This window comes from Actinophytocola sp. (assembly GCF_050699935.1).
In the GTDB taxonomy this organism is placed as follows: domain Bacteria; phylum Actinomycetota; class Actinomycetes; order Mycobacteriales; family Pseudonocardiaceae; genus Actinophytocola.
The window spans coordinates 57,002-112,688 of sequence record NZ_JBOHGB010000003.1 but is presented as its reverse complement, the minus strand read 5'-3'; the positions used below and the strand labels follow the sequence as shown (position 1 = coordinate 112,688).

Here is a 55,687-nt window from a genome sequence, read left to right as displayed (position 1 = left end):
CCGGGGAGGCCTGGCACGGCACCGACTCCAGGGTCACCTCGAAGCCCTGGTCGGTGAGGTCGCGCTGGGCCTCGTCGGCGATCTGGCCGACCACGTTGGGCACCGTGACCTCGTTGGACACCGGTTCGCTGCTGAACACCGTGGCCATGAGCCATGCGATGAACCCGATCAGGGCGAGCGCGAGCGCGGCCACCAGGGCGATGATCCAGCCCTTCTTGCGCCGGCGCCGCCGCTCCTCCTCCTCGTCCTCGTACGGGTCGTAGTCGTCGTAGTTGTTGGCGAGCGCCGCCGGGCGGTGCCGGCCCCGGGTCGTCTCGGGCGAGCGGCCCTGCGACATGATCGTGGTGCGCTCGTCGTCGGTCATCACCATCGGCGCGTGCGGCCGCTGGTTGGACAGCACGCGGACGAGGTCCGTGCGCATCTCGGCGGCCGACTGGTACCGGTTGGGCGCGCCCTTGGACATCGCCTTCAGCACGATCGCGTCCAGCGCCGGCGAGACCCGGGAGTTGAGCGCCGAGGGCGGCTTCGGGTCCTCCCGGACGTGCTGGTAGGCCACCGCGACCGGGGAGTCCCCGGTGAACGGCGGCTCGCCGGTGAGCAGCTCGAACAGCACGCAGCCGGCCGCGTAGACGTCGCTGCGCGCGTCGACCGCCTCGCCGCGTGCCTGCTCGGGGGAGAGGTACTGGGCGGTGCCGATCACCGCGGCGGTCTGGGTGACCGCGGCCTGCCCGTCCGCGACCGCGCGGGCGATGCCGAAGTCCATCACCTTGACCGCGCCGGTCTTGGTGATCATCACGTTGGCGGGCTTGACGTCCCGGTGCACGATGCCGTGCCGGTGCGAGAAGTCCAGTGCCGCGGAGACGTCGGCCATGATCTCCATCGCACGCTGGCCGGGCAGCGGGCCTTCGGTCTTCACGATGTCGCGCAGCGTCCGGCCGTCCACGTACTCCATGACGATGTAGGGCAGCGGGCCGTGCTCGGTCCTGGTCTCGCCGGTGTCGTACACGGCGACGATCGCTGGATGGTTCAGCGCCGCGGCGTTCTGCGCCTCGCGCCGGAACCGCTCCTGGAACTGCGGATCGCGGGCCAGGTCGGCACGCAGCACCTTGACGGCGACGTCCCGCCCGAGGCGGACGTCCCTACCACGGTGGACCTCGGACATGCCACCGTAGCCGAGCACCTCGCCCAGCTCGTACCGATTGGAGAGCAGTCTCGGAGTGGTCATCGGTATGTCGTCTCGATCCTCGTCTGCAGCTGCGCTGCGCGTGCGCCAATCATGCCCGACATGTGCTCCCGGCTACGGCAAATCATCGCTACGGGCCTTCTTCCTCGTCGCAAAAGATCGGGACCTCGGTCCCGACCCGCAACGGCCCGTCCGCGTCGATCTCGATGACCGTGCAGTTGTCCGGGTCGTCCGGCTCGCGTCCGCCTTGGGCCACGACCACCGGGACGAGCCCCTCGCGCTCCAGACTCTCCGCGGCGTAGGACGCCGGCCTGCCGATGAACTTGCGGTCATCCACCTCGACGAACTCGCCCGGTTCCGGTTCGTCGTGGCTCGGTATCGGCGTGTTGCCCGGCTGAGCTCCAGCGCCTGCGCCGCCGTCATTGTCCTCGTCTCCGACCGGGCTCGACGACTCCGGTCTGGATTCGCCGCCCGTACCCCGATCCCCGTCCGCCAGCATGGCGATCCCGAAGCCCGCCAGCGCCAGGAGTAGCACCGCCAGGACAACGATCAGAACCCACATCGCGGTGCGGTTTCGCCGTGGCGTTGGTGGCGGGCCGAGTGGGAACGAGCCCGTGCCCGGCGCCTGGTGCGGCGCACTCGGCGGGCCGATCGGCAGCATGGCCGGGTTGCTCGCGTTCGCCGGTCCGCGGTTGGGAGTCAGCGCCCGGCCGGACGGCGTCGGCAGCGGGTGCCCGGAGCGCACCGCGGCCACCGCGGCGGCGAACTCCCCGCCGCTGCCGTAGCGCCGCGCCGGGTCCTTCACCAGCGTCGCCTCGACCACCGCGCGCGCGTGCGGCGGGACGTCCGGCGGCAGCGGCGGCGGCATGTCCCGGATGTGCATCATCGCGACGGTCACCGCGTTCTCCGACAGGAACGGCCGGTGCCCCGCGAGGCACTCGTAGCCGACCACCGCGAGCGAGTAGACGTCGCTCGCCGGCTCGGCCTCGTGCCCGAGGGCCTGCTCCGGGGCGATGTAGTGAGCGGTGCCCATGACCATGCCGGAACGGGTCACCGGAGCCGCGTCGGCCGCCTTGGCGATGCCGAAGTCGGTGAGCTTCACCGTGATCCGGCCGTCGGCGTTCGGCGTCACCATGATGTTGCCGGGCTTGACGTCCCGGTGGACGTAGCCGCGCTCGTGCGCGGCCTGCAGCGCGTTGCCGGCCTGCTCGAGGATCTCCAGCGTCCGCTCCGCGCCGATCCGCCGCTCCTTGGCCAGGATCGCCGCGAGCGGGTCGCCCTCGACGAGCTCCATCACCAGGTACGCGGTGTCCTTCGGGCCGTCCACGACCGCCGCCGTCTCGCCGTAGTCGTGCACCGCGGCGATGCCCGGATGGTTCAGCGAGGCCGTGGTACGCGCCTCCGTGCGGAAGCGGTGCAGGAACTCCGCGTCCCCGCACAGCTCCGGCTTGAGCACCTTGATGGCCACGCGCCGGTCCAGCCGGGTGTCCGCGGCCTCCCAGACCTCGCCCATGCCGCCGACGGCGATCCGGCGCGACAGCCGGTACCGCTCGGCGAGGAGCTGGCCTGACGTCAGCATGTGCTCAGTTCCCCCCGGAAAGCGCGGCGTTGATGGTCGCCCGACCGATCGCGGCGGACAGCTTGCCGCCCGTCGCCGCCACGTCAGTGCTTTCTACCACCACGGCGACCGCGACCTGAGGGTCGTCCGCCGGCGCGAACGCCACGTACCACGCGTATGGCGGGGTGTTCTTCGGGTCTGCCCCGGTCTCGGCGGTACCGGTCTTCGAGGCGATCGTGAGGTCGCCGCGCTTCCCGTCGCCGCCGGTGTTCTCCTCGGAGAGGATCATCATGTCGCGAAGCTGTTCGGCGGTATCGGACGAGATCGCCTCGCCCTCGTCCTCTTCCTCGAAGTCGGAGATGGTCGACAGGTCCGGCGCGAGCACCTGCTGCACCAGCTGCGGGCGCATCCGCACGCCGTCGTTGGCGATCGTGCCGGCGATGACCGCGTTCTGCAGGGCGCTCAGCCGGACGTCGCGCTGGCCGATGCCGCTCTGATACAGCGAGGGCTCGTCGACGATGTCGAGGCAGTTCCCGTCCGACTGCGGCCCGATGCAGGAGGTCACCACCGACATCGGGATCGTCAGGTCGGTCTGGCCGATGCCGAAGGCCGTCGCCTGGTCCCGCAGCTTGTCCTCGCCCTCCTGGACGGCCAGCTGGGCGAACGCGGTGTTGCAGGACAGCTGGAGCGCGGTCTCCATGGTCGCGGTCTGCCCGCCGCCGCACGAGTTGCCGGCGTAGTTCGACAGGCACCGACTGCTGCCGCCGGACGGGTCGCACGGGTCGCCCGTGATCACGTCGATGCCGGCGGACGCGGTCAGCTGGTAGTTCGTGTCCTTGCCGTCCTCAAGCGCGGTCGCCGCGGTGACGAGCTTGAACGTCGAGCCGGGCGCGTAGTTCTCCGAGATCGCCCGGTTCCGCATCGGCTTGTTCGGGTTCTTGTCGTCCCGGTACCGGTTGTACGCCTGCTCCTGCTCGCGCCCGTCGTGCACGGCCAGCTGGTTCGGGTTGAACGACGGCGTGGAGACCATGCCGAGGATCTCGCCGGTCCGCGGCCGCAGCGCCACCACCGCGCCCTTGAAGCCGTTCGAGGTCATCGCCTGGTAGGCGGCCTTCTGGACCTTCGAGTCGATCGTGGTGACGATGTTGCCGCCGCGCGGGTCCCGGCCGGTGATCAGGTCGGACAGCCGGCGGACGAAGAGCCGGTCGTCGGACCCGTTGAGGATCTCGTCCTCCTCGCGCTCGAGGCCGGTCGCGCCGTAGCGAACCGAGTAGTAGCCGGTCACCGGCGCGTACATCGGCCCGTTCGCGTACACCCGCTGATAGCGCAACGGGTCGTCGGTGGACTTGACATTGGCGATGATCACCTCGTCGGAGGTGACGATCCGGCCGCGCTGGCGGGAGTACTCCTCCAGCAGCACCCGCTGGTTGCGCGGGTCGTTGCGGTATTCGTCGGCCTTGACGACCTGGATGTAGGTCGCGTTGGCGAGCAACAGGACGATCATCGCCAGCATGGCGAGGCCCACGCGGCGCAGTGGGGTGTTCATGACGGACGCTCCACCATCACGGTGCCCGCATCGGCGATCGGAACCTGCTGGGCGGGCTTGGGCTTCGCACCGGTCTGCGGGCGCCGCGCCGCGTCGGAGATCCGCAGCAGCAGCGCCACCAGCACGTAGTTGGCGAGCAGCGACGAGCCACCCGCGGACAGGAACGGCGCGGTGATGCCGGTCATCGGGATCAGCTTCGTGACCCCGCCGACCACCACGAAGACCTGCATGATCAGCGCGAACGACAGACCGCCGCCGAGCAGCTTGCCGAACGTGTCGCGGACCGCGACGGCACTGCGCATCCCGCGCATCGCCAGCATCATGTAGACGAGCAGCAGCGCGGACAGCCCGATGAAGCCGAGCTCCTCGCCGATCGCCGCGGTGATGAAGTCGCTGTTGGCGAGCGGCACCATGTCCGGCCGGCCGGCGCCGAGGCCGGTGCCGCCGACCCCGCCGGTGCCCAGCCCGAACAGTGCCTGCGCGATCTGGTAGCCGCCGCTGCTGTAGTCGGCGAACGGGTCGAGCCAGTTGGCGACGCGGAGCTGCACGTGGGCGAAGATCTGGTAGGCGACCAGGCAGCCGGCGGCGAACAGCGTCAGGCCCACGCCCACCCAGATGCCCCGCTCGGTGGCCACGTAGAGCATCACCAGCACGGTGCCGAAGAACAGCAGCGAGGTGCCGAGGTCCTTCTCGGCGACCAGCACCATCACCGAGACCGCCCAGCAGAACAGGATCGGCCCGAGGTCGCGTGCCCGTGGCAGGTCGATGCCGAGCACCCGCCGGCCGGCCGCCATGAACAGGTCGCGCTTGGACACCAGGAACGCCGCGAAGAAGATCAGCAGCAGGATCTTGGCGAACTCACCCGGTTGGATCGACACCGGCCCGAACCGCAGCCAGATCTTCGCGCCGTTGATCGTCGGCGCGATCACGCCGGGCAGCACCGCCGGCAGCGCCAGCAGGAACAGCCCCACCAGACCGAACGTGTAGCCGTAGCGGGTGAGCGTGCGGTGGTCCTTGACCAGGTGGAGCACGACCAGGAACAGCACCAGCGCGACCGTCGTCCACAGGATCTGCTTCGAGACGGTGTTCTCGAACTCCGAGTCCGACTGCAACGCGGCCGCGGCTTCGGCGAGGTCGATCCGGTAGAGCATCACCAGGCCGATGCCGTTCAGTAACGCGACGCACGGCAGGATCAGCGGGTCGGCGAAGGGTGCCCACTTCCGCACGGCCGCGTGCGCGATGCCGAACAGCGCGAGGTAGGCCAGGCCGTACCAGACGAGGCGGATCGTGAGGGTCTGCTGCTGATTCGCCTCCACGAGCATCAGCGCGCCGGTGACCAGCCCGGCCGCGAACGCCAGCATCGCCAGTTCGGTACCACGCCGGGTCGGAGCCGATCTGCCTGGCGCCTCACTGCCCTGCGCTGCCAACACTGGCCCCGGCTGCGCCATCAGCCGCCGCCCTCGTCCCCGCGCGGCTTGCGACAGTTGACCCCGGGTTCCGGTTCGGCCGTCGTCGAGGTCGCCGACGGAGTTTGGGTGGTCGTGCCACCGGCCGGTGGCCTGCCCTGGGTCGGTCTGTTCGTCGTCGTCGGCGGAGCCGGGTCGCCCGCCTCGCGCTCCTGCTGCTTGATCAGCGACTCACAGGTCGGCAGCGGGTACTTCGTGCGCAGGTCCTGGATGAACTGGCGGGCGTCCGGGACGTTGTCGAAGCTCTCGGTCCCCGACCGCACGGCATCGCGGCCGAGTTGGCGCAGGTCGTCGACGTAGAACTTGTCGCACGTCGGCACGTCGGGGTCGCACGAGCCCTGCACCTGGGTGTTCAGCGAGATGCCGAAGATGCTGCCGCGCACCCCCTGGAAGATCGCGATCTCGCCGTCGTCGGCCTCGCCTACGTAGTACTGCTTGTTCACCACGATCCAGGTCGCGACCGCGCCGCCGGCCAGCACCAGCAGCACCAGCATGAGCAGTACCAGCAACCGGATCCGCTTGCGCCGCTTGGCCTTCGGGTCCGGCGGCGGCTCGGTCTGCTCGGCCCGTACCGGCTCGATGCGCGGCGAGGTGATCGCGCCCGCGCGCGAGGCCGGCGAGTCCGGCGGCGGCTGGTCGTCCTGCCCGTTGCCCGCGGCGCCACCCACGATGGGGGCGTCCTCGCCGAAGTCGATGTCCACGACGTCGGCCACGATCACGGTGACGTTGTCCGGCCCGCCGCCCTTGAGCGCGAGCTCGATCATCCGATCGGCGCAGGCCTGCGCGTCCGGGATCTTGATCGTCTCCGTGAGCGTCTCATGGGTGACCACGCCGGACAGGCCGTCCGAGCACAGCAGGTACCGGTCGCCCGCGCGCGCCTCGCGGATGGTCAGGTTCGGCTCCACCTCGTGCCCGGTCAGCGCCTTGAGCAGCAGCGAGCGTTGCGGGTGGGTGGCCGCCTCGTCCTCGGTGATCCGGCCCTCGTCGATGAGCGACTGGACGAACGTGTCGTCATGGGTGATCTGCGCGAACTGGCCGTTGCGCTGTAGGTAGGCCCGCGAGTCGCCGATGTGCACGAGCCCGATCCGGCTGCCGGCGAACAGGACCGCGGTGAGCGTGGTGCCCATGCCGTCGAGCTCGGGATCGCCCGCCACCAGCTCGGCGATCGCGCCGTTTCCCGCCTGTGTGGCCTCCCGGAGCTGCCCCAGCAGATCCTCGCCCGGCTCGTCGTCGTCGAGCGGCGCCAGCGCGGCGATGACCACCTTGCTGGCGACCTCGCCCGCGGCGTGCCCACCCATGCCGTCGGCGAGCGAGAGCAGTCGGGGGCCCGCGTACACGGAGTCCTGGTTGTTGGAACGGACCAGGCCCCGGTCGCTGCGGGCCGCATAGCGAAGGACGAGGGTCATGACCGTAGCTCGATCACCGTCTTGCCGATTCGGATCGGGGCCCCAAGAGGCACCCGGAGGGGTGCCGTGACCTTAGCCCGGTCAAGGTAAGTCCCGTTCGTCGAGCCCAGATCTTCCACGTACCAGTCCGTTCCCCGCAACGAGATCCGCGCGTGTCTGGTGGACGCGTAGTCGTCGTCGAGGACCAACGTGGAATCGTCCGCTCGGCCGATCATGATCGGCCGGCCGTCCAGCGAGATCCTGGTCCCGGCAAGCGCGCCGTGCGTCACCACGAGTTGTCTGGGGGCCTTGCCGCCGCCCCTGGCCTTCTTTCCGGTGCCGCGGCGGAAACCCGGGACCGCGACCTTCAGTCCGGCCGCCGCGTAGAGGTCGGACCGTACGATCCGCAAGGCGGCCAGCACGAACAACCAGAGCAGGGCGAGGAACCCTGCTCTGGTTAGCTGCACAACAAGCTCTGGCACCTGCTGCGAACGCTCCCGCCGGTAGGGGTCGGTTGATATGGGGTACTGGCACCGGCACCCGTCGGGTGCCTGTGCTCAGTATTGATGGTCGCTCTACGCGGCCTGAAGTCAGCCCTGGGTACGGAACACCAGCGACGAGTGCCCGATGCGGATGACGTCGCCGTCCGCCAGCTGCCAGGTCTGTACCGGCGTGCCGTTGACCGTGGTGCCGTTGGTCGAACCGAGGTCCGCGAGGGTGGCGCTCTGGCCGTCCCAGGTGATCTCCAGGTGCCGGCGCGAGACGCCGGTGTCGGGCAGCCGGAAGTCGGCGTCCTGGCCGCGGCCCACGACGTTGCCGCCCTGCTTGAGCGAGTACGTCCGGTTCGAGCCGTCGTCCAGCTGCAGGCTCGCGTTCAGCTGCCGCGGGCCGGTCTGCACCGCCGGCGGCGCGTAGCTCTGCTGGGCGTACGGGTCACCGCCGCCCTGGCCGTAGCCCTGCTGGTAGCCCTGCTGGCCGTAGCCCTGGTCGTAGCCCTGCTGCTGGCCGTAGCCCTGCTGCTGGCCGTAACCCTGGTCATAGCCCTGCTGCTGGCCGTAACCCTGGTCGTACCCCTGCTGGCCATAGCCCTGCTGTTGCCCGTAACCCTGGTCGTAGCCCTGCTGCTGGCCGTAGCCCTGCTGCTGGCCGTAACCCTGGTCGTAGCCCTGCTGGCCGTAACCCTGGTCGTAGCCGCCTTGCTGGCCGTAGCCCTGGTCATAACCTTGCTGCTGGCCGTAGCCGTACTGCTGTCCGTAGGGATCGCCCTCGGGCGGCTGGCCGTAGCCGGGAGGCTGGCTCATGGATCGGTCTCCTGCGTTGCGGGGTGGTGCTGACCGCTTTCCCGAAGCCTTCTTGACGTCCGGGTCGACGGCCGAGCGTATTCGAAACTGTCCGGTGTGCAGCGCGCCGGAGCGCTCCAGGGAGACTACGACGTCACCATAGGTGTCCCATTGGTGCTCGGAGAGATACTCCTTCACACAGTCCGCGAGCAGCGCTGTTGTGCGGTCTTCATCGCCAGCGAAGTTGTCGAAGTCGGCCGCACCCAGTTGCACTATGTAATGGTTGGGTGCCAGCTGTCGACCCCCAGCCAGCTCGCGAACGTTGACCTCACCTTCACGCAGCAGCGCCTGTGCCACCTCTTGGGGCACGACGTTGCCACCGAACACGCGAGCGAAAGAGTTGCCCACGAGGTTCTCCAACTTGCGGTTCAGCCGCTGTCCGATGCCCATGGGTACCTCCTTCCGCGTACGTGTTCCTTGGTCGATCGTATCCGTGTCCGGCCTGGAGGACAGTGCGATGTGTAAACCCGATTCTGGAGCGTGTAGGCTTCGCGACGTTCCCGCTCGGGCGAGTGGCGGAATGGCAGACGCGCACGGTTCAGGTCCGTGTGTCCGTAAGGACGTGGGGGTTCAACTCCCCCCTCGCCCACCTTGTTCGATGCTTTAGGCATCTTCCCCCCTTTCCATCTCGTTCTGGGGGGCGACCCCCAGACCCCCACGGTGCGTGCTCCCTCCTGACCCGGCGTGGGTGCGTTTGTGCGTTTACCAGCACAGTTGATCACCACAGGGCGGTGCTCGCGCACCGCCCTGTGGTCGCTGCTGCGGTTGCCTCTGGCGAACGCGCTCGCTTGGGTCGTGGGGCTCTGTTGGTTGACGTTGGTGGGGGCTTGGGGTTGCTCAGTCGGCTCTCGGCCCTTCACGAAGTTGCCGTCACGCTTGCCATTTGTCGGGCGCGCTGTCCCGGGATCCTTGGTGTGCCTACGGTTTCGACCGCTGTTGGCGGATCGTGGGGTCGGTCACCGTCCGCTGGACGGATCACGCACCGCTTCGACGTCGGTTCGGACGGTGGCCGGAATTCGACCGGTCGCCGTGGGAATACCTCCGTTCGTCGTGGGCCGGACGGGTGAGTGGTTCGCCGGGCGGTCGCGTGCCTTCGTTCCGTGTTCAACCGTGAGGACGAGACGAGCCCTTGGGGGACAACGACTTCCCGGGCTCTCCGTCCCGTGTGGGTAAGGCGCGGCACCGAAAGGGCTGTGCGGCAACGGAAGAGTGGATCTTTCCTGGTGTGACGCGGATAGCTCAGTGCAACCCTCGGTGCCACCGAGCGTTCAACCATCCAGCCCACGACTCACCCAGACGGCGGCACAGCCGGGCAGAAGTCCCAATACCGGTCGTCGACCGGTCACCGACAGCTCGGCGCCGTCGGTCGCAGGAGGGACGTTCTCGTCTGCGTCTGACGCGCTGCCAACTGGTACGCCAGACATGTACCAAAAAACGCCGCGTCTGGCAGGGGATGGCTTGAACGGCGCGACGGTAGCGGAGAGGGCTGAGTTCGTGACGGGCATTCCAGGGCGAACGGCGGCAGTGGACAACCTGACGGCCGTGCCGTCGCCCCTTGTTCCTTCCGTTGAACTGCCGGCACAGGTCCACGAGCTGGCCGCCACGGCAGCGCGGGAGCTCGGTTGGCAGGGGGTCGTGCTGCCGGAGATGAAGCTGTTGGGCCGGCGGGTCAACCTGGTCGCCCAGCTGATGCCGGACGCGCATGCCGAGCGCATCTGCCTCGGGCAGGGACCGGAGGTCGACCGGGCGACCGTGTCCACCTGGGTCTGGCCGGAGTTCTCCGGCAAGGTTCCCGAACCCGCCGTGCGCATCGTGGGTGCGCTCGCGGTCACCCGCCACTGGCGCACCGGCCTCGTCAACGCCGTGCCGTTCCTGCGGTACTGCGACGCGGCCGTGGTGCTGCCGATGTCGGTGGTGATCACCAACGACTACCTCGTCAACTGCCTGCCGCGGGCCCGCGCGTACGGCGTCGGCGTGCTGAGCGCCGAGCCGGGCCCCGAGGTCACGCTCGACCTCGCGGTGCGCGGTGACCGGGCACCGGCCGGCGTCGACGGCACGCACCGGTGGATCAACGAGCTGGCCTACGAGCAGATCCTCGCCACGACCTGATGCGTGTCGTCATCGCGGGCGGGCACGGGAAGATCGCGCTGCGACTGACCAGACTGCTCGCGGACCGCGGCGACACCGTCGTCGGCATCGTGCGCAACCCCGACCACGTCGCGGACGTCCGGGCGGCCGGCGGTGACGCCGCCGTCCTCGACCTCGAGCAGACGACCGTCGACCAGGTGGCCGAGGTCCTCGCCGGCGCCGAAGCGGTCGTGTTCGCCGCGGGCGCCGGGCCGGGCAGCGGCGCCGCCCGCAAGGACACCGTCGACCGCGCCGCCTCCGTGCTCTTCGCCGACGCCGCGGAGGCGGCCGGTGCTCGCCGCTTCGTCCAGATCAGCGCCATGGGTCTGGACCGCGCGGGCGACTCGGGCATGGACGAGGTGTTCGCCGCCTACCTCCGGGCCAAGGCCGCCGCGGACGCGGACCTGATGCCCCGCAGTCTGGAGTGGACGGTCCTGCGACCGGGCCGGCTCACCGACGATCCCGGGGTCGGCGCGGTCACTCTCGCCGAGTCCGTGCCGCGTGGTGCGGTCACCCGCGACGACGTCGCCACCGTGCTCGTCGGCCTGCTCGACCACCCGGCAACGGCCGGCACGGTGCTGGAGCTCGTCGGCGGCGAGACACCGATCGACCGGGCTCTCGCCGAGTACGCCTGACTCCTCGCGCCGCCGTCCGCTCGACAGCCCGCCACCGTCCACTGAGCACGGTGTGACCACGGTCCCGCGGCCGACCGGTAGGTCCACTCCCGCCCGTCGACGGAAACCGACCGCTCACCGCTTGGCGCGTCACGCGGCGGCGCTTACCCCGACCCGACACAGCCCGAACGTCAGCGGAGTTTGCCGAGAACCCGATCCAGGTAGGGATTCGCGAACACCCCGGAAGGGTCCACAGTGGTCCGCAGGTCGACGAAGTCGTCGAACCGCGGGTAGCGCTCGCGCAGCGCGGCCGCGTCGAGCGTGTGCAGCTTCCCCCAGTGCGGCCGGCCGCCCACGCCGGCGACGATCGACTCGAACAGGTCGAAGTACGCCCGGTACGGCATGCCGATGAACTGGTGAACCGCCACGTATGCCGAGTCGCGTTGGTACGCCGTGGAAAGCCAGATGTCGTCGGCCGCCGCGACGCGGATCTCCACCGGGAACATCACCGGGTCGGCGAGCTCGGGCACCCGCCGGCGCAGCTCCGCCAGCACCTCGCCCAGCGCCGCCCGCGGCACCGCGTACTCCGACTCGACGAACCGCACGTTCCGGTTGGTCACGAAGACCCGATGCGAGATGTCCCGATAGGACCGTTCGGACAGAACCGTCGACGACAGCTTGTTCAGCGGCCGCACCAGCTTCGGCACGCGGCGGCCGAGCCGGCACACCGCGCCGAAGACCCGGTTCTCCATCAGCTCGTACTCGACGAACCGTCGCGGCCCGGACAGCGGTGCCGGCGGCGTGCCGGCCGGCAGCCGGTTGTCGCGCTTCGTCAGTGCCTTGGGGCCGTAGGGAAACCAGTAGAACTCGAAGTGGTCGTTGTCCGCACAGTTCTCGTCGAGCGCCTCGAGCACCTCGTCGAGCGGCTCGGGCCGTTCCTCGGCGGCGAGCACGAACGACGGCTCGGTCCGCAGCGTCACGGCGGAGATCACGCCGAGCGCGCCGAGCCCGACCCGGCCGGCGGCGAACAGCTCGGGCCGCTCGGTCGCCGAGCACGTGACGACCGATCCGTCGGCGAGCACCAGCTCCAGCCCGGCGACCTGGGTGGCGATGCCGCCGAACCGCGCGCCGGTGCCGTGCGTGCCGGTGGAGATCGCGCCGGAGATCGTCTGCGCGTCGATGTCGCCGAGGTTGGTCATGGCGAGTCCCAGCCGGTCCAGCTCCGCGTTCAGGGTGCGCAGCGTGGTGCCGGCCCGCACCGTGACGAGCCCGGTGTCCGTCTCGGTGTCCAGGTCGGCGGCGGTGACCCCGGTCCAGGCGCCGAGGTCCAGCGCGACGTCGTGGGCGGCGCCGACCGCGGTGAAGGAGTGCCCGCTGCCGCGCGCCCGGACCGTCTTCCCGGCCCGTGCGGCCCGGGTGACCGCGCCGGCGAGCTCCTCGAGGTCGCGCGGCCGGACGACGTCGGTGGCGACGGCGGACTCGGTGCCGGCCCAGTTACGCCAGGCGGTCGTTGGTGCCACGGGATCCTCCCAGGTCGTACGGTGGGTGCGTGCCCCCAGTGAGACACCGGGATACACACCGGGAAACGCACCGGTCGCGGCTGGACGCGGCGACCAAGCACCTGGACCCGCCGCTCGCCGTCGCCGATCTGGACGCATTCGACCACAACGCGGCGGACCTGGTGCGGCGTGCCGCCGGCCGGCCGATCCGGGTGGCCAGCAAGTCGGTGCGCTGCCGGTTCCTCCTCGAGCGCGTGCTGCGCCGGGACGGCTTCACCGGCGTGATGGCGTACTCGCTGCCCGAGGCGCGCTGGCTCGTGCGCCAGTGGCGGGACACCGACCTGGCGGACGTCGACGTCCTCGTCGCATATCCGACCACGGACCACGCGGCGCTGCGCATGCTGGCCGACGACGAGCATGCCCGCGCGCGGGTGGCGATCATGGTCGACTCGATCCCGCATCTGGACCTGGTCGACGCGGCGCTCGGCGTCGGGCATGCCGACATCCGGGTGTGCCTGGAGCTGGACGTGTCCTGGCGGCCGGTGTTCGGCCTCGACGTCGCGCACGTCGGCACGCGCCGTTCCCCGGTGTTCACGGTGCCGCAGGCGGTCTCGCTCGCGAAGGCGGTGGCCGGGAGGCCGGGGTTCCGGCTGGTCGGTCTCATGGGCTACGAGGGCCAGATCGCGGGCCTGGGCGACCGTCCGGCCGGCAAGCCCGTGACGGGGGCGGTGCTGCGTTGGATACAGGGCCGTTCGGCGCGGGAGTTGACCGCTCGGCGGAGAGAGGTGGTGGCCGCGATACGGGAGGTCGCCGAGCTGGAGTTCGTCAACGGCGGCGGGACGGGGAGTATCGAGACGACGGGCCTCGACGAGTCGGTCACCGAGGTGGCGGCCGGCTCCGGGCTGATCGGTCCGACGCTGTTCGACAACTACCGGCGGTTCACGCCGGTGCCGGCCGTGCTGTTCGCGCTGCCGGTGGTGCGCAAGCCCCGGCGCGCGATCGCGACCCTGTTCGGCGGCGGCTACGTCGCGTCGGGCGCGGCGGGCAAGGACCGCCTGCCGAGGCCGTACCTGCCGGCGGGCCTCGAGCTGCTGGGCGTGGAGGGCGCGGGCGAGGTGCAGACGCCGGTGACCGGGCGGGCGGCGCGGGACCTGCACGTGGGCGACCGGGTATGGCTGCGCCACACGAAGGCGGGCGAGCTGGCGGAGCGGTTCACCGAGTACCACGTGCTCGAGGGCGACGAGGTGACGCGGACGGTGCCGACCTACCGCGGCGAGGGGCGGTGTTTCGGTTAGCGGGTCAGAGCGCGTCCTCGAGGTAGTTGCGCACCACGCGCTTGGCCTCGTCGATCATGTCCTGCTCGCCGAACAGCCTGCGCCGGAACGCGAGCGCGAGGATCGCGTCGCCGAGGTCGCTGGCGATCGTGATCTGCCGGTAGATGCTGTCGACGGGCACCCCGACCTTCCGCGCGATGAGCCCGGCGATCTCGTCCGCGATGACCGTGTTGTTGTCCCGCTCGGGCTCGATGAACCGCAGGTCGATGACGTCGCCGAAGCGGACTCGGGCGAATCCGGGGAGCTTGCGGTACATCTCGACGTAGATCTCGATGATCTCGTCGACGCCGTCCCACCAGTGCTTGAGGTTGTCCCAGTCGAGCCGGCGCTCGATCTCATTGGTGAAGTGGGCGAGGTTGCGCTTGGTGAGCTCCTGGACGACCGCCCGCTTGTCGGGGAAGAACTGGTACAGCGACCCGACCGCGACGCCGGCCCGCTCGGCGATCAGCGTCGTGGTGACGCCGTCGTAGCCGAGTTCGTCGATCAACGACGCGCAGGCCTTGAGCATCTGTTCGACGCGCTTCGCGCTGCGCTCCTGGACGGGCTGCTTTCGCAACGGCACAGAGGTCGCCACATGATCTCCTAGCTGAGGTCTGCCTCCATCCTGCCCGTCACCGCCCGAGTCGACCACCAACTTCGCGAAGGACCCTCCAAACTGGTCAGCACGCCACCCAAATGAAGCGCGGGGAAGGAAAGAAGCGACGGACGACCCCTGTCGAGGCGCGAAGCGCCCGAAGGGGTCGTCCGGTGATGGAGCCACGGACCGATGCTGGTCGGGGGAGGGGGAGTACAGCAGCACCGGTCCGTGGAGTCTTGTTCTGTTATCCGGCGATCAACCGGTTTTGGGAACCGGCGGCCCGCGCTTTCGCCAAGCTCGGGGGTGCTGACGAACAGTCGAACCGCCGGTCCATCAGGCGACCTCCGGCCACACTGCGTGCGGGGTCACGGGGGCCGAGGTCGCCGGCTTCACCTGGCGCTCGCCAACCGGCCCGGCGAGGCGGGCCGCGGACTGGGCTCGGCGACCGCGTGCCGCGCCTGATTCTGATCCGGCGCGAGGCCACCTGCCACCAGGTGTTCGTAGGCCGCCTGCCACACGGAGCAGGGCGCCTTCTGCTGACGCCAGCGGGACGAGCATGCGGGGCAGTTGCCCTTCTCGTCCGGCTCGTGGGCGGCGAGCATCGCCCGCCAGCCCTCGGTCAGCCTGGGGAGTTCGGAACGGGCCACGGACAGCAGGGACGGCGCGTCTGCGCGGTTGGCCAGCTCGGAGAGCATGTCGAGCCGCTCCCACACCGCGTTGCGCAGCACCTGCCCGAGTATCTCGTCCACCGAAACGTCACCGTCACCTTTCCGCCTGCTCGGCGGCTTCACGAAGCGCGATCTGCAGCTGGTTGAGTTGACCTGCTGTGAGCACCGCGGTTTCGCCCGGCGGTCCGACGAGGACCACCCGATTGCGTTCGACGAGCACGGTGAGACAGCGTTCCCGGTTCACCACGTCACCGCAGTTGATCCGCCAGACCTTGCGGCCGAGTGCGGAGCCGTGCAGGTCCTCGCGAGGCTCCACCGAGCTCTCGCTGACGATTCCGGGAACCCTCCTCGGGGTAGCCGATGCTGCGGTCGCGGCGCTTCTGACCAGTTCCACAGTCGCGGCTTCCCTCCGTGCTCGTATGCTTACAACCAACTACATTGGTGCCTGAGAACGCAGATTGGTGCGTCATAGCGCCGATCGGCGGTCGTTTCACGGTGAGCGGTCGCTGAACTTCGGTCGGACCGATCAGGTTCACCGATCCGGACTTCTCGTGGCTTGTGAAGTGCGCATACATTGCTGCTGACGCCCAGCGGACTGTGAGGGGGCGGAATGAACTCCATCGGATCTCAGAGCTCTTCCGTTACACCGGAGGTGTGGGAAGACCAGGAGATGCGAAACGCGCTCGCCGCGCGGGAGGTCAGCACGATCTACAAGCTGCTGCGACGTAAGGGTGTGTCACAGCGCCAGATCGCCGCATACACCGGCCAGTCACAGTCCGAGGTGTCGGAGATCCTCAAGGGTCGGCAGGTCATGGCCTACGACGTCCTTGTGCGCATCTCCGACGGCCTGGGTGTCCCGAGGGGATACATGGGCCTCGCGTACGACGAAGTCACGGCTGCACGAGTAGCCGCGACGCGCGAAGCCCCGGAGGCTGAGGAGCCGGAGGACGTGAAGCGTCGCAAGTTCCTTGCGCACGCCGCCGCGGTCGCGGTCGGTGCGCATGTACTCGGCGCGGACTCGGGATCGTGGGTGTCCAACCCCGTGTTGACCCCCGCTCCTGGTCGGATCGGGATGACCGATGTCCGCCAGGTCGAGGCGGCCACCCGGGCACTCCGCTCGCTGGACTACCAGTACGGCGGAGGATTCTGCCGGGACGCCGTCGTCGCCCAGTTGTCCTGGGGACAGCAGATGCTGTCCGCGTCGGGGACGGATGTCGTCAAGCAGCGATTGCACGTCGCGCTCGCGGACCTGCACAACCTCGCCGGCTGGACCTCGTTCGACATCGGCCTGATCGACTCCGCGCGCAACCATTTCGGGCGGGCCCTCGAGCTCGCGAAGGCCGGCGACTCCAACCAGCTGGTCGCCAACATCCTGTACCGCATGGGCCGGGTCTACCTGCACAAGGAGTCGCCCGACGACGCGCTGAAGATGTTCCAGCTCGGCCAGATCGCGGCCCAGGAGTCGGGCTCCGAGCTCGCCGTGGCGGTCATCTGCGCCAACCAGGCCTGGGCCTACGCGATGATGGGTCACGAGGACCAGACCATGAAGCTCATCGGCCGCACCCGCGACGAGTTCGCGCGGGCGAACGGCGGAGAGGCCGAGGACTGGGTGAAGTTCTTCAACGAGGACGACGTCTACGCCATGATCGGCACGGTGCACACCGTGCTGGCCCAGCAGGTGGACACCAAGCACACCAAGTACGCGATCCCGGCCCTGCACCGAGCGATCGGCTCCTACGGCGACAACATGGCGCGGAGCAAGGCGTTCAACCTCAGCTTCCTCGCCACCAACCACCTCCTCGACGGCGACATCGACCACGGCGCCAAGGTCGGCCACCAGGCCGTCGACCTGGCCCAGCACCTCAAGTCGCGCCGCGTCCGGGACCGCCTCATGCCGCTCAAGGCCGAGGCGGACAGGCGCCGCAACTACAGCGACGCGCGGGAGCTGTCCGACACCATCGCCAGGTTCTACGACGCCGACGTGTCCTGAGTCGACAAGGCTGCACGATGACCGCGACGCCCGCCTCGGACATGGCTCCGGGCAGGCGCGCGGACGGCCATACGGACGGCGGCGGGCAGTTCTCGCCGGACAACCTCGCCGAGGCCCTCACCGCGGTGTGCGCCGCGGCGGGCCTGGACCCGGCCGGTGCCGAGCTGTTGCGGTGCACGAACAACGCGGTCTTCCAGCTGGCCACCGCACCCGTCGTGGTGCGGATCGTGGCCTCCAACGCGCTGCGCCACCGGGTCGACAAGGTCGTCCGGGTGGCCACCTGGCTCGCCGAGCACGACGTGCCGGCCGTGCGGCTGGTGTCCGGCATCGTCCAGCCGGTGGCCGCCGGCCCCTACCTCGCGACCGTGTGGGAGGCCGTGCCGCACGGCGGCCGCCGACCCCGCGGGCGTGACCTGGCGAAACTCCTGCGCCGGCTGCACGAGCCGCCCGAGCCCGCGTTCCCGCTGCCCGCCTGGGAGCCGCTGGACGACGTGCGGCGGCGGATCGGCGAGGCGGACGGCCTGGACGACGCCGATCTCGCGTTCCTGCGTAAGCGCTGCGACAAGGTGAGCGACCGGCTCGACGCGCTCGAGTTCGTGCTGCCCACCTCGCTGCTGCACGGCGACGCGCACCTGGGCAACCTGATCCCGAGCCCGGCCGGCCCGGTGCTCTGCGACTTCGACTCGGCGAGCCTCGGCCCGCCGGAGTGGGACCTGACGCCGCTCGCGGTCGGCGTGGTCCGGTTCGGTGAGCCGGCCGGGCGCTACCGCGAGCTGGTTCGCTCCTACGGGTTCGACGTGACTCGCTGGGAGGGCTTCCCGGTGCTCCGCGAGGTGCGCGAGCTCAAGCTGATCACGAGCGTGCTGCCGATCCTGTCCAGCCGGCCGGAGGTACGGCCCGAGCTGTTCCGCAGGCTCGCCGACGTGCGCAGCGGCGACAAGTCCGCCAGATGGGCGCGCTACACCTGACCCGTTCGGTCCAACCGCGTCCACGGCGTAGTAACACTGCGTTGCCAGCGAGCGACAAGCCCGGTGAGCGTGTCGTGTTCAACCAATGCGTTTGTCCAGCTCAGGAGCAAATTCACTCAATCGGACGATGGGGAGGAGTGGACCTTGGCCCGGATCGCGCTACCCTCTGTCGGGCTAGCCCCTCTCCGTCCACGATCGAGGTGGTTCATGCCGCCGACCAGGCGCAGGCTGGTGACGAGGCCGAGTCGACGCGCGCGGCGTTCGCTCGCCTCCGCCCGGATCCTGGACCAGATGGTGGCGGACCATCTGGCTCTCGTGGCTCGCCTGCCCGAGGAGAGCCGGCACCGAGCCGCGGAGTTCCTCGCCGAGTTGGTCATGCTGTCCCAGGCCTACCGACACCACGCGGCCGGCTGGATCTCCCGGCGCGAACTCGAGCGTCGCGGCAACGGTCACGTGTCGCGGATCGCTGTCATCCGGCGCCGCTCGAGCCTCTCCTCGGCGCAGTTCACCGAACGGGACTGACCGCTCGCCGTTAGGCCATTCCGTGCACTTTCGGGACTCCAGGTGGCCGAGTCGTATCTCACCGTGCGCGACGAGCGGTCCACTGATGCCGTTCGCCGGTTCGGCCGGACCGAACGTGCAACCCGGCAGGCCCGTCCGACCGTCCGCGACTCCGGGCTACGACACCGGGGCTCGGCTCAGCACGACCGCGAAGCCGAAGGCGAGCCCCATCACCGACAGCTCCAGCGCGGCCCAGCCGACGAGCGCGGTCCGCCGGTGCCGCATGATCGCGGGCAGCAGCCGGAAGCGGATGTTCCCGCCGAGCGCGGCGAGCAGCACGAGGCAGGTCAGCTTGAGCAGCACCAGCACGCCGTAGCCGGAGCCGAAGAGCGCGTCGAGCAGCCCGTGGCTCGCGGTCAGCTCCATGATCGCGTTGAACAGGCCGGTCGCCGCGACCACACCGAGGCAGACGGTCGCCAGCCGGGAGAACCGTGGCAGCGCCGTGGCGAGCAGCGAGCGGTTGGCCGCGAGCAACACCACGACCGCGCCCAGCCCACCGGTCCACGCGACCGCGCCGAGCACATGCAGCTCGAGGGAGATCATCGTGAAGTCGCGCCACTCGAAGTTCGTGGCGTGCCCGGTGACCGGCAGCGGCAGCAGCCCGAACAGCGCGACCGCGGCCCGCAGCTCGGCCGGCACCGACTCACCGACCCGCACCGACGCGATCCCGAGCACGAACGACACCAGCGCCACCCCGGCGACGAACGCCAGCGCCTTGCCGGCGCCGACCTCGCGCACGTATGCCACGACCACGGCCGGCGAGACGGCGGTGCCCGTGCCACCGCCCGGCCGCGCCTCGGCGGTCTGCAGCACCAGCGCCATCAGCGCCGCGAGCGCCCAGAGCAGGGCGGCCACGGCCGCCGCGCGCCGGGCCGCGTCGAGCACGGGCTCGAGGTGCTTCGGCCGGTCGAACCCGGCCAGGATCGGCAGCAGGCTGAGCCCGACCGTGGCCACGGCCGACAGGTCGAGCACCACCCGCACGACGGGCAGCCCGAACCGGACCACCGCGCCCGGCTCCGCCACCCCGGCCACCGGCTGCGCCGCGGTGAGCGCCAGGCCGACGAGCACGCCGGCCAGCGCCGCCACGAGCAGCGCCAGGACCAGGGGAAGGCGGGCGGACGCGGTGGCCCGGGTCCGGGTCATCGCAGGATCATCGCTGGGTCATCGCGGTTGCTTGCCGCCGATGCGCATGGCCACGGTGAGCCCCGCGCCGAGCACCACGACCGCGCCGACGATCCACACCCAGATCGGCAGCCCGCCGTCCTGCTCCTCGGCCGTCGCCGTGGTCGTGCTGGTCCCGCTCCCGGCGTTGGCCAGCGTGAACTCGAGCTCGCCGGACACCGGATGCCCGTCGGCGGACACGATCCGGTACGAGATCCGGTAGGCACCGGCCGGGCCGAGCTCGTCGAGCGACGCGCTGACCACGTTGCTGGCGACGTTCACCGGTCCGGTCTTCCAGCCGGTGTTGGAGGGGCCGGCGACCGAGATGGTGTTGAGCCCGTCGCCCTTCTGCACCGGCTGGTCGAAGGTCAGCTCGATGTTCGACGGGCTGCTCCGCACGGTCGCCTTGTCGGCCGGGTTGCTGCCGACCAGCGAGTTGTGCGCGACCGCCGGTGTGGCGAGGCCCAGCAGCGTCAGCCCGACCAGCACCAGGACGGCGGCGAGCCTCCTCATGACTCGCCGCCCGTCTTCGCCCCGGACACCGCCTTGCGCGCCCGCATGGTGGCGCCGACGCCGACGCCGAGCCCGAGCGCGCCGACGAGCAGGCCGGCGCCGCCGAGCCAGCGAGCGGTGTCGTCACTGGACGACTCCGCCGCCACGTTCTCGACGTCGTGGCTCGCGCCGGACTCGCCCTCCGCGGGCGGGGCCGAGGCCGCGTGGTGGCCGGAACCCTCGCTCGCGGGGGTGAGCTCGACGACCGGCGCCGGGTGCTCCGGCTCGCTGCCGTCCTCGGTCGGCGGCTCGTCCCACCGCACGACCTTCTTGTCGTCGTAGGTCTGGATGGCCGGCATGACGAGCTGCTCGGCCTCGGGCAGCGGGCCGCCGGAGACCTCGAACTCGGCGAACTCGCCGGGGTTGATCCGCACGCCGGGGCCGGCCGTCCAGGTGATCTTGCTGACCGCCTCGGCCACCTCGGCGCCGTGCACCTCGACCGGCTCGTCGAGCTTGGTCGTGGTGACCACGGCCTTCCAGCCCGGCACGGCCTTGGTGCGCATGGAGGAGATCGGTGTGTCGGTCGGCACCTGGACCTCGAGCTTGACGGTGCCCGCGTCGTCCTCCTCGTTCGGCACCCGGAGGGTGATCTTGGTGTAGCCGCCCTGCTCCGCGGTCTCGCCGAGGACCTTGGCGGTGACGTGCGCCGAGGCGGCCCCGCTGCCGAGCAGCAGTGCCGCGCTGGTGACGACGGTGACGCCGACGACCGCGCCGGCGCGCTTGAACCCGTTGGTGGACATGAGAAATCGCTCCTGAAGCTAAGGGATGAGCGACGCACCCGCCGCGGGCGCGTCGATGGGAAGAGCTCGGTTCAGGAGCGAACGGGCGGTCCGCGGCGCGGGCTGACCTGGCGTAACAGCACCTCCAGCAGCTCTCCCGGTCGGGCCGGGAGGCCGGTGGCGACGGTCTCGGTGCCGGTGTCCTCCGGCGGCGGCGGGCACAGCGCGCGCAGCCGGCCGACCAACCACGCCACGGCCGCGCGGGTGGCGGCGAGCGCGGCGTCGGCGCGCAGCAGCAGCACGGCGGTGATCAGCGTGGCCACCGCGTGCGTGGCGAGCATGAGCCGGCCGTCGACCGGCGGCGGGGTGAGTTCGTGCGCGTGCACGCCGCCCGCGATCTCGGTGAGCAACAGGTGTTGCGCGATTTGCGTCGTGCCGAGCACGACGACGACGGTCGGCAGTCCGCCCCGTCGGGCGAGCGATGTGCCACCCCACGCGAGGACGGCGGTGAACAGGGCGGTGAGTGCCCAGTCGGACACCTCACCACCACCGGTGCCGTGTGCGGCGATGGCGAGCGCGGCCGCGCAGGAGGCCAGCAACCAGCTCCGCGTGGCAGGCGCTTCGCCGGTCGTCCGTCGGCCCATGTCGGCCAAGCATATGCGCTTCGCGAAAGATCAGTGACTCGATGCTTGCTTTGATGGTCAACATGCGCCACGGTGGTGGCCTTCACACACCGGGCGGCGGGCGGAGGTGACCAGAGTGAACCTCTGGGAGTTCATCGGCGATCGCTGGTCTCGGCTCGCCGTCGAGGCGTACCAGCACGCCAGTGTCGTCATCCAGTGCACGATCATCGCCGCGGTCATCGGTGTGCTCGTCGGGATCGCCGTGTACCGCAGCCCGGTCGGCTCGACCGTCGCGACGGCGCTCGCCAGCACGATCCTGACGATCCCGTCCTTCGCGTTGCTCGGCCTGCTGATCCCACTCCTCGGCTTGGGTGTCGCGCCGACGGTCACCGCGCTCGTGCTCTACGCGCTGCTGCCGATCGTTCGCAACACGATCGTCGGCCTCGGCGGCGTGGACGCGGCGGTCACCGACGCCGCCCGCGGCATCGGCATGAACCGGGTCGCCGTGCTGACCCGGGTCGAGCTACGGCTGGCCTGGCCCGCGATCCTCGCCGGCATGCGGGTCAGCACGCAGATGCTGATGGGCATCGCGGCGATCGCCGCGTACGCGAAGGGGCCGGGCCTGGGCACCGAGATCTTCTCCGGGCTGAACCGGGCCGGCAGCGCGAACTCGGTCAACCAGGCGCTCGCCGGCACGATCGGCATCGTGCTCATGGCGTTGATCATCGATGGTCTCTATCTCGTCATCGCTCGTCTCACCACCTCGAGGGGTATCCGTGGCTGAAGTCGTGGCGGGCACCACCGCCGAAACCACCGCAGAAACCACCGGTGTCGAGATCCAGCTGGAGGACGTCACCAAGCGCTTCCCGGGGCAGCGCGGAGCTGCCGTAGACGCTTTCACGATGACGATCAACCCCGGGAAGATCACGATCTTCGTGGGGCCGTCCGGCTGCGGCAAGACGACCACGATGCGCATGATCAACCGGCTGATCGAGCCGACCTCCGGCCGGATCACGATCGGCGGTGAGGACGCGCTGTCGCTCGACCCGGACGATTTGCGCCGCCGGATCGGCTACGCGATCCAGCAGGCGGGCCTGTTCCCGCACCTGACCGTCGCGCAGAACGTCGGCGTCGTGCCGGGCCTGCTGGGCTGGGACAAGGCGCGGGCGCGGGCGCGGGTCGAGGAGATGCTCGGGCTCGTCGGCCTGGCTCCCGGGGAGTTCCTCCACCGCTTCCCGCGCCAGCTCTCCGGCGGTCAGCAGCAGCGCGTCGGCGTGGCCCGGGCGCTCGCCGCGGACCCGCCGGTGCTGCTGATGGACGAGCCCTTCGGCGCGGTCGACCCGATCACCCGGGGCAACCTACAGGACGAGTTGATGCGGCTGCAGGCCGAGCTGCGCAAGACGATCGTGTTCGTCACCCACGACTTCGACGAGGCGGTGAAGCTCGGCGACCGCATCGCGGTGCTGGGCGACCGGTCCACGATCCTGCAGTACGACACCCCGGAGGCGATCCTCGCGAACCCGGCCGACGACACGGTCGCCGGCTTCGTGGGCGCGGGCGCCTCACTCAAGCAGCTCAGTTTGCTGCGGGTGCGGGACATCGAGCTGAACACCGACACGGCCACCGCGACCGAGGACGAGTCGCCGGCCGACGTGCGCAAGCGGCTCGAGGACGCCGGCCGGAAGTACGTGCTGATCGTCGACGACCAACGCCGGCCGTTGCGCTGGGCGCACTCGAGGCAGGTCGCGGGCGACTCGCTCGCCGCCGTCGGCACACCGGTCGGCGACAAGGTGACCCGGCAGTCCACGCTGCGAGATGCGCTCGAGGCGATCCTCACCGAGGGCGGCAACGCGGTGGTGACCGGCGGCCGCGGGGAGGTTCTGGGCACGGTCCAGCTGGAAACGGTGGTCACCAAGATCCGCGAGCTGCGTGACGAGCACCGCGAGGAGAGCCCCTCATGACCGACACGGTGGCCGACCGGGCGACCGATACGGCGGCCGAGAAGACGGCCGACACGGGGGCCGTGCTCTCGGTCGAGTCGGGTTCCCGGCGCGCGGAGCTGCTGCGGCTGTTCATGCAGCCGATCGCGACGGTCGTGCTCGTCGGTGCCGCGCTGATCTGGGTGTTCAGCTCGGAGCTGGACGCGATCGAGCAGACGACGCTCAACGCCAGCACGCTGCTGACCTCGACCCTGCAGCACCTGGAGATCACGTTCTGGGTGACAGTGCTCGTGGTCGCGGTGGCGATCCCGCTAGGCATCGTCCTCACGAGACAGTGGGCGCGGCCTGTCGCCCCGCTGTTCGTGGGTGTCGCGACGATCGGCCAGGCGGCGCCGGCGATCGGCGTGGTGGTGCTGTACTTCCTGTGGACCGAGCAGGAAGGACTGTGGGCGGCGGCGATCCCGCTGACGTTCGTGTCACTGCTTCCGGTGCTGCGCAACACGATGGTGGGCATCCAGCAGGTGGATCCGTCCCTTGTGGACGCAGGGCGCGGGATCGGCATGTCGTCGTTCACCGTGCTGCGCCGGGTGGAGCTGCCGCTCGCGGTGCCGCTCATGCTGGCCGGGCTGCGGACCTCGCTGGTGCTCGCGGTGGGCACGGCGACCCTGGCGCTGTTCGTCAACGGCGGCGGCCTGGGCTTCGTGATCGACTCGGGCTACAAGACGGCCCGGACGAGCGTGCTGCTGGTCGGCGGCGTGCTGGCGGTCGGGCTGGCGCTGCTGGTCGACTGGCTCGGTGCGCTGGCCGAGCGGTACCTGGGACCTAGGGGGTTGCGATGAGGCGCCTCACCGCACTGCTCGCCGGATGCGCCCTGCTGGCCGGCTGCGGCCTGGACGCCGGCTACAAGCTTCCGTTCGACGTGGGGCCGGGTTCGATCCAGCCCGTGCCGGAGCTCGAGGGTGTGAAGATCACCGTGGGCTCGAAGAACTTCACGGAGAACATCCTGCTGGGCTACATGGCCGAGGTGGCCCTGACCGCGGCCGGTGCGGACGTCGAGGACCTGACGAACATCCAGGGTTCGCCGAGCAACCGGCAGGCCCTGGAGAACGGCGAGATCGACCTGTACTGGGAGTACACCGGCACGAGCTGGATCAACTACCAGGGCCAGACCGACCCGATCCCGGAGGAGCAGGCCCAGTACGACGCGGTGAAGAAGGCCGACGAAGAGCAGTACGGCATCTCCTGGCTGGAATACTCACCGGTCAACGACCAGTACGCGTTCGCCACCACCCGGGAGTTCGCCGACGAGCACGGCCTGAAGACGTTGAGCGACCTGGTCGCGTTGCTGAAGGAGGACCCGTCGCTGGGCACGTTCTGCCTGGAGTCGGAGTTCATCGCGCGGCAGGACGGCCTGGCCGGCGCGGAGAAGACCTATGGCTTCGACGTGCCCGACGCCAACATCAAGACGTTCGGCCTCGGCACGATCTACTCGACCCTGGCGGCCGGGAACACGTGCAACGTCGGCGAGGTCTTCACGACCGACGGCCGCGTCCTGACCCTGGACCTGGCCGTCCTGGAGGACGACCAGAAGACCTTCCCCCAGTACAACGCCGCGGTGACGGTCCGCAATGAGTTCCTGGACACCTACCCGCAGGTGGCCGACGTCCTCGAACCGATCTCGGCGAAGCTGGACAACGAGACGATCCTGGAGCTATCCGTCAAGATCGACGGCGACGGCACGGACCCGGCCGTGGTCGCGCGCGACTGGCTGGTCGAGGAAGGCTTCGTCACGAACCCCGGGGACTGAGGACCCGGCTGACCCGGGCTCAGCGGGGATGCTGGGCGAGCTGGTCGCCGATCTCGTCGATGGTCTGCCTGTCCAGCAACGGGTTGATGCCACCGATCAGGCTCCGCTCGGCCGCCTGGAACACGACGACGTCCTTGTCCTCGAACATCGGCCCGATCGACCGCGGTTCCACGCCGATGGTGTCGCTGTGGATGGCCGTCAGGTTCGTGAACGTGCCCGCCAGGAACGGCGTCGCCAGCAGCGTGAACGAGTCCGCGATCACGCCGACCGACGGATCCACCACGCCCGGGCCCGGCGCCTGGGTCATGTTCAGCGGCTCCCGGAAACCCGTGTCGACCGAGCGGCTGCGGACCGTCTTGCCGTCCGGCGCGAGGTCGTAGAACCGCATCGGGAACTCGACCTGCTTGCCGATCAGCGGCGGCAGGTCGCCCTCGCGCCGCACGACGTCGGCGGGTGTCGCCTTCCACGGCGTGGACACGCCGGGCTCGATCTCCTCGGCGAGCAGCCGGGTCATCACGAGGCCGCCGTCGTAGGTCCAGTGCGTGTCCACTTTGGAGTAGATGGGTTCGCCGCGGCTCCGCGCCACCTCCTCGATGGCCGGGCGGATGTCCGTCGCTCCCGCGTCGTCGATCACCCGGCGCCAGAACTCCGTACGGGCCGCGCTCGCGCACTTCGAGCCGACGTAGCCAGTCGGCAGGTACTCCGGCACCATCGTCGACTTGTCCGGCGCGACGACCAGGACGAACCGCCGGCCCGACGACTCGACCGCGTCCCGCAGCCGGTCCAGCGAGTCGATCACGTCGTCCAACGGCTTCTCCGGCAGGCATGCGCCGAGCATGTCGTAGCCGAGGTACAGCCAGCCCTCGCTGCCCTCGATCACCCGCGGGAAGCCCGCCTCGCGCATCCGCTTGCGGTCCTCCTCGGTCGGGTCCGGCGGCGCGACCGGGCCCTGCGCCGGCGGCCCCTGCTGCGGTGTCTGGCCGAGCGGGGGCGGCTCGCCGAACAGCCCGCGGCTGACGGCGTCCGCGAGGCCGAGCGCCTGCGGACGCAGCGGCAGGTGGTCGGCGGCCCACGGGTTCAGCCCGGTGAACATGCCCCAGCCGTCGGCCGGTGTCGGGAACGCGGCCACCTCGCGGTTCTCGATCGCCGGCGGGCGCACGCCGAGCACCAGCAGAAGCAGCGGGGTGCAGAAGAAGACGGCCGCCGAGGCGAGCGCCGTGCGCTGCCTCGGGCCGTGCCGCGGGCGGTACATCGCGTGCTCGGTGGGCAGCTCCGACTCGTGCACGGGAGGCAGCAGTTCCGACGACGGTTCCGACGGTTCCGACGACGGTTCCGATGGCTCGGCACGCCGCAGGTCGTCGGTCGAGGCGCTCACCCGGCCAGCATAGCCAGGGCCCCGACGTGCCACGGACGGATCGCGAAACACCTCTCGTTAGCCCAAAAGGACGAACCCACCCGGCGTGTCCCGGACGGGTTCCCGGCCGGTCCGCGTGAACGGTCCCATTATCTCCTACGTACTAGAGGACGTCGCATGCACCGACCGAATCTCCGGAGGCGAGCATGTGGATTCAGATCGTGGTCGTGGCGCTCGTGGCAGTCGTGTTCCTCGTCCGCCTCGTGGCCGCGCTCTACGACCAGCCGTCGAAGTCACGCAACTGAACCCGACCGCTCCGCGAGCACCGGCGCCGCCCGCGGGGCGGAGGTTCACGGATCCAGCGGGATCCGCACGCCCGTCAGCTCCTCGGAGATGTCCCACAGCCGCTTGCCGAGCTCGCGGTCGCGCGCGTCGTCGAGCGGCTCGACCAGGGTCGGGAAGCCCTTCGACTCGCCGCGCCCGTCCGGGCCGTAGAACTGGCCGCCCTCCACGTCCGTGCCGGTCGCCGCGTACAGCTGCGGCAGCGCCCCCATCTCCGCGTCCTGCGCGAACAACCGGTTGCCGGCCTTCATCAGCAGCTTGCCGACGCCGGTTGGACCGGACGACTGCAGGTTCGTCGCCGAGTAGCCGGGGTGCGCGAGCACGCTGCGGACCGGGATGTTGTTGGTGCGCAACCGTCTGTTGAGCTCGATGGCGAACACGACGTTCGCCAGCTTGGACTGCGCGTAGTACTTGGTGCGCCCGTAGTCCTGCTCACCGTGCAGGTCGTCGAAGTGGATGCGGCCACGCTTGTGCAGGCCGGAGGTCACCGTCACCACCCGGCCGTCCTCGCTGTTCGCGATTCGCTCCAGCAGCAGGCCGGTGAGCGCGAAATGGCCGAGGTGGTTGACACCGAGCTGCAGCTCGTAGCCCTGCCGGGTGCGGCCGTGCGGCGGCATCATCACGCCGGCGTTGTTGATCAGCACGTCGAGTGCGCCGACAGTGGTGGCGAACTCGCGCACGGAGTCCAGGTCCGCGAGGTCGAGCGAGCGCAGCTCGATCTTGGCGTCCGGTAGCTCGGCCAGTAGCGCGTCCATCGCCTGCTGGCCCTTGTCCTGGTCACGGGTGGTCATGATCACGTCCGCGCCGAGGCCGCCGAGGGTGCGTACGGTCTCCAGGCCAAGCCCGCTGTTCGCCCCAGTCACCACGAAGGTTCGGCCGACCTGGCTGGAGACGTGGTCGGCGACCCAACTCGCCGCCGACGGTTTCTCAGCATCAGGTGCACTGCTCATGGCGCATAGACTGCCTCACCCGCGCGGAGATCACACCGTCGCCCGGCCCATCGCACACCGTGTCGCTGCTCATGTCCCCGCTCATGTCGCGACCCGTGGTGTCCGTTCGACGGCGAAGAGCAGGCAATACCCACCGTTTGGCAGCTAGATCGACGCCAGTCGGCTTAGTAGTTTGTTCCGGTGGAACTGCGTCACCTGGGAAAATCCGGTTTGGTCGTCAGCGTCGTGGGCATCGGCTGCAACAATCTCGGCCGCCCCGGGACCGCGGCCGAGTCCTTGGCCGGCTCGCGAGCGCTCATCGGCGCCGCCGTCGACGCGGGGATCAACCTGTTCGACGTCGCCGACGTGTACGGCGCACCGCGCGGCCGCAGCGAGGAGCTGCTGGGCCAGGCGCTGTCCGGCCGGCGCGACCACGTGGTCATCGCCACCAAGTTCGGCGTGGACATGCAGGGCGCGAACGGCCCGGACTTCGGCGCGCGTGGTTCGCGCCGCTACGTCAAGCGGGCCGTCGAGGCGTCGCTACGGCGGCTAGGCACGGACTGGATCGATCTGTACCAGCTGCACCGGGCGGACCCGAGCACGCCGGTCGAGGAGACCCTGGGCGCCCTGGACGATCTCGTGCGCGAGGGCCTGATCCGCTACGCGGGCGTGTGCAACCTCGCGGGCTGGCAGGTCGCCGACGCGGTGTGGTTGGCCCGGACCAACCACCTCGCCGCGCCGATCGCCGCGGAGAACCACTACTCGCTGCTCGAGCGCGAGGCCGAGCGGGACGTGCTGCCCGCGTGCGAACGGTTCGGGCTCGGTGTGCTGCCGTACTTCCCGCTGGCCAACGGTCTGCTGACCGGCAAGTACCAGCGCGACGTCGAGCCGCCGGCGAGCGCGCGGCTGGCGGGCCGGACACGGCTGCTGGCCGACGCGCCGTGGGACCGGATCGAGAAGCTGCGCGCGTTCGCCGACGAGCGGGGCATCGGGATGGCGACGGTCGCGATCGGCTGGCTGGCCGCGCAGCGGTCGGTCGGCTCGGTGATCGCCGGCGCGACGACGCCCGAGCAGGCGATCGCGAACGCCGGCGCCGCGCAGTGGCACCCGACCGAGGACGACCTGCTGGTGCTCGACGAGATCTGCCCGCCGGGCCGGCGCTGATCGGCCCGCTGATCGTCCGCCGACCGTCACCCCCGGTCATCCCCCGGACGGACTCCGGAACGGCACTGATGGCCGACGCGCGGCCGGGGGCCGGGCGGCCATGGTGTTTCGTATGGAGCTCCTCGCCGCCGCCGGCCTGTTCGTCGTGCTCGCGCTGCTCGCGGCCGTCCCGCTGGTGTTACTGCTGAATCTCGGTGGCCGGCGCCCGGACGGCGAGCGCTAGCGTGCGTGGGTGCTGACAGGTGAGTTCGTCGTCCTGGTACCGGTGACCGAGTCGCACGTCCGCGAGCTGCGGCGGATCCTGCACACTCCGGAGGTCCACGCGCGCTGGGGTGACGCGGACGCCGAGCCGGGCTGGCCGCTCGACGACCCCGAGGTGGTGTGCTTCGCGGTCCTGGTCGACGGCGTGGTGCGCGGAATGATCCAGTACGGCGAGGAGGAGGATCCCGGGTACCGGCACGCGTCCGTCGACGTGTTCCTCGACCCGGCGGTGCACGGCCGCGGCGTCGGCGAGGACACCGTGCGGACGCTGGCGCGGTACCTGATCGAGGAACGTGGACACCACCGGCTGGTGATCGACCCCGCGGCGGACAACGAGGCGGCGGTCCGCTGCTACACGAAGGTCGGCTTCCGCCCGGTCGGCGTCATGCGCCGGTACGAGCGTGACCACGACGGCACGGGCTGGCACGACGGCCTGTTGATGGACCTGCTGGCGGACGAACTCACGTGAGCACCCGTTAACCTCTCTCGCGGGCTGAGAGAAGGGAACGGGCATGCGGATCAGTGAGATCGCGGCGATCGTGACCGGGGGCGCGTCCGGGTTGGGCGGCGCGACCGCGCAGGCGCTGGCGAAGAACGGCGCGCGGGTCTTCGCGCTGGATCTGCCGGCGGCGGTCGAGCAGGCGCCACCGGTGTCGGGTCTGTCCTACGTGCCCGCCGACGTGACCGACTCCGCGCAGGTCTCGGCGGCGGTCGACACCGCGGCGGGCGCGGACGTGCCGCTGCGCGTGGCGGTCAACTGCGCGGGCATCGGCCCGTCCGCGCGGATCCTGTCCCGCAAGGGCCCGCACGACCTGGACCTGTTCCGCAAGGTCGTGGAGATCAACCTGATCGGCACGTTCAACGTGCTGACCCTCGCCGCCGCGGCGATCGCCCAGACCCCGCCGGACGACGGCGGGCAGCGCGGCGTGGTGATCAACACCGCCTCGATCGCGGGCTACGAGGGGCAGATCGGGCAGGCCGCGTACGCGGCGTCGAAGGGCGGCGTGATCGGGCTGAACCTGCCGGCGGCACGCGACCTCGCCTCGTCCGGCATCCGGGTCATGACGATCGCACCGGGCATCGTCGACACGCCGATGCTGGCGACCGTCAGCGAGGAGTTCCGCGAGAAGCTCGCGGAGGGTGTGACGTTCCCGAAGCGGCTGGGCCGGCCGGAGGAGTTCGCGAGCCTGGCGCTGTCGATCATCGCGCACGACTACCTGAACGGCGAGGTGATCCGGCTGGACGGCGCACTGCGCATGGCACCTCGCTAGAGGTCGCCGACGTACGGGATCGCCTCGATCTCCGGTGAGGTCATCCACCGGCGCAGGGTCAGCGTGGCCTGCACGTCGTCCTCGTTGTACTCCAGGAGCCGGCGGCGTTGGCCCGAGTCGGGCGGGGTGCCGTCCATGCCCACCGCGTCGCGGTACCAGCGCATCGAGTTCTCGCCACTCGCGTGGGGGTCGCGCCACGTGAAGCCGGCCGCGGGGGCGATCGTCTTGAGGCCCTTGCCGCGCGAGCACAGGAAATTGTCGCGCACGCTGCCGAACAGGTCGAACCACGAGTCCGAAGTGATGAAGCCCTGCACCTGGTCCGTCGTGGGAATGCCCGGCTTGCCCGCGAACCGCTTCGCGGACGACAGCAGCCAGCGGTTCTCCGCCAGCTCGTTGTAGCAGTACGCGCGAAAGCTCAGGCCGCGTGCCCGGGCCCGCAGCCGAATCAGCGCGAGCCACTGCCAGAACTGCGCGAACGACCGTGCCTCGTCGTCGGTCGGGAGCGGCTCCCACGTGGCGAACGCGTGGTAGCCGGGCCGCTCGCCCACGTCCGCGCCGGACAGCCACGCGCCCCACAGGTAGGCACCCGCGTCGCCGAAGCTCTCCATGTCCACGTCGACCTCGACGTCCGCGCGGGGCACGGTGATCGCCCGCACGCGGCGGACCACGGTCAGGCCCGCGAGCCACGCCTTGGCCAGCCCGACCGCGTCGGTGAGCGGCACGCCGGTCGGCGGCAGGGACTCGTCGTCCGGATCCAGCCGCGCCAGGTCGTCGACCGTGCGGACACCGGCCGCGCGCAGCGCCGCCGCCTCCTCGCCGCGCACCACCAGGCTCACGTCCCGCGCGCCCTCCAGCTCCACCTGGCACACCGGCCACCACGGGCAGGTGCGGCACTCCACGATCCGCGACGGCCGCGCCAGCGCCGTCCCGCCGGTCGCCGCCGTGGTGGCGATCGCCAGCCGGTCGGCGAAGCGGGCGTCGTACTCGTCGAGCGCGCCGCGACCGCCCGGCCAGGTCGGCGCCTCCAGGTCGTGCCAGACCACGACGTCGCCGTCGAGGCCGATGACACCGCCGACCGCCTCGCCGCCCGCGCGGCCGCAGGCCTGCAGCGACCGGTAGACGTGCGCGAGACGCAGCTGGTCACGGGGTTGCGGCCGGACCCGGCGCGCCGGATCGGTGTCGCGTGCGGACGGTCGCGGGCTCGACAGCGGCGACGTCTGCGCGCCGCTGCCCGGGTCGCTCACCTTGTGCCGGACGACGAGCACCGGGACGTAGCCGCCGGCCGTGGCGACCAGCAGGTCGATCGCGCCTCGCCGGCCGCCCGGCTGGTCCCGCGGCAGCTGTGCGGCCCAGATGAACGGCGCACCCGCCGCCATGGCCTCGAGGGTGAGCTGCTCACGCTCGGCGGAGCGGCGGTCGGGTCCGCGCGGGATCTCCGTCCAGCCGCCGCCGTCGGCCCCGCCCACGAGGCTGGAGATCTCGTCGGCGATCGACTGGCGGTGCGCGGCCGCGTCGGCCTTGCGCTGCTCGGCGGTCGGGTCGGGTGGTGCCGTGACCGCGTCCTGCATGGTCGGGTCGTGCTCCAGGTGCACCCGGCGCCGGCATCGGGTCACCACCCCCGCGTCGAGCAGCACCGAAGTTGTCACGTAACGCAGTTTAGGCGGACCCACCGACAGAACACGGCAGGTAGCCGGGGTGCTCGACGCCTCGCAGCCCAGTAGGTTCTTCGCATGGCACTCAGGAAGCGCAGGCCGGACGCCGTGCCGGGCGAGCCGCGCATCACCCCCAAGAAGGCGAAGAACGCGCTCGCGGTGGCCAAGGTCGTCGGGCCCGCGGTCATCCCGGTGGTCGTTCCTGTCGTGCTCCGCGCGTTCGGGGAGGCGCGCGACCGGATCGACCGGATGAAGGCCCGCCGGCTGGGTGTCGCCGTCGGCGACCTCGCGCGGTACTCCGGAAAGGGTGGCGCGTTGCAGGCCCGCATCTCCGGTGCCGCCGAGGCGGTCACCGAGCTGCGCGAGCGCAAGGACGCCTCCGCGGAGGACCGGACCTTCGCCGACCGGTCCGAGACGACACTGCGCCAGCTGGCCGCCGCGGTCCGCGCGGCCGAGCGGATGCCCTCCGCACGGCGCCGCGCCGCACACCGGGCGGCGGCGACCGAGCTCGACGAGCTCGAGCAGCGGCTGCTGACCAGGCTCGGTCTCTAGCCTTACAAGGCTCGAACAGAACGCAGGCGGTTCGCTCATCTCGCCCCGGCATCGTGACGCTCGTCAGGGAATCCACGAGAGGAGCGACATGAACCGGACGTCAAGGATCGTCGTCGGGGGTGCGATGGCCGGCTCGGTGCTGTTCGGCGGCGCCGCAGTGGCCACTGCGCAGGAGGAGCCCGCGCCGTCCAGCGAGCCCGGGTCGGTGACGATCACGCTCAGCCCCGAGCAGGTCACCTTCCTGTGCGACCGGCGCCTGCCCAAGATCGAGCGGCGGACGAGCTGGCTGGTCGAGCGGATCCAGGCCGACGAGAACACCCGCGGATCGGCCGCCTGGTTGCGGGCCCGCGCGGCCACGGAGCGCGAGGCCGGTCGCGAGGAGACCGCCCAGCTGCTCGAGGAGCGCGCGGATCGCCGCGAGGGTTTCGTCGACGACCTCAACAAGATCAACACGTGGGCCGTCGACTTCCGGACCGAGCACTGTGAGTCGAAGTGAGGCGGGCACGGATAATCGCGCTCGTCGCGGTGCCCGTGCTGCTGTTCGGCGCCGGCTGCCGGGGTGATGCACACCCCGGCAGCTCGCCGGGCGGCTCCGGTGGCACCGGCGGTTCGGTGGAGCAGCAGTTCGACGACATCGAGGCCACGTTGAAGGCGATCGAGTCCGAGATGGCCGAGAACGGCTGACCGTCGCGGGGAGGTGGTGCATGGCCGAAGAGCGCGGGTTGGTGCTGGTCGTCGAGGACGACCCCGCCATCGCCGACCTGGTGGTCCGATACCTGCGCCGGGACGGGTACGGCGTGCACCTCGTCGCCGACGGCGAGTCGGCGCTGGCCGCGGTGCGCCGGCTCCGGCCGGTGGCGGTGGTGCTCGATGTCGGGCTGCCGAAGGTGGACGGCATCGAGGTCTGCCGCGCGCTGCGGTCCGCCGGCGACTGGACGCCGGTCCTGTTCGTGACCGCGCGCGACGACGAGGTCGACCGGGTGCTCGGGCTGGAGCTGGGCGCCGACGACTACGTGACGAAGCCGTTCAGCCCGCGCGAGCTCGTGGCGCGGGTGCGCTCGGTGCTGCGCCGCGCGGCCGGCGCCCCGGTGGCCGAGGTGCTCGAGCTCGGCGCCACGCGGCTCGACGTCGGCCAGCGTCGCGTGTGGACGGACGGTCGCGAGGTGTCGCTGACGTCCACGGAGTTCGACCTGCTGGCGGCCCTGATGCGGCGGCCCCGGCAGGTGTTCGAGCGGGCGCAGCTGCTGTCGATGGTGTGGGGCTACGAGGCGGCGGCCGGCACCCGCACGGTGGACGTGCACATCGCGCAGCTGCGAGCCAAGCTCGGTCCAGCCAGTCCGATTAGGACGGTTCGGGGCGTGGGGTACTCCGCGGACCGGCCGGCGTGAGGCGCCCGTCGTCGCTCGTGGTGCGGACCACGGCGCTGTGCCTGGCCGTCGCCGGGGTGATGGCGCTGGTCGCCGGCGCGATCTCGGTGCGGCTGGTGACCACGTCGTCGCGGGAGATCACCCAGCAGACGCTGGCCGACCAGGCCGACGTGATCGCCGCGCAGCTGGCGCAGACGCGGCTGCTCGCCGGGCGGCTCAACGAGATTCTCGAGGGGCAGGACGTCGCGGTGGTCCGGCGCGGGGCGGCGGGCGGGCTGGCCGGCACCGACGAGGCGGCGGTGGTGGCGGCGCGGCGGGCCGGGCTGTCCCGCGTCACCGCGGAGCGGCCGCTGCACGGGAGCGCGCGCGTCGACGGCGAGATGCTGTTGGTCGAGGGCCGGGCGGTCGAGGGCCGGATCGCCATCGCGCTCGTCGGGAAGGTGGCGTTCGCCGAGGGCACCGGCCGGCGGCTGATCAGGAACGTGGTGTTCGCGCTGGGCGTCGGGCTGCTCGCGGCGGCCGCCGCGGGCTGGCTGCTGGCCGGGCGCCTGTCCGGCCCACTGCGCCGCACGGCGGCGGTGGCCTCCGCGATGAGCCACGGCCGGCGCGACCTGCGGGTGCCGCCGGAGGGGCCGCGCGAGCTGGTGGAGGTCGGCGAGTCGATCAACGCGCTGGCGAACGCGCTGGCGTACAGCGAGGCGCGGCAGCGGGAGTTCCTGCTGTCGGTCTCGCACGAGCTGCGCACGCCGCTGACCGCGGTCACGGGCTTCGCCGAGTCGCTGGCGGACGGCGTGGTCACCGGCGACGAGGTGCCCGAGGTCGGCCAGGTGATCGGGCAGGAGGCCGGTCGGTTGAACCGCCTGGTGTCGGACCTGCTGGACCTGGCCAGGCTCGGCTCGGACGACTACCGGCTGGACATCGTGGACGTGGACCTGACCGACCTGCTGGCCGAGTCGGTGCAGGTGTGGCACGCGCGCTGCGCCGCCGCCGGGGTGGTGTTCTCGGTCGAGGCAGCGGACCACCCGGTACCCGTGCGCACGGACCCGCGCCGGCTGCGGCAGGTGGTGGACGGGCTGGCGGAGAACGCGCTGCGGGTGACGCCCGCGGGCGCGCCGATCGTGCTGGCGCTGCGGTACGCACCGGGCGCGGCGGTGCTCGAGGTACGCGACGGCGGCCCGGGCCTGTCCGAGGAGGACTACCGGCGGGCGTTCGAGCGGGGCGTGCTGCACGCGCGGTACGAGGGCGTCCGGCCGGTGGGCACGGGAATCGGCCTCGCCCTGGTCCACGGCCTGGTGACCCGCATGGGCGGCATGATCGATGCCGGCCGGGCACCCGAGGGCGGCGCCCGGTTCACGGTGTCGCTTCCCTTGACACCACACGGACACGACGCGACCCAGCCACTCGCCACCCCGTGATCCGCGGCCCCCACCCTCTCCGGGGGCCACCCCACCACGCCAGTCTACTTGTGGGGGCTGACATGACGGTGTGGTCGTGGGCTTGCTGTGGATGGCTGGGTCTGTTGTGGACAACTCGGCGGTCAGCTGAGGGTGGCGGCCAGGACTTCGGCCAGGTGCACGGCGTGGCGGTCGCTGCCCTGCTCGATCTGGGTTCGGCAGCTGAAGCCGTCCGCTACGACCAGGGTGTCGGGGGCGGCCTCGCGGACCGCCGGGAGCAGGGTGTGCTCGGCGAGGGCCTGGGACACCTCGTAGTGGCCGCGTTCGAAGCCGAAGTTGCCGGCCAGCCCGCAGCAGCCGGCCGGCAACCGCCTGGCGTCCACGCCGGCCCGGGCCAGCAGTGCCGCGTCGGCGTCGAAGCCGAGGGTGGCGTGCTGGTGGCAGTGCACCTGGGTGATCGCCGTCCGCGGCTCGGCCGGCGGGGCCCACCCGGGTGCGTACGCCGCCAGGAAACCCGCCAGCGTGTGGCTCCGCGCCGCCAGCCGCTCGGCGCGCCGGTCGCCGGTCAGCTCCGGGACGTCGCCGCGCAGGGCGGACAGACAGCTCGGTTCCAGGCCGACCACCGGGGTGCCCGCGTCGATCTCCGGTCCCAGCACGCGCAGGCTCCGCCGCATCACCCGGCGCGCCACCGTGAGCTGCCCGGTCGACACCCACGTGAGCCCGCAGCACACCGACCCGCTCGGCAGCAGCGGCTCGAACCCGGCCGCCCGCAGCACGCGCACCGCGGCCGCACCGATCCACGGCGCGAAGAAGTTCGTGAACGTGTCCGGCCACAGCACCACGCGCCGGCCGTGTTCGCCGGCCAGGAAGGACCGCGTGAACGGCGTGCGCGCGACCCTCGGCAGCGAGCGCTGCGGGGCGATCCCGCCGAGCCGCTTGAGCACGCCCGCCGGACCGCGTCCGGACATCAACGCGTTCGCCAGCCGCGGCGTCTGGGACGCCAGCCGCAGCCACAGCGGCAGCCAGCCCATCGAGTAGTGCGCTGCCGGGCGCACCCGGCGCGCGTAGTGGTGGTGCAGGAACTCCGCCTTGTACGTCGCCATGTCCACATTGACCGGACAGTCGCTCGCGCACCCCTTGCAGGACAGGCACAGGTCGAGCGCGTCGCGCACCTCGGTGGACCGCCAGCCGTCGGTGATCACCTCGCCGGCGAGCATCTCGTACAGCAGCCGCGCCCGGCCGCGCGTCGAGTGCCGCTCCTCGCCGGTGACCCGGAAGCTCGGGCACATCACCGCCCCGTCGGCACCGCGGTCGCGGCACTTCGCCACCCCGACGCACCGCCGCATTGCCTGCGCGAAGTCCCCGCCGTCGTGCGGGTAGCGGAACTCCGTGCCGGTCGACAGCGTGGCCGGCAGCGGCTCGACCGCGGCGAACCGCAGGTTCTCGTCGATCCCGAACGGGCTCACGATCATGCCCGGGTTCATCCGCCCCTCCGGGTCCCAGATCGCCTTGAACCGCGAGAACAGCGTGATCATGGTCGGCGAGTACATCCGGGGCAGCAGCTCCGCGCGTGCCTGGCCGTCGCCGTGCTCGCCGGACAACGTGCCGCCGTGCCGCACGACGAGGTCCGCGCCCTCCTCGACGAACCGCCGGTACGCCGCGACGCCATCGCGGTGCGTGAGGTCCCAGTCGATGCGGATGTGGACGCAGCCCTCGCCGAAGTGCCCGTACGTCAGCCCGCGCAGCCCGTGCCGCCCCAGCAGCGCGCGAAGCTCCCGCAGGTAGGCGCCCAGCCGCTCGGGCGGGACGGCCGTGTCCTCCCAGCCGGGCCACGCCTCCGAGCCGTCCGCCATCCGGGTCGAGATGCCCGACCCCTCCTCGCGCAGCCGCCACAGCGAACGCCGCACGGCCGGCTCGGTGTACATGCCGTGCGGGACGCCCAGTCGCTCGGCGATCGCGGTCGCGGCGTCGGAGGCCGACGCCAGGTCGTCGCCGCCGACCTCGACGAACAGCCACGCGCCGCCGTCGGGCAGGACCGGCCGGCGCTCGGAGCTTCGGGCGTCGCGCAGGGCGAGGATCCGCTCGTCCATGCTCTCCACGGTCAGCGGGCGGTGCGGCAGGATCGCCGGCACCGCGTCGGCCGCCGCCACGTCGTCACCGAAACCGAGCACCAGCAGCGCCCGCGCCGCCGGGACTCCGACCAGCCGCACCGTCGCGCCGAGCACGACCACGCAGGTGCCCTCGGTGCCGACGAGCGCCTTCGCGATGTCGTGACCGTGTTCGGGCAGCAGCTGGTGCAGCGGGTACCCGGACACCTGCCGGCCGAGCCGGCCGAGCTCGGTGCGCAGCCGGGCGAGGTTGCCGGTCGCCAGGTCACGCAGCGCCGTGTGGATCTCGCCGACCCGGCCCGGCGCCGCCGCGAGTCGGGAGAGCTCCTCGGCCGTGGTCGGGCCGACCGTGAGCCGGGTGCCGTCGTAGAGCAGGACGTCCAGCTCCACGACGTTGTCGAGCGTGGTGCCCCAGGCGACCGAGTGCGCGCCGCACGAGTTGTTGGCGATCATGCCGCCGAGCGTGCAGCGGCTGTGCGTCGACGGGTCCGGGCCGAACGTCAGGCCGTGCCCCGCGGCCGCGGCACGCAGGTCGTCGAGGACGACGCCGGGCCCGACTCGGGCGGTGCGGGCAACCGGGTCGATCTCCTCGATCGTGTCCAGGCGGGACAGGTCCAGCACGAGGCCGCCGCCGGTCGCGTTGCCGGCGAGGCTCGTGCCACCGCCGCGCGGGACGATCGGCACCCCGAACTCGCGGGCCGCGGCGACCGCCGCCACCGCGTCGTCCGCGTCCGCCGCGATCACGACGGCCAGCGGCACCTGCCGGTAGTTCGAGGCGTCCATTGTGTACAGCGCACGCGTGCCGGCGTCGAAGTGGACCGGCCCGGAGACGGCCCCGGCCAGCCGGCGTTCCAGAGCTTTCGTGTCCACAGTGGACCTCCCGTGCGGTCGCCCAGGGTCCACCGTAGTTTCCCGGCGGGCGTTCGGCCGGTCGTGCCGGCGGTCGGCGTGGTGCGGCGCCGGGATCAGCGGCGACGGACCAGGCCGAGGATCCTGCGGCCGGCCGCGCCCACCAGCCGCAGGGGGGCGCTGAACTTCCACGATGTCGAGGAGCGCAGCTCGTCCAGTGCGTGGTGGGCGTTGTTCGACACCTCCTGGAGGTCCGCCAGCGCCAGCCGCGTGGCGGCCAGGTCGTCCTCCAGCTTCGCGATCCAGCGCTCCTGCGTCTCCACCTTCTCCAGCGTCCGGTCCAGTGCGCGAGCGGAGCCCGGCGGCAGCAGCAGCGGCTGCTCGTCGAGCGCGATGTGCGCCACCGACCGCATCGCGAACCACTCCTGCGCCGACGCCGCCTGCGCCGACGTGTTGTCCGCCCACTTGTTGTAGATGCTCGTCATCCGCCCGGTGTCGACCACGCCGCACACGGACGCCGCGCGCACCAGGAACTGCCAGTCCTCGCAGACGGTCAGCGCCTCGTTGAAGGCGAAGCCCAGGTCGACCAGCGAACGGGGGAAGGCGAAGCAGTGGAAGGGCGTCTCGTTCTGGCGGATGTGGCGCGCCAGGTCGAACCTCGTGGCGTACGTCGGGGTCATGGGGCCCACCGCCACGTGCGACGCGAGCTCGTCCCCCTTGCCGTGCCGGCGCTTCTGCTCCGCGGCCCACCAGCGCACGACCATGCCCCGGTGCGTCCGCGCGTTCGTGCGGATGTTCTCCACCCAGTCGGCCGTCACCAGGTCGTCGTCGTCGAGGAAGACCAGGTACTCGCCGATCGCCTCCCGCAGGCCCGCGTTCGCCGGCCGCCCGCGGGTGCCGCCGTCGCAGGACACCACCCGCACCCGCTGCGCGATGTTGCCCTCGAACTCGTCGACCAGCTCGCGCACGGCCGTCATGCGGGTCGAGTCGTGGACCACCAGGACGACCTCGAAGTCGAGGCAGGTCTGCGCGGCCAGGCAGCACAGCACGTCCGTCAGCGTCTCCGGCCGGCGGCCCTGGGTCCGCAGCACGATGCTGACGAACGGCGTGCCGGCGTCGGTGACCTGCTCGGCGACCCGCGGCGAGCCCCGGTGGTAGCGCCGCACGAACTGGTTGACCACGCCGAACTCGTCCGCGCCGCGACGCACGTGGTCGAGGTAGGCGCCGAGGTTCGTCGCCGGCTCGAACGCCGGGTGGCCGGCGCGGTGCTGGTCGGACTCCTCCAGCGGGAAGTCGAGCCGGGCCGACTCGTACCAGCCCGTGCCCGACATCAGCTCGGTCAGCGTCCGGTCGGTGAAGAACCGCACGTGCGTACGGTCGAGCAGCCCCGAGTCCGTCGTCTCCCACTCGCCGACCAGGAGTCTCCTGGCGATGTCGCGGTGCGCGACGTTCGGGATGCTCACGACCAGCTCGACACCCGGATGCGTCCCGGTCACGTCCGCCAGCGCGGTCAGCACGAGCGCCGGCTCGGTGACGTGCTCCAGCACGTCCAGGCACAGCACCGCCGCCAGCGGCCGGCCGGCGATGATCGTGCGCAGCGTGTCCGGCAGCCCGGGCCCGGCCAGGTCGGCATGGTGCGCCTCGAAGCCCTGGTCGGCGAGCTTCGCGACCGAGTCCTCGTCGACGTCCACGCCGACGTAGCGCGCGCCGAGCCGGCGCAGCGGCGCGGCGACGGCCGCCGAGCCACAACCGAGGTCGAGCACGAGCTTGTCGTGCAGGTCCGTGTCCCGCAGCAGCCGAACCGCGGCGCCGTACGGGCCGCGCTCGGTGAACTCGAACTCGTAGTTGCTCAACTGGCCGTCCTCAGCACCCGTCCGAACCCGTCAGAACCGTCGCCGGCCGTACTCGCCGTCGGTGAAGTCGGCGACCCGGTCCGCACCCGCGAGCGGAGCCGGCAGCGACCGGTCCCGCCGCCGGCGTTCGAACTCCGCCACCGCGCGCTGCTGCTCGGTGCTGCCGTGCGCGGTCACCAGCTCGATGGTCTCCTCGACCACGTCGTCGCGGGCGTACCGGGTGGCCAGCAGCAGCCGGCCCAGCAGGCCCTCGTACAGCTCGATCTGGGTCGGCGCCACGGTGGCCGTGTCGACCAGCCGCTTGTCGTGGAACACCACCGCGTTCGGCTGGTGCACCACCCGCCCGCCGGCCAGCCGCAGCCGCCAGCTCAGGTCGACGTCGTTGACGTAGGACGGGAACGCGTCGGTGTCGAACCCGCCGGCCTCGCGGAACCACGGCGTGCGCACGAGCAGGCAGGCGCCGCTGGCCCAGCTCTGCTCGCCGGTCACCGGGTCGAACCACTTCGGGTGCTCGCACGGGATCTGCCGGGCGTCGACGGCGGCCACCAGCGGGTCGCGCATGGCCGACAGCAGCCGGGCGATCATCCGCGGCGAGACGTAGCAGTCCGGGTTGAGGAACAGCAGGGCGTCCTCGGGCGCGTCCTCGGCGAGCGTGTTGCAGCCGGCGCTGTGCCCGAGGTTGCGGCCGAACCACGTGTAGTCGACGCTCGCCCGGTGCTCGGCCATCGCGCGCAGCGCGGCCAGGTCGGCCTCCTTGATCACCGGTCCGCCCGAGCAGTCGCCGACGCTGATCGTGACCACGTTCGGCGCCGTCCTCGGGTCCTCGCCCGCCCGCTCGACACCGCGGACCAGCGACCGCAGGCAGCGCCACATCTCGTCGAGGGCGTTCTCGTACAACACGACGGCGACCCTGATGGAGCTGGGCGTCGCGTCGTCCACCGACCGCCCGGGTACCGTCGTCACCGTCTCCGTCTCCGCCACTGGTTCGGCTACTCGGGCGGGGTGAGCTCGAGCTGGGCCTCCAACACGGCGTCGAACTGCGTCTTCGCCTGGTCCTTGCCGGTAGCGAACGCCTCGACCCGGATCACGTCGTCACCGTTGGTGTAGTGCGCGCGGTAGACGTACACGGTGCGGCTCGAGCTCTCCTGGGTCGACGTGTAGACCTTGACGCCCTCCACGGCCCCGCCCTTGACCTGCTTGTACCCGAACCGGCGCTGGTCGGTCGTGATGTCCTCGGCGAGCTGGGGCGGGTCGTTGGTGCCGAAGGACCACAGGCTGATCGTCGTCGACTCGTTCACCACGACGACCGAGCGCGCCTCGGAGATGCCGGCCTGCTTGAGCAGCACCTTGTCCGGCGTCGGCAGCGCCTTGGACTTGGCCAGCTCCGCCGCCGAGTAGGTCTTGCCGCCCGAGGTCGTGCCCTCCGGCACGTACAGCGGGCCGAACGGCTCGGGCTCCTCCGACGTCGGCGGCGAGGGCTTCTCGGAGGTCTCCGTCGGCTGCGGACCGCCGGGCTGTGCGGACGTGTCGTCCTTCTTGAACACGGTCAGGAACAGCACGCCGCCCGCGATGACCAGCAGCAGCACGACCACGCCGACGATCGCCCACGCCTTGCCGCGCCCCGGGGGCTTGTCGGTGTCGAACACCTCGGCGCCCTGCGCCTGGTAGCCGGCCCACGGCGGTACCAGCTCCTCCTGCTCCTCCCACGGCGGCGTCGACTGCTGCGGGCCCCAGGTGCCCTGCGGCGGTGGGCCCTGTTGTCCCTGATGCTGTCCCTGCTGTTGTTGCCACTGCTGGGCCGGCATGCCCTGCGGGGGCGAGGGCGGCACCTGCGGCACGTACTGCGTGCGGTCGCCGAAGCTCGGGCCGGGGCCCTTGCTGGCCGTGTCGTTCATGTCGACGATCTGCGTGCTGTCCGTCGAGTTGGAGACGATCTGCGTCTTCTCCGCGTTCGACGCGCTCGGCACGGCCTGGGTGACGTCGTCACCACCCTGCTGCTGCGGCGGCTGGGCGGGCGGGGGCTCGCTCGGTCGCTCGGTCGTCCACTTGAACGGCGGCGGGAAGGCGTCCTGCCCGCGGTTGACCGGACCACTGCCCTGGCCCGGACTGGGTGGAGTCTGCTGGGCACCACCTTGCGGGGCACCGCCCTGCGGAGTACCACCCTGCGGAGTACCACCCTGCGGAGTACCACCTGTCGCCATGGCGAGGATCCGCTCGCGTTCCCGCCGGTAGTCGTCCGCCGAGATCTGGCCAGATGCGAGCGCACCGTCTAGCTGGCTCAGCTCCTCCTGCCAGGTCACCTGACAGCCTCCTAGAACCAAAGAAATTACAAGGCGGACCGAACGCCTGCCCCCGTATGGCACGAGCGCCGGTGACTATCCTACTTTTCGTCGACCGTCCGCAAGGAGGGCGGGAGGGGGTGCGAATGGCCGGTCGGGGCGGCCAACACCGCGTAGGCCCAGCTAGTCGCGCCTCTCGTCGTGTCCCTCGTCGTGCCACTGACGGTTTCGGGACGTTGCGCCTCGTCATCGCGTGCGGCGTCATCGGCTTCCACGCCATGCCGATCACCGGCGACTACGATGGCTGGGGCTGGGGTCAGCACTGGTACCACTACGGCACGCTGACCGTCGCCGCGTTCATGGCGATGAGCGGCTTCTTCGTGATGAAGACCTGGGAGCGGGACCCGCACCTGGTCCGCTACTGGGTCCGCCGGGCGCTGCGCATCATGCCGGGCCTGCTCGCGGTGGTCCTCGTGTCCGCGTTCGTGCTCGGCCCGCTCGTGACCACGCGCAGCGCCGGCGAGTACTTCTCCGACTCGCGGACGTGGTCGTTCGTCTGGCACAACCTGCTGCTGTTCCCGCAGCAGTACGACCTGCCCGGCGTGTTCGCGGACAACCCGTACCCGCTGGCGATCAACGGCTCGCTGTGGTGCCTGCCGGTCGAGGTGCTCGGCTACGCGATGGTCACCGTCGTGGGCGTGCTCGGCATCAACCGGCGGCGCTACCTGATCTTCCTGGTCGCCGTGCCCTTCGCCGCGCTGCTCGTGCTGCGCGTGACCGGCGTGATCGCGCTGCCGGACACCATGTTGCTGCTGCTCACGAACCCGCTGCTGCAGTACATGGCGATCTACGCGATGGGCATCGCGACCTGGCTCTACCGCGACCGGATCCCGCTGTCCTGGTGGGGCGTGGCCGCCGCCGTGGTGATCGAGTTCCTCGTCTACCCGGGCCCGGTCGCGGACATCACGCGCGCGGTCACCGTGCCGTACGCGATCCTGACGATCGGCACCAGGCTGCCGTCGTGGCTGTGCCTGCCGAACTGGCTGACCGTGGCGAGCTTCGGCGTGTTCCTCTACGGCTTCCCGGTCGAGCAGACGCTGGCCTGGCTCGGCGCGGACAACCCGTGGCAGGTCATCGGCGCGGGCGTGCCGATCGCGCTGCTGCTGGGCCTCGCGTCCTGGCACCTGGTGGAGAAGCACGGCCTGCGCCTGCGCGCCACGCTGACCGACCGCCGGCCGGACGACCGCCCGGACACCCGCCCGGACACCGCCGCCGCGGAGCCCCGTACCGAGCGCATCCCGGCCGTCTTGGGTTCCGACCCGCCGACCGTCGAGCTGCCGGTGCTGCGGCCGGCCACGGAGATCTCCGGGATCTCCGGTCGCCGCCCGATCGCATAACACCCAACCGGCGGACGGCGGTTGCCTATGCTACGTCGCATGGCGAGCGAGGGTGCCGCCCGCGACGAGGGAAATGACGCGGGCCGGAAGGGCGACGGCTACGGCACCCTGCGCCTCGTCTTCGCGTTCATCGTGGTCATCGACCACACCCCGATCCTCACCGGCCGCGGCAACAGCTTCATGCCGGCCGAGTCCGGCGTCGACCTCGGCGCCGTGTCGGTGGGCGCGTTCATGGGCCTGTCCGGCTACTTCATCATGCGCAGCTGGCAGCGCGACCCGAACCTGTGGCGGTTCTGGGTCCGCCGGCTGCTGCGGATCATGCCGGGCCTGGCCGTCGTGCTCGCCCTGACCGCGCTGGTTCTCGGCACGCTGACGACCACGCTCGGCAAGCGCGAGTACCTCGCCCATCCGGCCACCTGGAGCTACGTCGGCGACAACCTGCTGCTGTTCCCGCAGCAGTACGTGCTGCCCGGCGTGTTCACCGGCAACCACTACCCGGGCGCGGTGAACGGCTCGCTGTGGAGCCTGCCGGTCGAGCTGCTCGGCTACGTGCTGATCGCGTTGCTCGGCCTGCTGATCACGTTCAGCCGGTCCCGGATCGTCATGGTCGTGTTCGCGCTGTCCATGGCGGTGCTGCTGCAGCGAATGGTCATCGGGCAGCTCACGCTGCCGCCGGTGCTGCTGCTCGTGCCGATATTCCCGCTGCTGCAGTACCTGGGCATGTACGCGGTGGGCGCGGCGATCTGGCTCTACCGCGACCGGTTGCGGCTGAGCTGGTTCGGCGTGCTGCTGTGCGTGGGCGTCGACTTCACGCTGTACTCCTCGGCGATGGTCGAGGTGGCGCGGATCTTCACGCTGCCCTACCTCGTCGTCGCGATCGGCCACCTGCTGCCGCGCCGGCTGTGGCTGCCGAACTGGCTCACGGTGGCCAACTACGGCGTGTACCTCTACGGGTTCGTGGTTCTCCAGACGTTGCTGTTCCTCGGCGTGGGGCCACCCTGGCTGGTGGCCGCGGCGGCCGTGCCGATCGCGCTCGGGTGCGGCCTGATCTCCTGGCACGTGGTGGAGAAGCAGGCGATGAAGCTGCGCCGCGTCCTCATCCGCCGGCCGGCTCGCAAGCCGGAGCCGGCCGGTGAGCCCGGTTCGGGCACGTCCGACGAGCAGACCGAGGAGTTCCCACCGGTCGGGCCCGCGCAGCCCGCACCGGCACCCGCGTCCAGCTGACCCGGCGGGATTCCTGCCGGTGGCTCAGGACGGCGGCAGGACCGCGAGGATCGTGTCCGCTACGGTCTCCAGCTCCCGGCGGAGCTGGTCGCGGTTCGCGTTGAGCTGGGCCACGCCGAACCGGACGGTGTACTTGCCCGTCGTGTAGACGACCCGGTACACGGTGGCCTCCTCGCTGCGCTCCAGCACGGGCAGCCCACTGCTCAGCTCCTTGCCGGGGGTGAACCCGGCGTCGCCCAGGTACTGGCGCTCGGCATCGGTGAACGCGGCGGCTGTGGTCGCGTTCGGCATGGTGAACACCAGCAGCGCGTTGCCGGTCTCGCCCTTCGTGGAGCCGCGGAAGATCACGTCGCTGACGCTGCTCTGGATGGCCGCGTCGACCTCCTGCGGGGCCAACAGCTTGAGCTGGCCGGCTCGCGCGGCCGAGATCGTGCCGTTGTTCTTGTCCGCGGCCCCGGGCAGCGGACCCACGACGTCGGCCAGGTTCGTGGGCAGGTCATCCGGAGGCGTGCTCTGCTGCGGCGTGGACGGCGCCGGCTGGTTCGGCGCCTGGCTCTGCGGCTGGTCGCTGGTGGCCGGCGGGTTCGCGGCCGGCGCCTCGTCCGACCGGAAGGCGAAGTACCAGACCCCGCCGCCGACCACCGCGAGCGCGATCACGACCGACAGCAGGACCGCGGCGGTGCGGCGGGCGTTGCCCTGCGGCCTGGCCCTGGAGAAGACCTCCTCGCCGCGTACGTGCCCGGTCCACCGCGCGGGCGCCGGCAGGGGCGGCGGTGGGGGCGGCGCCGGGTAGTCCGTCGGCCGGGGCGGGAACGTGGGGACCTTCTTCTTGCCCGACTCGGCCACGGTCTCGGCGGCCACGCTGGCGGTCCGGTCCGGGTCGTCCGGGTCGCCGGGCTCGATGATCTCCACCAACCCCACGGAACCCGCGGAGCCCGCGGGCTCCACCCGCGCGGCGGGCTCGGCGACGGTCTCCGTGGACTCCATGGCGTTCCTGGGCGCGGCGGGCGGGGCAGGCCCGCGCTGGACGACGGTCTCCTCCACGGGCGCGGGGTGGACGGCGGTCTCGTCCGCGGGTGCGGAGTGGACGATCGTCTCCTCCACGGGCGCCGGGTGGACGGCGGTGTCGTCCTCCTCGACGGGCTGGCCGTGCACGACGGTCTCGTCGACCACGACCGTCTCGTCCGCCACGATTTGGGTCTCCTCCGCGTCCTCGTCGGCGGGGGGAGCGGGAGGTGCCGGGGGAGCGGGCGTGGCCGGCGCGGCTTCCGGTGGTGCGGCGTCGGGGCGGGCGCTGGACCACAGGGAGCCCCGGCCCTGCGCTGGTGCGGAGGCCTCGGCGAGTAGCTCGTCACGCATGCGTCGGTAGTCTTGCGCGGAGATCTCGCCCCCGGACAGTTGCTTGTCCAACCGCCGCAGCTCGTCCTGCCAGTCCATGTGCGTACTCCTGTGTCGGTTGCCCTCGACGTAACAGGATGCCGCACGACGCGGAAGGAATTGTTCGCAGTCGTGATGTCCGCAGAAAAGATCGCCGGAACGACCGTCGAAAGAATCCGCGAACGCTACGTCGACCTACTCGTCCGCGCGCTCACCAACACCATCTACGAGGACCCCAACGAGGCACCCTGGGGACCGGACGGCTTCGACCCGAAGGCCCGCGGCGAAGGCGCCGACTGGCCGCACACCGCGCACACGATGGTCGGCCGCAAGCGCCTGGAGAACCTGCACGAATGCGTCCGCACGGTGATCGCCGACGGCGTGCCCGGCGACCTCGTCGAGACCGGCGTGTGGCGCGGCGGCGCGTCGATCCTCATGCGCGGGGTGCTCGCGGCCCACGAGGAGACCGGCCGCACGGTCTGGGTGGCCGACTCGTTCGACGGCCTGCCGCCGCCGGACACCGAGCGCTACCCGGCCGACGCCGGCGACACCCACCACGAGGTCGACTTCCTCGCCGTGCCGCTCGCGGAGGTCCGCGCCAACTTCGCCAGGTACGGCCTGCTCGACGACCAGGTCCGCTTCCTGCCCGGGTGGTTCCGTGACACGCTGCCGACCGCACCGATCGAGCGGCTCGCGGTCCTGCGCCTCGACGGCGACATGTACGGCTCGACCTGGGACGCCCTGACCGCGCTGGCCCCGAAGCTCTCGCCGGGCGGGTTCGTGATCGTCGACGACTACCACGCGGTCGCGGGCTGCCGGCAGGCCGTGGACGACTACCGCGCCGCGAACGGCATCGACGCGCCGATCCGGACCATCGACTGGGCCGGCGTCTTCTGGCGGGTCCCCCGGGACACGGCCACCTAGGCCTCGGCGGGCTGCTCGTCCCGCTTGGCACGACGGGCGCGGACCAGGCCGTACCGCAACGCGAGCAGCATGTCCGCCAGCGTGTGGCCGACCCGCAGGATCAGGCTCACCGTCGTCGCCGCGGCCACACCCAGCAGCGGGGTCAGCGCCAGGATCAGCACCGCCTCGCGGGCGCCCACGCCGGCCGGCGCGATGAACACCACGAGCCCCACGATCCAGCCCAGCGCGAACGCGCCCGTGCACACCACGGCGAGCTGCAGGACGGAGTCGGTGAACGGGTCGGCGAGCAGGTACCCGGCGAGCCCGTAGCCCAGCCACGCCGGCAGCATCCACGCGAGCGGCCGCACCAGGTGTCCCCACCGCAGCGTCGGCGGCTCGACGCCGGACCGGCCGGCGAGCTTGCGAGCCAACAGGTTCACCACCCGCGGGTGCAGCAGCACCAGCGCCAGCGGAACGCAGACGCCCGCCCAGCCGAACCGGCTCACCAGGTCCGGCTGGCTGATCAGCAGCAGCGCGCCGACGAGCACCGAGGTCACCGCGTGCACCACGAGGAACACCGAGCCCGCCAGCAGCGCGAGCCCGCCCGGCACGCCGTGCTCGCGGGCGAACCGCATCTGTGCCAGGAACGGCCAGATCGAGCCCGGCAGGTACTTGCCGACCTGTGCGGGGAAGAAGATCTGCCGCGCGGCCCCGGACGACACCGACGAGCCCAGCGCCGCGAGGCAGTGCTTCCAGACCTCGGCCGTCGCCAGCAGCCCGGCGACGACGCACCCGAGCGCCAGCACCATCCGCCACCACGCGATGTCGCCGATCGCGTCGACCACGTTCGGCAGCTGGTCGCGCAGCGCCCAGCCGGCGACGCCGACGGCGACCACCACGAACACGATGGCCAGCAGGTCGGCCAGCCGGCTCGGTCGCGGTGGTGTCGGTTCAGACATGCCTAGTCACGCCTGATCAGCCCGGTCGTCGTCGGGTAGGGCAAGGTCGGCGTCGCGCCCTTGAGCAGCTCGATGCGAACGCCCGGCATCGCCGAGAGGACGTCCCAGTAGCGCTTGCGCTTGATGTTGTCGAACACGATCACGCCGTCGTCGGCGAGGTGGTCCAACGCGCGGCGGAACGCGTCGTTGCGTGCCCGCCCGTCCACCACGATCAGGTCGAACACGCCGCCGACCTGGTCGATCGTGGCCACGTAGTCGGCGAAGTCGAGCTCGGTGTGCCCGGCCCGGCCGGACCGGATCACGGTCCGCGGCGTGGCGGGCGTCGCCGGCACCGCGTGCAGCTTCACGCCGGGGGTGTCCGCGAGCAGCTCGCGGACGAACTCGACCCACTCGCCGTCGTGCTCGACGCTGTCCACCTGGCCCGCTCGCCGGGCGAGCCACGCGGTGCTCGCGCCCGCGCCGTACTCGAACACGCGGGCGCCCGGCCGGTCGGCCAGGAACTCCTCGACCCGGCGCATCGCGGGGTAGCTCCACCAGGCCAGGTCCATCCGCGCCAGCTCGGCGGCGTCGAAGATCGAGAACAGCGTGCGCACGTGCCGCGCTTTCGGGGACTCGCTGCGCTCCAGCCGCGTCAGCAGGCCGGTCTTGTCCGCGGCCTTGCGCACGGTCCGCACACCGGAGACGTACGCCCCCCGCAGGCCACTCATTTCGCCACCACGCGGGTCGTCGGCTCGACCGCGTCGGCCGGCTCGAGCGTCTTGGTCCGCTCGTCGATCAGGTCCGTGGCCTCGCGCCGGTTCGCCGTCCGGTGGAGCACGATCTCCGCGATCAGCCCGATGGAGATCATCTGCACGCCGAGGATGATCAGCAGGATGCCCAGCATCAGCAGCGGCCGGTCGCCGATGGCCTCGCCGCCGAAGACCTTCACGATCGTCAGGTAAGCCAGCAGCACGAACCCGAGCAGGCCGGACGCCAGGCCCAGGCCGCCGAACAGGTGCGCCGGGCGGCGGCCGTACTTGGTGATCGTCATGACGGTCAGCAGGTCGATCGCGCCGCGCACGTAGCGCTCGAACCCGTACTTCGACTTGCCGTGCTCGCGCGGCCGGTGGTTGACCGCGAGCTCGCGGACCTTATAGCCGCTCTGGTGGGCGAGCGCAGGGATGTAGCGGTGCAGCTCGCCGTAGAGCGGCACCCGCCGGTACACCTCGGTCTTCGCGGCCTTGAGCCCACAGTTGTGGTCGTTGAGCTTCAGCCCGGTGATCACGCCGGTCATCTTGTTGAAGAACTTCGACGGGATGCGCTTGCCGAGCGGGTCCTTGCGGTCGGCCTTGTGGCCGGAGACCAGGTCGGCGCCGTCGTCGAGCTCGGCCAGCAGGCGCGGCACCTCGGTCGGGTCGTCCTGCAGGTCGGCGTCCATCGTGACGACCCGCTCGCCGAGTGCCTCGTCGACCGCCGCGGCGAGCGCCGCGGCCTTGCCGAAGTTGCGCCGCAGCCGCAGCGCACGGACCCGCCGGTGCGTGGCGGCCAGGTCCCGCATGACCGTCCAGCTGGTGTCGACGCTGCCGTCGTCGACGAAGATCACCTCGTACTCGACTTCGGGCAGCGTCTCGAACGCCGCCGCGATCTCGGCCACCAGGGTGGCCAGCGTCGCCTCCTCGTCCTTGACCGGGATCAGGACGCTCACCTGCACGTCTGGCACGGTTTCAATAGTCACTACTCGTCTCCGGTATCGCTGACCTGGGCGGGAAGCCACCTCATCGCACCGCTCTCGTACACGACCACGACGCGTGTCTCGTCGGTGACCGGTCCGAGGACCTTGAAGCCTACGTCGGGCGGCAGATCCCAGTACCTCGCGGTGACCTCGCTGCGCGTCATGCGGCTCACGCCCCCGCCGACGACCTTGCCGGCGCCGTCCACGACCAGCGTGCAGCGCACCTGGTCCGTGCCGCGCCCGACGCCCCCGGTGGCCCAGCCGATGATGATCGAGGCCTCGCCGCGCGGCTCGACCCGATCGATGACGCCGGCCGGCTCGCTCGGGCTGCGGGAACCGGGCTGCGGGAGCGCGGTCGTCCGCGTCAGGTCGATGGTCGAGCCGAGCTCGGGGCCGCCGCAGCCGAGGGAGAACGTCCCGTTGAGGGGATAGTGGTGCAGTGCCGTGAGCTTCGGCTCGAGCTGGGCCTCCCTGGGCAGCACCGGGCCCAGCACGTCGCCGTAGCCGGCGGCGATCGCGACGCCCTCGATCGGGTGCTCCGCGATCTGGGACCGCAGCATCGCGGCCGTGGGCAGGCCGAGCGTGAAACCGACGACGCCGAGGGAGACCGTGGTGATCGCGATCTTCTGCGCGTTGCGCCGCACGCCCTTGTAGAGCACGACGGCCATCAGCACGAGCAGCGGGACCGACACCATCACCGCGAGCGAGGAGTACCGGCTGGAGAGCCCGAAGTCGGCGCCGAAGTCGACCCGGGCGGCGGCGATCATGCCGCAGGCGAGCACGCCGTAGACGGCGAGTGCCCACCAGAACCGCAGTGCCTTGTCACGCGCGGTCTTGTTGGTCATCAGCACGGCGTAGACGACGAGCATCAGCGCGCCGGCGATGACCGCGACGCCGGCGTTGTCGGCCGTCCACATCTTCCCGACGATCGTCAGGAACGTGAACAGCAGCGAGCCGATGTCGTTCGCCGGTACGCCGCCCACCCAGTTGACCGGCTTGAGGACGTACCAGATGCCGACCACGACCACGCCGATGCCGAGCGGCACGAGCCGGGTCCGCCAGCGCTCCTTGTGCAGCGTGGCGAGCACCGCGAGCGCCGGCCAGAGCGCGAACGCGGTGCCGTAGGACGCGGTCGCGAGGATGCCGACACCCCAGGCGGCCCACCACGTCCGCCGGTGCGCGAGTACGAGCGAGGCGACCACGAACAGGTTCGCCGTGAGCCACGCGGAGCCGCTCATCGAGCGGACGAACATGTGCAGGCCCTGCAGGCTGAACACGAGCGCGGACGCGCCGACCACGAGCCCCGCCCGCACCACCGGGGGCAGCGACGCCGGCAGTGCCGCACGCATCAGCAGCACGGTGACGGCCGCGATCACGATCACGAGGTAGCCGAGCACCCGGTTGTCGCCGTCCGCGAGCCGCGCGTCGAGCCAGTACAGCAGCGACGGGATCATCAGCGGGTGCTCGTTCTGCGGCTGGAGCAGGCCCACGGCGCGGAGCGAGCCGTCCGGGTTGGTGATCCGCTCGAGGACGTACCAGTAGTCGAGCCACTGCAGCTTTCCGGACCTAGCCACCTCGAGCACGATGGCGATCGGGGGGATCAGCGCGAGCAGCTCGACGAGTCGGGCGACGGTCCGGTCCGTGAACCTGCGGCGCAGCGCGGCGACCCACGCGTCGGCCCGGCCGCCTCCGTTCACCGAATCCTCGCCGTCTCCGCCGTTGTCCGGTTCGCGCGGCGGATCCGCCTCTGGATCCTTCTTCAAGACCGTGCTCGTCACGCCAATACCATGTCAAAGACGCCTTGGCGACCGACGCGCGGCCTAGATGTCGGCTCCCACCCGGCCTCCGTTCGGCCTCGCGTCGCACGGCCGTCCGTTGATCTCGGTCAGAACCACGGAGAAGAGTGCGAGCATGGCGTTGTTCGACTTCCGGCGGGACAGGACACGGATCGTCGAGGCGTCGCGGGCCCTTCCCGGCCGCACGAACCGGATGCCGGTGCCGCGCACGCACGCGATGTTCACCGACCGGCCGATCGCCCCGCCGTTCCCGGACGGCATGCGGACGGCCGTGTTCGGAATGGGCTGTTTCCGGGGCGCGGAGCGCCCCGGCTTCCGCAGCTCGTAGACAAACGACCCGCCGAATTCGGGCGTTGAGCTGGAAGAACAGGGATTGCTGTGCTGCCGCGCGTGTGCCTACACCCTGATCTCTCATTCGTGCAGGTCAAGCGTGTGCGTGGCGACGTGGGTCGGCATGGTGGGCGCGCCTTTGCCGCCTTGTCCGTGTCCACGCGAGGCGCGTAGACACATGATCATTATCGCGGGCGCCGGGGCGTTCCAACAGTCTTGATCTTGCGGGTCAAGGACGACATGACCGCAGGTCAGGCCGTTCGTCATCCCGCCCTCGACACGGTGTAGGCACACGCCTTACCAGCGAGTGGCTCCGTTTCTGCAGGCCACACGGCGTTGTCGGGCGCCGCGTTCCTACATGCTGCGGAACCCGGGAGCGCCTTTCTGGCAGACCCCGGGCGTGTACACGACTACGCGGAGGACTACCACCAGCAGTACTTGGTAAAAGTTCCGAACGGTTATTGCGGGGCTAGGTGGGACCGGCGTGAGTTGTCCAGTGGGGCTGACGATGGATGGGAGTCGACGAGTGTTCCGCAGCGTGGGTGCGCTACCTGCCGTAGTGGTAGCGGCAGGCAGCTATCCGGATCTCGTCACCCGCGATCTTGTAGACCAGCCGGTGCTCATCGGTGATCCGACGTGACCAGTAGCCCTGAAACCCATGCTTCAGGGCCTCGGGTTTGCCGATGCCTTCGTTCCCGTTTCGACTGATTTCCTTGATCAGTGAGTTGATCCGCTTGAGGATCTTGCGGTCCTCGGACTGCCACCAGACGTAGTCGTCCCAAGCGAGTTCGTCCCAGACGAGTTTCATTCGGCGAGCTCATGTGGCGCGCCGCCGCCCGACTCCAGGCGCTCAATCGCCGTGATCAGACGCCTGGCGTTCTCCGGGCTGCGGAGCAGGTAGGCGGTTTCCTTCAGTGACTCGTAGTCGTCGAGCGAGACGATCACGACGGGCTCATGCCCGGCGCGTGTGATCACAACTTCCTCGCGATCGTTGACCACGGAGTCGAGAGTCTCGGCGTAGTGCGCGCGGGACTCGGAGTAGCTCATGGTCTTCACAGCGGACACCTCTCTCGAGCACGTACAAAAAACTGTACGTCCGATGGGCCGGGGGCGTCAAGCTCCTCGACGGCCCACGAGCGAGTGGTGCTGACACGGCACGGCCGGCCCGTTGCGGCCGTCGTCTCGCTCGACGATCTTCGAGCGCTGGAGTTGGCAGAGGGCGAGGCCGATTTGCAGGCCGCGCGCGAAGCGCTCGCCTCCGAGGAGCGTCGCGTACCGCATCGCGAGATCCTTGGCTCGCTTGGTCTTGTCTGACCGGTGACGTTCGACATCGAGTGGACGGCGCCTGCTGCCCGTGAGCTTCGGAAACCTGACCGTGCGAGGCAGCGTCGCGTCGCTCGCGCCGTTACGGCACTCGGCTTGGATCCTCGCCCGTCGGGGTTCAAGGCGTTGGTGGGGCATCCCGCGGGTGGTGATGCGGATTCGCGTCGGTGACTATCGCGTCGTCTATCAGATCGAGGATGGCCGGGTGCTCGTCACCGTCGTGCGCGTCGCGCGTCGTCGCGAGGTCTACCGCAAACTCTGAGCTTCTCGGGCGAGCGACGCGGCCCGCGCTCTGGCGGGCACCCGCCGCCCATCGCGAGCGGACGACGGGACTCGAACCCGCGACCCTCACCTTGGCAAGGTGATGCGCTACCAGCTGCGCTACGTCCGCGATGTGTCGTCGCGAGTTTAGCCGACCGGCCCCGGGTGGCCGGCTCGACTTCGTACGACCGTGGATTGGGCCGAACGGGCTAATACATTCGTAGGTATCCCCTTCACGTTCTTAACGTTTGCCGTCCACATGAATCCGCCCTGTGGCATGTTGAGCCAGATTCCCGTGGCGGCCGGGAGGAGGTGCCGGCTCACATGACCGGCAAGGCTCCGCGCTCATCCGGAGCGCACAGGGCGGAGGCCAGCGCGGACCGCAAGGCGGAGACCGGGGACACGCAGGATCGGGCGCTGCTCGACCGCCTCCGGGCTGGGGACGATGCGGCTTTCGGCGAGTTGTTCTCGCGGCACTCCACGGCCGTCTACCGGCTCGCGCTCGGGCTCGTCGCCGACCGCGCGGAGGCCGAGGATCTCACCGCCGAGGCGTTCTTCCGGGTGCTGCAGGCCATCCGCCGCGGCTCCGGCCCGGTCGACAACGTGCGTGGCTACCTGCTGATCGTCGCGCGGCGGGTGGCGTGGGAGTGGAGCCTGCGCCGCAGGGACGTCCCGGTCAGCGACGAGGAGCTGACCCACCGGGCCGCGTCCGACCCCGACACCACCGGCCAGTACACCGAGCGCAGCCTGATCCGCCGCGCGTTCACGAGCCTTCCGGAGCGCTGGCGCAAGGTCCTCTGGAAGATGGAGGTCGAGGGCGAGCGCCCGGCCGCCGTGGCGACCAACTTCGGTCTGAGCCCCAACGCCACCGCCGCCCTCGCCCGCCGCGCCCGCCAGGGCCTGCGTGCCGCGTACCTGCAGGCGCACCTCGCCGCCGACCGCAGTGCCACCGGTTGCCGCTCCGTCCTCGAGAAGCTCGGCGCGTACACCGCCGGCAGCACGTCCGGCATCGAGCGCCGCCGCATCCGCGCCCACCTCGCCGGCTGCGCCTCCTGTACCGCGATGCACGCGGAGCTCCGCGAGGTCTGCTCCGGGCTGCGGGCGCACGCCGGGCTCGCCGCCGCGCCCGCCGTGGTCGCGGGCGCGGTCGCCGCCGGCGGGTTCGGCGCGACCCTGAAGGGGCTGCTGGCGAGCACCAAGATCCAGGTCGGCCTGGTGGCCGGCTCCGCAGCCGCGGTCGGCCTGCTCGGGTTCGTCGTCACGCCGTGGGGTGGCGGGGACGGCGCGGCCGCCCCGGTCGACCTGTCCGGCCGCAACGGCGTCGAGCTGGAGATGACCCACAAGGCCGAGCCGTCGCACTCGCCGCTGCGGGTCACGACCGGCCGGCTGACGACCCGGGCGGAGGTGCCGGCG

At 71.1% G+C, this 55,687-nt stretch carries 54 protein-coding genes, 2 tRNA genes and 1 pseudogene (2 of these 57 cut by a window edge); 27 read left to right on the top strand and 30 right to left on the bottom strand.

Going from position 1 to position 55,687, the window contains the following annotated elements; translation table 11 throughout:
- The 7 genes from pknB to ACRDTB_RS02370 all read right to left on the bottom strand — a co-directional run.
- Window positions 1-1,225 carry the 5' portion of a Stk1 family PASTA domain-containing Ser/Thr kinase gene (pknB, locus tag ACRDTB_RS02400; RefSeq protein ID WP_431428195.1) on the bottom strand. The gene continues 764 nt to the left of window position 1, outside the view, so only the first 1,225 of its 1,989 coding nucleotides appear in the window; the start codon lies at window positions 1,223-1,225; the stop codon falls past the left edge of the window.
- A gap of 88 nt (window positions 1,226-1,313) precedes the next feature.
- The gene (locus tag ACRDTB_RS02395; protein ID WP_431428194.1) at window positions 1,314-2,762 is read right to left on the bottom strand and encodes a serine/threonine-protein kinase; all 1,449 of its coding nucleotides are present in this window, start codon (window positions 2,760-2,762) and stop codon (window positions 1,314-1,316) included.
- Between the two features lie 4 nt (window positions 2,763-2,766).
- Window positions 2,767-4,287 (bottom strand): peptidoglycan D,D-transpeptidase FtsI family protein, encoded by a 1,521-nt coding sequence (locus ACRDTB_RS02390; RefSeq protein WP_431428192.1) that lies wholly within the window; start codon window positions 4,285-4,287, stop codon window positions 2,767-2,769.
- The gene (locus ACRDTB_RS02385; protein ID WP_431428191.1) at window positions 4,284-5,735 is read right to left on the bottom strand and encodes an FtsW/RodA/SpoVE family cell cycle protein; all 1,452 of its coding nucleotides are present in this window, start codon (window positions 5,733-5,735) and stop codon (window positions 4,284-4,286) included. The genes ACRDTB_RS02390 and ACRDTB_RS02385 overlap by 4 nt, the downstream gene beginning before the upstream one ends.
- Entirely contained in the window at window positions 5,735-7,159 is a 1,425-nt protein-coding gene (locus tag ACRDTB_RS02380) for a PP2C family protein-serine/threonine phosphatase (protein ID WP_431428189.1), read from the bottom strand. The genes ACRDTB_RS02385 and ACRDTB_RS02380 overlap by 1 nt, the downstream gene beginning before the upstream one ends.
- A complete protein-coding gene (locus ACRDTB_RS02375; protein ID WP_431428187.1) occupies window positions 7,156-7,620 on the bottom strand; it encodes an FHA domain-containing protein FhaB/FipA in 465 nt (154 codons plus the stop codon). The genes ACRDTB_RS02380 and ACRDTB_RS02375 overlap by 4 nt, the downstream gene beginning before the upstream one ends.
- Window positions 7,621-7,728: 108 nt before the next feature.
- On the bottom strand, window positions 7,729-8,868 hold the full coding sequence (locus ACRDTB_RS02370) for a DUF3662 and FHA domain-containing protein (RefSeq protein WP_431428186.1): 1,140 nt from the start codon (window positions 8,866-8,868) through the stop codon (window positions 7,729-7,731).
- Window positions 8,869-8,984: 116 nt separating this feature from the next.
- Between ACRDTB_RS02370 and ACRDTB_RS02365 the strand changes: the two genes are divergently transcribed.
- The 3 genes from ACRDTB_RS02365 to ACRDTB_RS02355 all read left to right on the top strand — a co-directional run bounded on the left by ACRDTB_RS02365 (window position 8,985) and on the right by ACRDTB_RS02355 (window position 11,240).
- Window positions 8,985-9,067 (top strand) — tRNA-Leu (locus tag ACRDTB_RS02365).
- Between the two features lie 953 nt (window positions 9,068-10,020).
- The gene (locus ACRDTB_RS02360; protein WP_431428184.1) at window positions 10,021-10,587 is read left to right on the top strand and encodes a hypothetical protein; all 567 of its coding nucleotides are present in this window, start codon (window positions 10,021-10,023) and stop codon (window positions 10,585-10,587) included.
- The gene (locus ACRDTB_RS02355) at window positions 10,587-11,240 is read left to right on the top strand and encodes an NAD(P)-binding oxidoreductase (RefSeq protein ID WP_431428183.1); all 654 of its coding nucleotides are present in this window, start codon (window positions 10,587-10,589) and stop codon (window positions 11,238-11,240) included. Before ACRDTB_RS02360 ends, ACRDTB_RS02355 begins: the two co-directional genes overlap by 1 nt.
- Window positions 11,241-11,410: 170 nt before the next feature.
- On the opposite strand, the gene ACRDTB_RS02350 is transcribed toward ACRDTB_RS02355, so the two are convergent.
- A complete protein-coding gene (locus tag ACRDTB_RS02350; RefSeq protein WP_431428182.1) occupies window positions 11,411-12,739 on the bottom strand; it encodes a D-arabinono-1,4-lactone oxidase in 1,329 nt (442 codons plus the stop codon).
- A gap of 29 nt (window positions 12,740-12,768) precedes the next feature.
- On the opposite strand from ACRDTB_RS02350, the gene ACRDTB_RS02345 reads away from it, so the two are divergent.
- The gene (locus ACRDTB_RS02345; protein WP_431428180.1) at window positions 12,769-14,013 is read left to right on the top strand and encodes an amino acid deaminase/aldolase; all 1,245 of its coding nucleotides are present in this window, start codon (window positions 12,769-12,771) and stop codon (window positions 14,011-14,013) included.
- A gap of 4 nt (window positions 14,014-14,017) precedes the next feature.
- On the opposite strand, the gene ACRDTB_RS02340 is transcribed toward ACRDTB_RS02345, so the two are convergent.
- The 3 genes from ACRDTB_RS02340 to ACRDTB_RS02330 form a co-directional block, all read right to left on the bottom strand.
- Entirely contained in the window at window positions 14,018-14,626 is a 609-nt protein-coding gene (locus ACRDTB_RS02340) for a TetR family transcriptional regulator (RefSeq protein ID WP_431428179.1), read from the bottom strand.
- A gap of 392 nt (window positions 14,627-15,018) precedes the next feature.
- A complete protein-coding gene (locus ACRDTB_RS02335) occupies window positions 15,019-15,378 on the bottom strand; it encodes a hypothetical protein (protein WP_431428177.1) in 360 nt (119 codons plus the stop codon).
- 13 nt (window positions 15,379-15,391) lie between these two features.
- Entirely contained in the window at window positions 15,392-15,613 is a 222-nt protein-coding gene (locus ACRDTB_RS02330; RefSeq protein WP_431428176.1) for a hypothetical protein, read from the bottom strand.
- Window positions 15,614-15,907: 294 nt separating this feature from the next.
- Here ACRDTB_RS02330 and ACRDTB_RS02325 point away from each other — a divergent pair, with 294 nt between their 5' ends.
- The 3 genes from ACRDTB_RS02325 to ACRDTB_RS02315 all read left to right on the top strand — a co-directional run bounded on the left by ACRDTB_RS02325 (window position 15,908) and on the right by ACRDTB_RS02315 (window position 18,777).
- Window positions 15,908-17,287: a helix-turn-helix domain-containing protein gene (locus ACRDTB_RS02325; protein ID WP_431428174.1), complete on the top strand. Its 1,380-nt coding sequence runs from the start codon at window positions 15,908-15,910 to the stop codon at window positions 17,285-17,287.
- A 41-nt stretch (window positions 17,288-17,328) separates the two neighbouring features.
- The gene (locus ACRDTB_RS02320) at window positions 17,329-18,255 is read left to right on the top strand and encodes an aminoglycoside phosphotransferase family protein (protein WP_431428245.1); all 927 of its coding nucleotides are present in this window, start codon (window positions 17,329-17,331) and stop codon (window positions 18,253-18,255) included.
- Window positions 18,256-18,462: 207 nt separating this feature from the next.
- Window positions 18,463-18,777 (top strand): hypothetical protein, encoded by a 315-nt coding sequence (locus ACRDTB_RS02315; protein ID WP_431428173.1) that lies wholly within the window; start codon window positions 18,463-18,465, stop codon window positions 18,775-18,777.
- A 156-nt stretch (window positions 18,778-18,933) separates the two neighbouring features.
- Here ACRDTB_RS02315 and ACRDTB_RS02310 read toward each other — a convergent pair whose 3' ends face one another.
- From ACRDTB_RS02310 to ACRDTB_RS02295, 4 genes are all read right to left on the bottom strand, one after another.
- Complete coding sequence (locus tag ACRDTB_RS02310; RefSeq protein WP_431428172.1) at window positions 18,934-19,959, bottom strand: copper resistance D family protein; 1,026 nt, start codon at window positions 19,957-19,959, stop codon at window positions 18,934-18,936.
- 18 nt (window positions 19,960-19,977) lie between these two features.
- Window positions 19,978-20,490 carry a copper resistance CopC family protein gene (locus ACRDTB_RS02305; protein WP_431428171.1) on the bottom strand — a complete coding sequence of 171 codons (513 nt, stop codon included), beginning with the start codon at window positions 20,488-20,490 and terminating at the stop codon, window positions 19,978-19,980.
- Window positions 20,487-21,269: a YcnI family copper-binding membrane protein gene (locus ACRDTB_RS02300; RefSeq protein WP_431428169.1), complete on the bottom strand. Its 783-nt coding sequence runs from the start codon at window positions 21,267-21,269 to the stop codon at window positions 20,487-20,489. Before ACRDTB_RS02300 ends, ACRDTB_RS02305 begins: the two co-directional genes overlap by 4 nt.
- A gap of 71 nt (window positions 21,270-21,340) precedes the next feature.
- Complete coding sequence (locus ACRDTB_RS02295; protein WP_431428168.1) at window positions 21,341-21,892, bottom strand: hypothetical protein; 552 nt, start codon at window positions 21,890-21,892, stop codon at window positions 21,341-21,343.
- 115 nt (window positions 21,893-22,007) lie between these two features.
- On the opposite strand from ACRDTB_RS02295, the gene ACRDTB_RS02290 reads away from it, so the two are divergent.
- Genes ACRDTB_RS02290 through ACRDTB_RS02275 form a run of 4 tightly spaced genes read left to right on the top strand, consistent with a single transcriptional unit; the run spans window position 22,008 to window position 25,618 of the window.
- Window positions 22,008-22,655, top strand: coding sequence for an ABC transporter permease (locus ACRDTB_RS02290; RefSeq protein ID WP_431428166.1), 648 nt, complete (start codon window positions 22,008-22,010; stop codon window positions 22,653-22,655).
- Window positions 22,648-23,832 (top strand): ABC transporter ATP-binding protein, encoded by a 1,185-nt coding sequence (locus ACRDTB_RS02285; RefSeq protein WP_431428165.1) that lies wholly within the window; start codon window positions 22,648-22,650, stop codon window positions 23,830-23,832. The genes ACRDTB_RS02290 and ACRDTB_RS02285 overlap by 8 nt, the downstream gene beginning before the upstream one ends.
- On the top strand, window positions 23,829-24,650 hold the full coding sequence (locus ACRDTB_RS02280) for an ABC transporter permease (RefSeq protein WP_431428164.1): 822 nt from the start codon (window positions 23,829-23,831) through the stop codon (window positions 24,648-24,650). The genes ACRDTB_RS02285 and ACRDTB_RS02280 overlap by 4 nt, the downstream gene beginning before the upstream one ends.
- Window positions 24,647-25,618, top strand: a complete 972-nt coding sequence (locus ACRDTB_RS02275; protein WP_431428163.1) for a glycine betaine ABC transporter substrate-binding protein — start codon at window positions 24,647-24,649, stop codon at window positions 25,616-25,618. Before ACRDTB_RS02280 ends, ACRDTB_RS02275 begins: the two co-directional genes overlap by 4 nt.
- Before the next feature lie 19 nt (window positions 25,619-25,637).
- Here ACRDTB_RS02275 and ACRDTB_RS02270 read toward each other — a convergent pair whose 3' ends face one another.
- Together ACRDTB_RS02270 and ACRDTB_RS02265 are read right to left on the bottom strand one after the other, a co-directional pair.
- Window positions 25,638-26,993 (bottom strand): alginate O-acetyltransferase AlgX-related protein, encoded by a 1,356-nt coding sequence (locus ACRDTB_RS02270; protein ID WP_431428162.1) that lies wholly within the window; start codon window positions 26,991-26,993, stop codon window positions 25,638-25,640.
- 329 nt (window positions 26,994-27,322) lie between these two features.
- A complete protein-coding gene (locus tag ACRDTB_RS02265) occupies window positions 27,323-28,264 on the bottom strand; it encodes an oxidoreductase (protein WP_431428160.1) in 942 nt (313 codons plus the stop codon).
- A 180-nt stretch (window positions 28,265-28,444) separates the two neighbouring features.
- Here ACRDTB_RS02265 and ACRDTB_RS02260 point away from each other — a divergent pair, with 180 nt between their 5' ends.
- From ACRDTB_RS02260 to ACRDTB_RS02250, 3 genes are all read left to right on the top strand, one after another.
- Window positions 28,445-29,407 carry an aldo/keto reductase gene (locus ACRDTB_RS02260; protein ID WP_431428159.1) on the top strand — a complete coding sequence of 321 codons (963 nt, stop codon included), beginning with the start codon at window positions 28,445-28,447 and terminating at the stop codon, window positions 29,405-29,407.
- Window positions 29,408-29,639: 232 nt separating this feature from the next.
- A complete protein-coding gene (locus ACRDTB_RS02255) occupies window positions 29,640-30,137 on the top strand; it encodes a GNAT family N-acetyltransferase (protein WP_431428157.1) in 498 nt (165 codons plus the stop codon).
- A gap of 43 nt (window positions 30,138-30,180) precedes the next feature.
- Window positions 30,181-30,939, top strand: coding sequence for an SDR family NAD(P)-dependent oxidoreductase (locus ACRDTB_RS02250; RefSeq protein WP_431428156.1), 759 nt, complete (start codon window positions 30,181-30,183; stop codon window positions 30,937-30,939).
- Here the strand turns inward: ACRDTB_RS02250 and ACRDTB_RS02245 are convergent.
- Window positions 30,936-32,585, bottom strand: a complete 1,650-nt coding sequence (locus ACRDTB_RS02245) for a TM0106 family RecB-like putative nuclease (protein ID WP_431428154.1) — start codon at window positions 32,583-32,585, stop codon at window positions 30,936-30,938. The two genes, ACRDTB_RS02250 and ACRDTB_RS02245, sit on opposite strands and share 4 nt — an antisense overlap.
- Before the next feature lie 84 nt (window positions 32,586-32,669).
- Between ACRDTB_RS02245 and ACRDTB_RS02240 the strand changes: the two genes are divergently transcribed.
- From ACRDTB_RS02240 to ACRDTB_RS02220, 5 genes are all read left to right on the top strand, one after another.
- Entirely contained in the window at window positions 32,670-33,143 is a 474-nt protein-coding gene (locus ACRDTB_RS02240) for a DUF6474 family protein (protein WP_431428152.1), read from the top strand.
- An 88-nt stretch (window positions 33,144-33,231) separates the two neighbouring features.
- Entirely contained in the window at window positions 33,232-33,639 is a 408-nt protein-coding gene (locus ACRDTB_RS02235; protein WP_431428150.1) for a hypothetical protein, read from the top strand.
- Window positions 33,636-33,827 carry a hypothetical protein gene (locus ACRDTB_RS02230; protein WP_431428149.1) on the top strand — a complete coding sequence of 64 codons (192 nt, stop codon included), beginning with the start codon at window positions 33,636-33,638 and terminating at the stop codon, window positions 33,825-33,827. Before ACRDTB_RS02235 ends, ACRDTB_RS02230 begins: the two co-directional genes overlap by 4 nt.
- 20 nt (window positions 33,828-33,847) lie before the next feature.
- The gene (locus tag ACRDTB_RS02225) at window positions 33,848-34,531 is read left to right on the top strand and encodes a response regulator transcription factor (protein WP_431428148.1); all 684 of its coding nucleotides are present in this window, start codon (window positions 33,848-33,850) and stop codon (window positions 34,529-34,531) included.
- Entirely contained in the window at window positions 34,528-35,925 is a 1,398-nt protein-coding gene (locus ACRDTB_RS02220) for a HAMP domain-containing sensor histidine kinase (RefSeq protein ID WP_431428147.1), read from the top strand. The genes ACRDTB_RS02225 and ACRDTB_RS02220 overlap by 4 nt, the downstream gene beginning before the upstream one ends.
- Before the next feature lie 122 nt (window positions 35,926-36,047).
- Here the strand turns inward: ACRDTB_RS02220 and ACRDTB_RS02215 are convergent, their stop codons facing one another.
- From ACRDTB_RS02215 to ACRDTB_RS02200, 4 genes are all read right to left on the bottom strand, one after another.
- Window positions 36,048-38,795, bottom strand: coding sequence for an FAD-binding and (Fe-S)-binding domain-containing protein (locus ACRDTB_RS02215; RefSeq protein WP_431428244.1), 2,748 nt, complete (start codon window positions 38,793-38,795; stop codon window positions 36,048-36,050).
- Between the two features lie 182 nt (window positions 38,796-38,977).
- Window positions 38,978-40,714 (bottom strand): methyltransferase domain-containing protein, encoded by a 1,737-nt coding sequence (locus ACRDTB_RS02210; protein ID WP_431428146.1) that lies wholly within the window; start codon window positions 40,712-40,714, stop codon window positions 38,978-38,980.
- Window positions 40,715-40,744: 30 nt separating this feature from the next.
- Window positions 40,745-41,677 (bottom strand): glycosyltransferase, encoded by a 933-nt coding sequence (locus ACRDTB_RS02205; RefSeq protein ID WP_431428144.1) that lies wholly within the window; start codon window positions 41,675-41,677, stop codon window positions 40,745-40,747.
- A 26-nt stretch (window positions 41,678-41,703) separates the two neighbouring features.
- Window positions 41,704-43,014 carry a hypothetical protein gene (locus ACRDTB_RS02200; protein ID WP_431428143.1) on the bottom strand — a complete coding sequence of 437 codons (1,311 nt, stop codon included), beginning with the start codon at window positions 43,012-43,014 and terminating at the stop codon, window positions 41,704-41,706.
- A gap of 215 nt (window positions 43,015-43,229) precedes the next feature.
- Here ACRDTB_RS02200 and ACRDTB_RS02195 point away from each other — a divergent pair, with 215 nt between their 5' ends.
- On the top strand, window positions 43,230-44,390 hold the full coding sequence (locus ACRDTB_RS02195) for an acyltransferase family protein (RefSeq protein ID WP_431428142.1): 1,161 nt from the start codon (window positions 43,230-43,232) through the stop codon (window positions 44,388-44,390).
- 39 nt (window positions 44,391-44,429) lie between these two features.
- Window positions 44,430-45,614, top strand: a complete 1,185-nt coding sequence (locus ACRDTB_RS02190; RefSeq protein WP_431428140.1) for an acyltransferase family protein — start codon at window positions 44,430-44,432, stop codon at window positions 45,612-45,614.
- A gap of 24 nt (window positions 45,615-45,638) precedes the next feature.
- Here the strand turns inward: ACRDTB_RS02190 and ACRDTB_RS02185 are convergent, their stop codons facing one another.
- Window positions 45,639-47,051 carry a hypothetical protein gene (locus ACRDTB_RS02185; protein ID WP_431428139.1) on the bottom strand — a complete coding sequence of 471 codons (1,413 nt, stop codon included), beginning with the start codon at window positions 47,049-47,051 and terminating at the stop codon, window positions 45,639-45,641.
- Between the two features lie 75 nt (window positions 47,052-47,126).
- On the opposite strand from ACRDTB_RS02185, the gene ACRDTB_RS02180 reads away from it, so the two are divergent.
- On the top strand, window positions 47,127-47,915 hold the full coding sequence (locus tag ACRDTB_RS02180; RefSeq protein ID WP_431428243.1) for a TylF/MycF family methyltransferase: 789 nt from the start codon (window positions 47,127-47,129) through the stop codon (window positions 47,913-47,915).
- Here the strand turns inward: ACRDTB_RS02180 and ACRDTB_RS02175 are convergent.
- From ACRDTB_RS02175 to ACRDTB_RS02160, 4 genes are read right to left on the bottom strand one after another with little or no spacing between them, the layout of a single operon-like run.
- Complete coding sequence (locus ACRDTB_RS02175; protein WP_431428138.1) at window positions 47,912-48,853, bottom strand: lysylphosphatidylglycerol synthase domain-containing protein; 942 nt, start codon at window positions 48,851-48,853, stop codon at window positions 47,912-47,914. The two genes, ACRDTB_RS02180 and ACRDTB_RS02175, sit on opposite strands and share 4 nt — an antisense overlap.
- Before the next feature lie 2 nt (window positions 48,854-48,855).
- Window positions 48,856-49,560 (bottom strand): class I SAM-dependent methyltransferase, encoded by a 705-nt coding sequence (locus ACRDTB_RS02170; RefSeq protein WP_431428137.1) that lies wholly within the window; start codon window positions 49,558-49,560, stop codon window positions 48,856-48,858.
- Window positions 49,557-50,552, bottom strand: a complete 996-nt coding sequence (locus ACRDTB_RS02165) for a glycosyltransferase family 2 protein (RefSeq protein WP_431428135.1) — start codon at window positions 50,550-50,552, stop codon at window positions 49,557-49,559. The genes ACRDTB_RS02170 and ACRDTB_RS02165 overlap by 4 nt, the downstream gene beginning before the upstream one ends.
- A 14-nt stretch (window positions 50,553-50,566) precedes the next feature.
- Window positions 50,567-52,342: a hypothetical protein gene (locus ACRDTB_RS02160; protein ID WP_431428133.1), complete on the bottom strand. Its 1,776-nt coding sequence runs from the start codon at window positions 52,340-52,342 to the stop codon at window positions 50,567-50,569.
- Between the two features lie 133 nt (window positions 52,343-52,475).
- Here ACRDTB_RS02160 and ACRDTB_RS02155 point away from each other — a divergent pair, with 133 nt between their 5' ends.
- Complete coding sequence (locus ACRDTB_RS02155) at window positions 52,476-52,688, top strand: hypothetical protein (protein WP_431428132.1); 213 nt, start codon at window positions 52,476-52,478, stop codon at window positions 52,686-52,688.
- A 395-nt stretch (window positions 52,689-53,083) separates the two neighbouring features.
- Window positions 53,084-53,207: pseudogene (locus ACRDTB_RS02150) on the top strand (peptide-methionine (S)-S-oxide reductase MsrA); the annotation flags it as partial.
- A 30-nt stretch (window positions 53,208-53,237) separates the two neighbouring features.
- Here ACRDTB_RS02150 and ACRDTB_RS02145 read toward each other — a convergent pair.
- Complete coding sequence (locus ACRDTB_RS02145; RefSeq protein WP_431428131.1) at window positions 53,238-53,498, bottom strand: Txe/YoeB family addiction module toxin; 261 nt, start codon at window positions 53,496-53,498, stop codon at window positions 53,238-53,240.
- Window positions 53,495-53,737: a type II toxin-antitoxin system Phd/YefM family antitoxin gene (locus tag ACRDTB_RS02140; protein ID WP_431428129.1), complete on the bottom strand. Its 243-nt coding sequence runs from the start codon at window positions 53,735-53,737 to the stop codon at window positions 53,495-53,497. Before ACRDTB_RS02140 ends, ACRDTB_RS02145 begins: the two co-directional genes overlap by 4 nt.
- Between ACRDTB_RS02140 and ACRDTB_RS02135 the strand changes: the two genes are divergently transcribed.
- A complete protein-coding gene (locus ACRDTB_RS02135) occupies window positions 53,645-54,004 on the top strand; it encodes a type II toxin-antitoxin system Phd/YefM family antitoxin (protein WP_431428127.1) in 360 nt (119 codons plus the stop codon). The two genes, ACRDTB_RS02140 and ACRDTB_RS02135, sit on opposite strands and share 93 nt — an antisense overlap.
- 40 nt (window positions 54,005-54,044) lie before the next feature.
- A complete protein-coding gene (locus ACRDTB_RS02130) occupies window positions 54,045-54,275 on the top strand; it encodes a type II toxin-antitoxin system RelE family toxin (RefSeq protein ID WP_431428126.1) in 231 nt (76 codons plus the stop codon).
- Between the two features lie 56 nt (window positions 54,276-54,331).
- Here ACRDTB_RS02130 and ACRDTB_RS02125 read toward each other — a convergent pair.
- Window positions 54,332-54,404 (bottom strand) — tRNA-Gly (locus ACRDTB_RS02125).
- Between the two features lie 194 nt (window positions 54,405-54,598).
- On the opposite strand from ACRDTB_RS02125, the gene ACRDTB_RS02120 reads away from it, so the two are divergent.
- Window positions 54,599-55,687: the 5' portion of a sigma-70 family RNA polymerase sigma factor gene (locus tag ACRDTB_RS02120; protein WP_431428124.1), read on the top strand. 375 nt of this gene lie beyond the right edge of the window; 1,089 of the gene's 1,464 nt are visible here — the first part of the coding sequence; it begins with the start codon at window positions 54,599-54,601; the stop codon falls past the right edge of the window.

Coding starts and splice junctions, on each gene's coding strand:
- ACRDTB_RS02395 (WP_431428194.1), bottom strand. CDS start 2,762: ATGCTGACGTCAGGCCAGCTCCTCGCCGAGCGGTACCGGCTGTCGCGC.
- ACRDTB_RS02390 (WP_431428192.1), bottom strand. CDS start 4,287: ATGAACACCCCACTGCGCCGCGTGGGCCTCGCCATGCTGGCGATGATC.
- ACRDTB_RS02385 (WP_431428191.1), bottom strand. CDS start 5,735: ATGGCGCAGCCGGGGCCAGTGTTGGCAGCGCAGGGCAGTGAGGCGCCA.
- ACRDTB_RS02380 (WP_431428189.1), bottom strand. CDS start 7,159: ATGACCCTCGTCCTTCGCTATGCGGCCCGCAGCGACCGGGGCCTGGTC.
- ACRDTB_RS02370 (WP_431428186.1), bottom strand. CDS start 8,868: ATGGGCATCGGACAGCGGCTGAACCGCAAGTTGGAGAACCTCGTGGGC.
- ACRDTB_RS02355 (WP_431428183.1), top strand. CDS start 10,587: ATGCGTGTCGTCATCGCGGGCGGGCACGGGAAGATCGCGCTGCGACTG.
- ACRDTB_RS02325 (WP_431428174.1), top strand. CDS start 15,908: ATGAACTCCATCGGATCTCAGAGCTCTTCCGTTACACCGGAGGTGTGG.
- ACRDTB_RS02320 (WP_431428245.1), top strand. CDS start 17,329: ATGGCTCCGGGCAGGCGCGCGGACGGCCATACGGACGGCGGCGGGCAG.
- ACRDTB_RS02315 (WP_431428173.1), top strand. CDS start 18,463: ATGCCGCCGACCAGGCGCAGGCTGGTGACGAGGCCGAGTCGACGCGCG.
- ACRDTB_RS02310 (WP_431428172.1), bottom strand. CDS start 19,959: ATGACCCGGACCCGGGCCACCGCGTCCGCCCGCCTTCCCCTGGTCCTG.
- ACRDTB_RS02305 (WP_431428171.1), bottom strand. CDS start 20,490: ATGAGGAGGCTCGCCGCCGTCCTGGTGCTGGTCGGGCTGACGCTGCTG.
- ACRDTB_RS02300 (WP_431428169.1), bottom strand. CDS start 21,269: ATGTCCACCAACGGGTTCAAGCGCGCCGGCGCGGTCGTCGGCGTCACC.
- ACRDTB_RS02295 (WP_431428168.1), bottom strand. CDS start 21,892: ATGGGCCGACGGACGACCGGCGAAGCGCCTGCCACGCGGAGCTGGTTG.
- ACRDTB_RS02280 (WP_431428164.1), top strand. CDS start 23,829: ATGACCGACACGGTGGCCGACCGGGCGACCGATACGGCGGCCGAGAAG.
- ACRDTB_RS02275 (WP_431428163.1), top strand. CDS start 24,647: ATGAGGCGCCTCACCGCACTGCTCGCCGGATGCGCCCTGCTGGCCGGC.
- ACRDTB_RS02265 (WP_431428160.1), bottom strand. CDS start 28,264: ATGAGCAGTGCACCTGATGCTGAGAAACCGTCGGCGGCGAGTTGGGTC.
- ACRDTB_RS02250 (WP_431428156.1), top strand. CDS start 30,181: ATGCGGATCAGTGAGATCGCGGCGATCGTGACCGGGGGCGCGTCCGGG.
- ACRDTB_RS02240 (WP_431428152.1), top strand. CDS start 32,670: ATGGCACTCAGGAAGCGCAGGCCGGACGCCGTGCCGGGCGAGCCGCGC.
- ACRDTB_RS02235 (WP_431428150.1), top strand. CDS start 33,232: ATGAACCGGACGTCAAGGATCGTCGTCGGGGGTGCGATGGCCGGCTCG.
- ACRDTB_RS02225 (WP_431428148.1), top strand. CDS start 33,848: ATGGCCGAAGAGCGCGGGTTGGTGCTGGTCGTCGAGGACGACCCCGCC.
- ACRDTB_RS02215 (WP_431428244.1), bottom strand. CDS start 38,795: ATGGACGCCTCGAACTACCGGCAGGTGCCGCTGGCCGTCGTGATCGCG.
- ACRDTB_RS02190 (WP_431428140.1), top strand. CDS start 44,430: ATGGCGAGCGAGGGTGCCGCCCGCGACGAGGGAAATGACGCGGGCCGG.
- ACRDTB_RS02185 (WP_431428139.1), bottom strand. CDS start 47,051: ATGGACTGGCAGGACGAGCTGCGGCGGTTGGACAAGCAACTGTCCGGG.
- ACRDTB_RS02180 (WP_431428243.1), top strand. CDS start 47,127: ATGTCCGCAGAAAAGATCGCCGGAACGACCGTCGAAAGAATCCGCGAA.
- ACRDTB_RS02175 (WP_431428138.1), bottom strand. CDS start 48,853: ATGTCTGAACCGACACCACCGCGACCGAGCCGGCTGGCCGACCTGCTG.
- ACRDTB_RS02170 (WP_431428137.1), bottom strand. CDS start 49,560: ATGAGTGGCCTGCGGGGGGCGTACGTCTCCGGTGTGCGGACCGTGCGC.
- ACRDTB_RS02155 (WP_431428132.1), top strand. CDS start 52,476: ATGGCGTTGTTCGACTTCCGGCGGGACAGGACACGGATCGTCGAGGCG.
- ACRDTB_RS02145 (WP_431428131.1), bottom strand. CDS start 53,498: ATGAAACTCGTCTGGGACGAACTCGCTTGGGACGACTACGTCTGGTGG.
- ACRDTB_RS02135 (WP_431428127.1), top strand. CDS start 53,645: ATGCCCGGCGCGTGTGATCACAACTTCCTCGCGATCGTTGACCACGGA.
- ACRDTB_RS02140 (WP_431428129.1), bottom strand. CDS start 53,737: ATGAGCTACTCCGAGTCCCGCGCGCACTACGCCGAGACTCTCGACTCC.